Annotated in this window: 54 protein-coding genes and 2 riboswitches; of the genes, 24 read left to right on the plus strand and 30 right to left on the minus strand. The window is 67.8% G+C overall.

What is annotated here, in order from left to right; genetic code table 11:
- Nucleotides 1–56 precede the first annotated feature (56 nt).
- The 6 genes from groL to ACFWBU_RS08630 all read right to left on the minus strand — a co-directional run bounded on the left by groL (nt 57) and on the right by ACFWBU_RS08630 (nt 7,038).
- On the minus strand, nt 57–1,682 hold the full coding sequence (gene groL, locus ACFWBU_RS08605) for a chaperonin GroEL (protein WP_169619250.1): 1,626 nt from the start codon (nt 1,680–1,682) through the stop codon (nt 57–59).
- 222 nt (nt 1,683–1,904) lie between these two features.
- Entirely contained in the window at nt 1,905–2,432 is a 528-nt protein-coding gene (locus tag ACFWBU_RS08610) for a DUF6764 family protein (RefSeq protein WP_378528037.1), read from the minus strand.
- Between the two features lie 120 nt (nt 2,433–2,552).
- The gene (locus ACFWBU_RS08615) at nt 2,553–3,329 is read right to left on the minus strand and encodes an HAD-IIA family hydrolase (protein ID WP_169651316.1); all 777 of its coding nucleotides are present in this window, start codon (nt 3,327–3,329) and stop codon (nt 2,553–2,555) included.
- A 104-nt stretch (nt 3,330–3,433) separates the two neighbouring features.
- Nucleotides 3,434–5,359 (minus strand): molecular chaperone HtpG, encoded by a 1,926-nt coding sequence (htpG, locus tag ACFWBU_RS08620; protein ID WP_378528038.1) that lies wholly within the window; start codon nt 5,357–5,359, stop codon nt 3,434–3,436.
- 49 nt (nt 5,360–5,408) lie between these two features.
- Entirely contained in the window at nt 5,409–6,662 is a 1,254-nt protein-coding gene (gene fmdA, locus ACFWBU_RS08625) for a formamidase (protein WP_378528039.1), read from the minus strand.
- Between the two features lie 64 nt (nt 6,663–6,726).
- On the minus strand, nt 6,727–7,038 hold the full coding sequence (locus ACFWBU_RS08630; protein ID WP_296550307.1) for a zinc ribbon domain-containing protein: 312 nt from the start codon (nt 7,036–7,038) through the stop codon (nt 6,727–6,729).
- A 157-nt stretch (nt 7,039–7,195) separates the two neighbouring features.
- Here ACFWBU_RS08630 and ACFWBU_RS08635 point away from each other — a divergent pair, with 157 nt between their 5' ends.
- On the plus strand, nt 7,196–8,434 hold the full coding sequence (locus ACFWBU_RS08635) for an NAD(P)/FAD-dependent oxidoreductase (protein ID WP_378528040.1): 1,239 nt from the start codon (nt 7,196–7,198) through the stop codon (nt 8,432–8,434).
- On the opposite strand, the gene ACFWBU_RS08640 is transcribed toward ACFWBU_RS08635, so the two are convergent.
- Nucleotides 8,385–8,954: a PadR family transcriptional regulator gene (locus tag ACFWBU_RS08640; protein ID WP_169619236.1), complete on the minus strand. Its 570-nt coding sequence runs from the start codon at nt 8,952–8,954 to the stop codon at nt 8,385–8,387. The two genes, ACFWBU_RS08635 and ACFWBU_RS08640, sit on opposite strands and share 50 nt — an antisense overlap.
- A 107-nt stretch (nt 8,955–9,061) precedes the next feature.
- Here ACFWBU_RS08640 and ACFWBU_RS08645 point away from each other — a divergent pair, with 107 nt between their 5' ends.
- The gene (locus ACFWBU_RS08645; RefSeq protein ID WP_378528041.1) at nt 9,062–9,556 is read left to right on the plus strand and encodes a DUF1707 domain-containing protein; all 495 of its coding nucleotides are present in this window, start codon (nt 9,062–9,064) and stop codon (nt 9,554–9,556) included.
- Here ACFWBU_RS08645 and ACFWBU_RS08650 read toward each other — a convergent pair.
- A complete protein-coding gene (locus ACFWBU_RS08650) occupies nt 9,501–9,935 on the minus strand; it encodes a pyridoxamine 5'-phosphate oxidase family protein (RefSeq protein ID WP_169619599.1) in 435 nt (144 codons plus the stop codon). The two genes, ACFWBU_RS08645 and ACFWBU_RS08650, sit on opposite strands and share 56 nt — an antisense overlap.
- Nucleotides 9,936–10,116: 181 nt before the next feature.
- Here ACFWBU_RS08650 and ACFWBU_RS08655 point away from each other — a divergent pair, with 181 nt between their 5' ends.
- From ACFWBU_RS08655 to mnhG, 12 genes are all read left to right on the plus strand, one after another.
- The gene (locus ACFWBU_RS08655) at nt 10,117–13,596 is read left to right on the plus strand and encodes a TM0106 family RecB-like putative nuclease (RefSeq protein WP_378528042.1); all 3,480 of its coding nucleotides are present in this window, start codon (nt 10,117–10,119) and stop codon (nt 13,594–13,596) included.
- Between the two features lie 104 nt (nt 13,597–13,700).
- Entirely contained in the window at nt 13,701–14,165 is a 465-nt protein-coding gene (locus tag ACFWBU_RS08660) for an SRPBCC family protein (protein WP_169619230.1), read from the plus strand.
- A gap of 123 nt (nt 14,166–14,288) precedes the next feature.
- Nucleotides 14,289–15,017 (plus strand): phosphatidylserine decarboxylase, encoded by a 729-nt coding sequence (locus tag ACFWBU_RS08665; RefSeq protein WP_378528043.1) that lies wholly within the window; start codon nt 14,289–14,291, stop codon nt 15,015–15,017.
- 59 nt (nt 15,018–15,076) lie between these two features.
- On the plus strand, nt 15,077–15,931 hold the full coding sequence (locus tag ACFWBU_RS08670; protein ID WP_296550311.1) for a phosphatidylcholine/phosphatidylserine synthase: 855 nt from the start codon (nt 15,077–15,079) through the stop codon (nt 15,929–15,931).
- 20 nt (nt 15,932–15,951) lie between these two features.
- Nucleotides 15,952–18,141 carry an AAA family ATPase gene (locus ACFWBU_RS08675; protein ID WP_378528044.1) on the plus strand — a complete coding sequence of 730 codons (2,190 nt, stop codon included), beginning with the start codon at nt 15,952–15,954 and terminating at the stop codon, nt 18,139–18,141.
- Between the two features lies 1 nt (nt 18,142).
- Nucleotides 18,143–19,324: a hypothetical protein gene (locus tag ACFWBU_RS08680; protein WP_378528045.1), complete on the plus strand. Its 1,182-nt coding sequence runs from the start codon at nt 18,143–18,145 to the stop codon at nt 19,322–19,324.
- A gap of 281 nt (nt 19,325–19,605) precedes the next feature.
- Complete coding sequence (locus tag ACFWBU_RS08685) at nt 19,606–22,443, plus strand: Na+/H+ antiporter subunit A (protein WP_378528046.1); 2,838 nt, start codon at nt 19,606–19,608, stop codon at nt 22,441–22,443.
- Entirely contained in the window at nt 22,443–23,087 is a 645-nt protein-coding gene (locus tag ACFWBU_RS08690; RefSeq protein WP_169619598.1) for a Na(+)/H(+) antiporter subunit C, read from the plus strand. Before ACFWBU_RS08685 ends, ACFWBU_RS08690 begins: the two co-directional genes overlap by 1 nt.
- Nucleotides 23,084–24,673 carry a Na+/H+ antiporter subunit D gene (locus tag ACFWBU_RS08695; RefSeq protein ID WP_169619220.1) on the plus strand — a complete coding sequence of 530 codons (1,590 nt, stop codon included), beginning with the start codon at nt 23,084–23,086 and terminating at the stop codon, nt 24,671–24,673. Before ACFWBU_RS08690 ends, ACFWBU_RS08695 begins: the two co-directional genes overlap by 4 nt.
- Nucleotides 24,673–25,218 (plus strand): Na+/H+ antiporter subunit E, encoded by a 546-nt coding sequence (locus ACFWBU_RS08700; RefSeq protein ID WP_169619597.1) that lies wholly within the window; start codon nt 24,673–24,675, stop codon nt 25,216–25,218. The genes ACFWBU_RS08695 and ACFWBU_RS08700 overlap by 1 nt, the downstream gene beginning before the upstream one ends.
- Nucleotides 25,218–25,478 carry a monovalent cation/H+ antiporter complex subunit F gene (locus ACFWBU_RS08705; RefSeq protein ID WP_169619218.1) on the plus strand — a complete coding sequence of 87 codons (261 nt, stop codon included), beginning with the start codon at nt 25,218–25,220 and terminating at the stop codon, nt 25,476–25,478. Before ACFWBU_RS08700 ends, ACFWBU_RS08705 begins: the two co-directional genes overlap by 1 nt.
- Nucleotides 25,475–25,807 (plus strand): monovalent cation/H(+) antiporter subunit G, encoded by a 333-nt coding sequence (gene mnhG, locus ACFWBU_RS08710; protein ID WP_169651323.1) that lies wholly within the window; start codon nt 25,475–25,477, stop codon nt 25,805–25,807. Before ACFWBU_RS08705 ends, mnhG begins: the two co-directional genes overlap by 4 nt.
- Before the next feature lie 13 nt (nt 25,808–25,820).
- Here mnhG and ACFWBU_RS08715 read toward each other — a convergent pair whose 3' ends face one another.
- The 4 genes from ACFWBU_RS08715 to ACFWBU_RS08730 form a co-directional block, all read right to left on the minus strand.
- Nucleotides 25,821–26,942, minus strand: a complete 1,122-nt coding sequence (locus tag ACFWBU_RS08715; protein WP_169619208.1) for a glutamate--cysteine ligase — start codon at nt 26,940–26,942, stop codon at nt 25,821–25,823.
- Between the two features lie 91 nt (nt 26,943–27,033).
- The gene (locus ACFWBU_RS08720) at nt 27,034–27,690 is read right to left on the minus strand and encodes a superoxide dismutase family protein (protein WP_378528047.1); all 657 of its coding nucleotides are present in this window, start codon (nt 27,688–27,690) and stop codon (nt 27,034–27,036) included.
- Between the two features lie 115 nt (nt 27,691–27,805).
- A complete protein-coding gene (locus ACFWBU_RS08725) occupies nt 27,806–28,405 on the minus strand; it encodes a LytR C-terminal domain-containing protein (protein ID WP_378528048.1) in 600 nt (199 codons plus the stop codon).
- Between the two features lie 32 nt (nt 28,406–28,437).
- Entirely contained in the window at nt 28,438–28,797 is a 360-nt protein-coding gene (locus ACFWBU_RS08730) for a DUF3263 domain-containing protein (protein WP_169619203.1), read from the minus strand.
- 129 nt (nt 28,798–28,926) lie between these two features.
- On the opposite strand from ACFWBU_RS08730, the gene ACFWBU_RS08735 reads away from it, so the two are divergent.
- From ACFWBU_RS08735 to ACFWBU_RS08745, 3 genes are read left to right on the plus strand one after another with little or no spacing between them, the layout of a single operon-like run.
- The gene (locus tag ACFWBU_RS08735) at nt 28,927–29,523 is read left to right on the plus strand and encodes a peptide deformylase (RefSeq protein ID WP_378528049.1); all 597 of its coding nucleotides are present in this window, start codon (nt 28,927–28,929) and stop codon (nt 29,521–29,523) included.
- On the plus strand, nt 29,513–30,502 hold the full coding sequence (locus ACFWBU_RS08740; RefSeq protein ID WP_296550315.1) for a GNAT family N-acetyltransferase: 990 nt from the start codon (nt 29,513–29,515) through the stop codon (nt 30,500–30,502). Before ACFWBU_RS08735 ends, ACFWBU_RS08740 begins: the two co-directional genes overlap by 11 nt.
- A gap of 34 nt (nt 30,503–30,536) precedes the next feature.
- Complete coding sequence (locus ACFWBU_RS08745; RefSeq protein WP_169651326.1) at nt 30,537–31,349, plus strand: exodeoxyribonuclease III; 813 nt, start codon at nt 30,537–30,539, stop codon at nt 31,347–31,349.
- Nucleotides 31,350–31,427: 78 nt separating this feature from the next.
- Here the strand turns inward: ACFWBU_RS08745 and ACFWBU_RS08750 are convergent, their stop codons facing one another.
- Entirely contained in the window at nt 31,428–31,784 is a 357-nt protein-coding gene (locus tag ACFWBU_RS08750; protein ID WP_169619596.1) for a GNAT family N-acetyltransferase, read from the minus strand.
- Between the two features lie 157 nt (nt 31,785–31,941).
- Here ACFWBU_RS08750 and thiD point away from each other — a divergent pair, with 157 nt between their 5' ends.
- Nucleotides 31,942–32,787: a bifunctional hydroxymethylpyrimidine kinase/phosphomethylpyrimidine kinase gene (thiD, locus tag ACFWBU_RS08755; RefSeq protein WP_169619195.1), complete on the plus strand. Its 846-nt coding sequence runs from the start codon at nt 31,942–31,944 to the stop codon at nt 32,785–32,787.
- 16 nt (nt 32,788–32,803) lie between these two features.
- On the opposite strand, the gene ACFWBU_RS08760 is transcribed toward thiD, so the two are convergent.
- From ACFWBU_RS08760 to thiO, 6 genes are all read right to left on the minus strand, one after another.
- The gene (locus ACFWBU_RS08760) at nt 32,804–34,327 is read right to left on the minus strand and encodes a M20/M25/M40 family metallo-hydrolase (protein ID WP_378528050.1); all 1,524 of its coding nucleotides are present in this window, start codon (nt 34,325–34,327) and stop codon (nt 32,804–32,806) included.
- Between the two features lie 40 nt (nt 34,328–34,367).
- Nucleotides 34,368–35,150, minus strand: a complete 783-nt coding sequence (locus ACFWBU_RS08765) for an ABC transporter permease (RefSeq protein ID WP_296550903.1) — start codon at nt 35,148–35,150, stop codon at nt 34,368–34,370.
- On the minus strand, nt 35,150–36,079 hold the full coding sequence (locus ACFWBU_RS08770; RefSeq protein ID WP_169619189.1) for an ABC transporter ATP-binding protein: 930 nt from the start codon (nt 36,077–36,079) through the stop codon (nt 35,150–35,152). Before ACFWBU_RS08770 ends, ACFWBU_RS08765 begins: the two co-directional genes overlap by 1 nt.
- A 50-nt stretch (nt 36,080–36,129) precedes the next feature.
- Entirely contained in the window at nt 36,130–36,930 is an 801-nt protein-coding gene (locus tag ACFWBU_RS08775; protein ID WP_378528051.1) for a thiazole synthase, read from the minus strand.
- Nucleotides 36,923–37,153: a sulfur carrier protein ThiS gene (thiS, locus tag ACFWBU_RS08780; RefSeq protein WP_169619187.1), complete on the minus strand. Its 231-nt coding sequence runs from the start codon at nt 37,151–37,153 to the stop codon at nt 36,923–36,925. Before thiS ends, ACFWBU_RS08775 begins: the two co-directional genes overlap by 8 nt.
- Nucleotides 37,150–38,214 carry a glycine oxidase ThiO gene (gene thiO / locus ACFWBU_RS08785; RefSeq protein ID WP_169619185.1) on the minus strand — a complete coding sequence of 355 codons (1,065 nt, stop codon included), beginning with the start codon at nt 38,212–38,214 and terminating at the stop codon, nt 37,150–37,152. The genes thiS and thiO overlap by 4 nt, the downstream gene beginning before the upstream one ends.
- Nucleotides 38,209–38,323, minus strand: a riboswitch (TPP riboswitch). (Overlaps the previous gene by 6 nt.)
- 28 nt (nt 38,324–38,351) lie before the next feature.
- On the opposite strand from thiO, the gene thiE reads away from it, so the two are divergent.
- Nucleotides 38,352–39,044, plus strand: coding sequence for a thiamine phosphate synthase (gene thiE / locus ACFWBU_RS08790; protein ID WP_378528052.1), 693 nt, complete (start codon nt 38,352–38,354; stop codon nt 39,042–39,044).
- Nucleotides 39,045–39,057: 13 nt separating this feature from the next.
- Here thiE and ACFWBU_RS08795 read toward each other — a convergent pair whose 3' ends face one another.
- Entirely contained in the window at nt 39,058–39,912 is an 855-nt protein-coding gene (locus tag ACFWBU_RS08795) for an NUDIX hydrolase (protein ID WP_169619181.1), read from the minus strand.
- Between the two features lie 133 nt (nt 39,913–40,045).
- Between ACFWBU_RS08795 and ACFWBU_RS08800 the strand changes: the two genes are divergently transcribed.
- The 3 genes from ACFWBU_RS08800 to ACFWBU_RS08810 are packed head-to-tail and all read left to right on the plus strand — an operon-like array spanning nt 40,046 to nt 44,659.
- Nucleotides 40,046–41,401, plus strand: coding sequence for a hypothetical protein (locus ACFWBU_RS08800; protein WP_169651328.1), 1,356 nt, complete (start codon nt 40,046–40,048; stop codon nt 41,399–41,401).
- Nucleotides 41,398–42,369, plus strand: coding sequence for a glutamate ABC transporter substrate-binding protein (locus ACFWBU_RS08805; protein ID WP_378528053.1), 972 nt, complete (start codon nt 41,398–41,400; stop codon nt 42,367–42,369). Before ACFWBU_RS08800 ends, ACFWBU_RS08805 begins: the two co-directional genes overlap by 4 nt.
- Before the next feature lie 7 nt (nt 42,370–42,376).
- Nucleotides 42,377–44,659 (plus strand): tetratricopeptide repeat protein, encoded by a 2,283-nt coding sequence (locus ACFWBU_RS08810; RefSeq protein ID WP_378528054.1) that lies wholly within the window; start codon nt 42,377–42,379, stop codon nt 44,657–44,659.
- A 53-nt stretch (nt 44,660–44,712) separates the two neighbouring features.
- Here ACFWBU_RS08810 and ACFWBU_RS08815 read toward each other — a convergent pair whose 3' ends face one another.
- From ACFWBU_RS08815 to fgd, 3 genes are all read right to left on the minus strand, one after another.
- Nucleotides 44,713–45,903: an acetate kinase gene (locus tag ACFWBU_RS08815; RefSeq protein WP_378528088.1), complete on the minus strand. Its 1,191-nt coding sequence runs from the start codon at nt 45,901–45,903 to the stop codon at nt 44,713–44,715.
- A gap of 14 nt (nt 45,904–45,917) precedes the next feature.
- Entirely contained in the window at nt 45,918–48,002 is a 2,085-nt protein-coding gene (gene pta / locus ACFWBU_RS08820; protein ID WP_169619174.1) for a phosphate acetyltransferase, read from the minus strand.
- A gap of 68 nt (nt 48,003–48,070) precedes the next feature.
- A complete protein-coding gene (gene fgd / locus ACFWBU_RS08825) occupies nt 48,071–49,084 on the minus strand; it encodes a glucose-6-phosphate dehydrogenase (coenzyme-F420) (RefSeq protein ID WP_378528055.1) in 1,014 nt (337 codons plus the stop codon).
- 518 nt (nt 49,085–49,602) lie between these two features.
- On the opposite strand from fgd, the gene ACFWBU_RS08830 reads away from it, so the two are divergent.
- Nucleotides 49,603–50,250, plus strand: a complete 648-nt coding sequence (locus tag ACFWBU_RS08830; RefSeq protein ID WP_378528056.1) for a DUF998 domain-containing protein — start codon at nt 49,603–49,605, stop codon at nt 50,248–50,250.
- A gap of 53 nt (nt 50,251–50,303) precedes the next feature.
- On the plus strand, nt 50,304–51,077 hold the full coding sequence (locus ACFWBU_RS08835; RefSeq protein ID WP_169619168.1) for a sulfite exporter TauE/SafE family protein: 774 nt from the start codon (nt 50,304–50,306) through the stop codon (nt 51,075–51,077).
- Between the two features lie 22 nt (nt 51,078–51,099).
- Here ACFWBU_RS08835 and cobU read toward each other — a convergent pair whose 3' ends face one another.
- From cobU to ACFWBU_RS08870, 7 genes are all read right to left on the minus strand, one after another.
- The gene (gene cobU, locus ACFWBU_RS08840) at nt 51,100–52,437 is read right to left on the minus strand and encodes a bifunctional adenosylcobinamide kinase/adenosylcobinamide-phosphate guanylyltransferase (protein ID WP_378528089.1); all 1,338 of its coding nucleotides are present in this window, start codon (nt 52,435–52,437) and stop codon (nt 51,100–51,102) included.
- Complete coding sequence (locus tag ACFWBU_RS08845) at nt 52,437–53,249, minus strand: ABC transporter ATP-binding protein (protein WP_169651354.1); 813 nt, start codon at nt 53,247–53,249, stop codon at nt 52,437–52,439. Before ACFWBU_RS08845 ends, cobU begins: the two co-directional genes overlap by 1 nt.
- The gene (locus tag ACFWBU_RS08850) at nt 53,249–54,208 is read right to left on the minus strand and encodes a FecCD family ABC transporter permease (protein ID WP_378528090.1); all 960 of its coding nucleotides are present in this window, start codon (nt 54,206–54,208) and stop codon (nt 53,249–53,251) included. The genes ACFWBU_RS08845 and ACFWBU_RS08850 overlap by 1 nt, the downstream gene beginning before the upstream one ends.
- A gap of 62 nt (nt 54,209–54,270) precedes the next feature.
- A complete protein-coding gene (locus tag ACFWBU_RS08855; protein ID WP_169619164.1) occupies nt 54,271–55,164 on the minus strand; it encodes an ABC transporter substrate-binding protein in 894 nt (297 codons plus the stop codon).
- 87 nt (nt 55,165–55,251) lie between these two features.
- Nucleotides 55,252–55,402, minus strand: a riboswitch (cobalamin riboswitch).
- 28 nt (nt 55,403–55,430) lie between these two features.
- Nucleotides 55,431–56,654, minus strand: coding sequence for an O-succinylhomoserine sulfhydrylase (locus tag ACFWBU_RS08860; RefSeq protein ID WP_169619162.1), 1,224 nt, complete (start codon nt 56,652–56,654; stop codon nt 55,431–55,433).
- Entirely contained in the window at nt 56,651–57,061 is a 411-nt protein-coding gene (locus tag ACFWBU_RS08865) for a rhodanese-like domain-containing protein (protein WP_169619159.1), read from the minus strand. Before ACFWBU_RS08865 ends, ACFWBU_RS08860 begins: the two co-directional genes overlap by 4 nt.
- A gap of 48 nt (nt 57,062–57,109) precedes the next feature.
- Nucleotides 57,110–57,544 carry a hypothetical protein gene (locus ACFWBU_RS08870; protein ID WP_169619157.1) on the minus strand — a complete coding sequence of 145 codons (435 nt, stop codon included), beginning with the start codon at nt 57,542–57,544 and terminating at the stop codon, nt 57,110–57,112.
- Nucleotides 57,545–57,671 lie beyond the last annotated feature (127 nt).

A 57,671-nucleotide genomic window follows, 5' to 3' on the forward strand; every position in this document is an offset into this window, starting at 1 on the left:
CATCGAGATGGGTTCGGGCCTCGCGGAGGACTACCTGGCGTATGCCGGGGGCTGGATCAGAAGTCCATGCCGCCCATGCCGCCGGTCGGATCGCCGGCCGGAGCAGAAGACTTCTCCGGCTTGTCGGCGACAACGGCCTCGGTGGTCAGGAACAGAGCCGCGATGGACGCTGCGTTCTGCAGCGCCGAGCGGGTGACCTTGACCGGGTCGTTGATGCCTGCAGCGAGCAGGTCGCCGTACTCGTTGGTCGCGGCGTTGAGGCCGTGGCCCGCGGGCAGGTTGCGAACCTTCTCGGCAACGACGCCGGGCTCGAGGCCGGCGTTGAAGGCGATCTGCTTCAGCGGTGCTTCGAGAGCAACGCGGACGATGTTCGCACCGGTCGCCTCGTCGCCCTCGAGCTTGAGCTCGTCCAGAGCCGGAGCGGCCTGCAGAAGTGCAACGCCACCGCCGGCGACGATGCCCTCTTCGACTGCCGCCTTGGCGTTACGCACGGCATCTTCGATGCGGTGCTTGCGCTCCTTGAGCTCGACCTCGGTCGCAGCGCCGGCCTTGATGACGGCGACGCCACCGGCCAGCTTGGCCAGGCGCTCCTGCAGCTTCTCGCGGTCGTAATCCGAATCCGACGCCTCGATCTCGGCGCGGATCTGGTTGACGCGACCGGCGATGGAGTCGGGATCGCCCGCACCCTCGACGATGGTGGTCTCGTCCTTGGTGACGACGACCTTGCGTGCCTGGCCGAGGAGCTCGACGCCGGCGGTCTCGAGCGAGAGGCCGACCTCTTCGCTGATGACCTCGCCACCGGTGAGGATGGCGATGTCGGCGAGCTGAGCCTTACGGCGATCGCCGAAGCCCGGAGCCTTGACGGCGACGGACTTGAAGGTGCCGCGGATCTTGTTCAGCACCAGGGTCGACAGGGCTTCGCCCTCGACATCCTCGGCGATGATCAGCAGCGGCTTGCCCGACTGGATGACCTTCTCGAGCAGCGGCAGCAGGTCCTTGACCGTGGAGATCTTGGAGCTGACGAGCAGGATGTAGGGATCCTCGAGCACTGCCTCCTGACGCTCTGCGTCAGTGGCGAAGTAGAGGGAGATGTAGCCCTTGTCGAAGCGCATGCCCTCGGTCAGCTCGAGCTGAAGGCCGAAGGTATTCGACTCCTCGACGGTGATGACGCCTTCTTTGCCCACCTTGTCGATGGCCTCGGCGATGAGCTCACCGATCGCGGGGTCACCGGCGGAGATGCCGGCGGTAGCAGCGATCTGCTCCTTGGTCTCGACTTCCTTGGCGGTGTCGAGCAGCCGGGCCGTGACAGCCTCGACGGCCTTCTCGATGCCGCGCTTGAGGCCGAGCGGGTTCGCTCCTGCTGCAACATTGCGCAGACCCTCGCGCACCAGCGCCTGGGCGAGAACGGTGGCGGTGGTGGTGCCGTCACCCGCAACGTCGTCGGTCTTCTTGGCGACTTCCTTGACCAGCTCGGCGCCGATCTTCTCGTACGGGTCCTCGAGCTCGATCTCCTTGGCGATGGACACACCATCGTTGGTGATCGTGGGAGCGCCCCACTTCTTCTCGAGAACGACGTTGCGACCCTTGGGGCCCAACGTCACCTTGACTGCGTCGGCGAGGCTGTTGAGGCCCCGTTCGAGGCCGCGACGAGCCTCTTCGTCGAACGCGATGATCTTGGCCATTGCGAAGTGATCCTCCGGGTATGGGGGTGACACGCTTGCCGGCCGGGTTCAGTGCCCGCGACGGACGACCAGGGAGTGTCGTTATTCCCGGTCTCACCGTCCCGACCTGGCACTCACGTGTTGCGAGTGCTAAGTGCATTCTTAGCACTCGGGGGTGGTGAGTGCAAGATTACAGGCACTCACCACCCCCGTCACAGTGCAGCGGAAAAACGCGGAAGAAAGTTATCGGCGCGTAGAACCGACACCCACGGCGCACCACTGACCGGTCGCCGTGTTGACCGCGAACGACTGGGCACCCACGCAGGTCACGCCGGTCGTATCGGCGGTCGCGCCCGAGCCCCAGCCCGCGACCGACACCGTCATGGCCGGTCCCTCGGCCCACGAATGACTCAGCCCGCCGCCGAGCGCGTACGCGTAGGAGCGGCCGCCGTCGGACGCCCCGCTGAGCGCAGTGCCGAATCCGGTTGCGTGGGACTCGGCAGCTCCCCCTCGCTCCGCGACGGACACCGCGGTACCGCTGTCGGCAGCCGACGCGCGCGCCGTGGCGCCCGGAGCGGCCGTCGCGCCGCAACTCGCGGCGTCCGAGACGAGGATCTGGTTTGCGGACGGCGGAGACAGACACGTCACCGGAGCGGCCGCCGCGGTCCCGGTCCCCATGAAAGCGGCCGACGCCACGCCGAGGGCGACGAGCACACCGGCGCGTGCGACACGGCGGCCGGAGAGAACGGAACGGAAGGATCGAATGGACAAAGAGCACTCCTCTGCGCTGGATTGCCTCTACAGGAGACGGTGAGGGCTGATCCCCCGGCGGTAGGGTACCGATCACACCGGACGGGCGCGAGGAACCACCTCACAGGTGGACGGGCCTCCTCAGAGGGCGTCGAGCAGTGCCGGCAGATCGGCCACCGAGTCGATCACATGGTCGGGCTCGTCCACCGAGAGATCGAGCACCGACTGGCGAAACTTCCCGGTACGTACCAGAACTCCGGTCATACCGAGTCGCTGACCGGGAACCACCTCACCCGCGAGGTCGTCACCGACCACGACGATGGAGTCGGGTTCCGCGCCCATCAGGTCCGCCGCGACGAGGAACCCGCGCATCGAGGGCTTGCCTACCGTCACCGCAGTCCGGCCGGTCAACTCCTCGAGCCCGGCGAGGTACGACCCGGTGTCGAGGCGCAACCCGTCGTCCGTCTGCCACGACATCGCCCGGTGCATCGCAACGACAGGCACTCCGCCGAGCATCAGGTCCGCGACCCTGCTCAGCGAGCGGTGGTCGTAATGACGACCTGCTCCACCCAGGACGACGACCTCGGGATCGACGTCGTCCTGCACGATGCCCTCGAGATCGTCCTCGATATCACCGTCGTTCAGTACCCAGCAGCGGCGACCCGGGTAGGTCTGCCGGACGTATTCCGCGGTGAGTCCCGCGGCCGTCACTATTTCGTCCGGATCGACCGGCATTCCCAGATCGGTGAGCGAGCGCGCGATCGCGGAGCGCGTGCGCGAAGTGGTGTTGGTGAGAAATGCCCGGGTCACGCCGTCCTCGCGCAACCGGGCCAGCACGTCGGCGGCCCCCGGCACCGGCTTCCACGAGGTGACGATCACGCCCTCGATGTCGAACAGAACTCCACCCACGTCACTCATGAACCGACCCTATCGATGACGTGGCGGGCAGAGCCAGGGGGGCGGAAGCGGACGTCGGTTCCGCACCGCCCCCGGGCCCGATCACACCGCCCCCCTGGGCCCGACTACACCGTGCGGGCGAGGCGGTCGGCGAGAAGCCGGGTGAAGCGCGCCGGGTCCTCGACCTCACCGCCTTCGGCGATCAGCGCCATCCCGTACAGCAGTTCCGCGGTCTCGGCGAGCGCAGGATCGTCGTTGCGTTCCGCGTGCGCCGTGCGAAGACCCGAGACGAGCGGATGTCCGGCGTTGAGTTCGAGGATGCGCTTGGTTCGCGGGATCGGCTGGCCCGATGCCCGGTACATGCGTTCGAGCGCCGGCGACATGCTGAAGGTGTCGCCGACGATGCAGGCGGGCGATGTCGTGAGGCGCGACGAGAGCCGTACCTCCTTGACGTGTTCGTCGAGGGTGTCCTTCATCCACGTCAGGAGGTCGCCGAACTCTTTCTCCTGCTCCTCGCGTTCGGCTTCGGCTGCCTTCTTCTCGTCGTCGGTGTCGAGATCGACCTCGCCCTTGGCGACGGAGCGGAACGGCTTGCCGTCGTACTCGGGAACCGACGTCACCCACATCTCGTCGACCGGGTCGGTCAGCAACAGCACCTCGATGCCCTTCGCCGCGAACGCCTCCATGTGCGGGGAGCTTTCGAGCAGCTGCCGGGACTCGCCGGTGATGTAGTAGATCTCGTCCTGGCCGTCCTTCATGCGTTCGACGTATCCGGCGAGCGTCGTCTGCTCGTCGTCACTCGCCGTCGAGTCGAAGGACGCGATCTCGAGAAGCGTGTCGCGGTTGTCGGTATCGGAGATCAGGCCTTCCTTGAGGACGCGGCCGAACTCGTTCCAGAAGGTCCGGTACTTCTCGGCGTCCTGCGTCGCCATGTCCTTGACCGTCGACAGGACCTTCTTCGTGAGCCGGCGGCGGATCGCGCGGATCTGCCGGTCCTGCTGCAGGATCTCGCGGGAGACGTTGAGCGAGAGGTCCTGCGCGTCGACCACACCCTTGACGAACCGCAGGTACTCGGGAACGAGATCCTCGCAGTCGTCCATGATGAAGACGCGCTTGACGTAGAGCTGGATGCCTGTCGTCCGCTCCCGGGCGAACAGGTCGAACGGCGCATGGCTCGGAATGAAGAGCAGCGCCTGGTACTCGAACGTCCCCTCCGCGCGCATGGGAATGATCTCGAGGGGTTCGTCCCATGCGTGCGCGACGTGCTTGTAGAACTCGGTGTACTCCTCGTCGGACACCTCGTCCCGCGAGCGCGCCCACAGTGCCTTCTGCGAATTGAGCGTCTTGGTCTCGACGCCGACCTCGTCGGTACCGTCCTCACCCTTGGTGGTGCGCGTGACCTCCATACGGATCGGCCAGGCGATGAAGTCGGAGTACTTCTTGACGATCTCCTCGAGCTTCCACTGCGAGGTGTAGTCGAAGAGGTGGTCGTCGGCATCCTCCGGCTTGAGGTGGAGGGTGACGGACGTGCCCTGCGGGGCGTCGTCCACGGTCTCGATCGTGTAGGTGGATTCTCCGCTCGATTCCCACCTGGTTCCCGAGGCTTCGCCCGCCTTGCGGGTGAGCAGCGTGACCTTGTCGGCGACCATGAACGAGGCGTAGAAACCGATGCCGAACTGGCCGATCAGTTCCTGGGATGCGGCGGCGTCCTTGGCTTCGCGCAACTTCTGCCGCAGTTCACCGGTGCCCGAACGCGCGAGCGTGCCGATCAGATCGACGACTTCGTCGCGCGTCATGCCGATGCCGTTGTCCCGGACCGTGAGGGTGCGGGCCTCCTTGTCGACCGCGAGTTCGATGTGCAGGTCGGACGTGTCGACCTGCAGATCCTTGTCGCGGAAGGACTCGAGCCGGAGCTTGTCCAGCGCATCGGAGGCGTTGGAGATCAACTCACGAAGGAACGTGTCCTTGTTGGAGTAGATCGAGTGGATCATCAGATCGAGCAGTTGGCGCGTCTCGGCCTGGAACTCACGCTGTTCGACGTGTGTGCTCATTCTTGTCCCCTTCGGCAGCAGAACTTTCGAACGGGATCTTAGGACGTGTTTACGCCGGCGAGCGGGGCGCCCCCGCACCGGGATCGATCCGGAACGGGCCGTCGACGCTCGGGGAGACCGGGAAGTCGAAGATCGAGGTCGGGATGTAGACGGTCGCGCACGAGTTCGGGATGTCGACGACTCCCGACAATCTGCCTTCGATGGGCGCGGCGCCGAGCAGAAGATAGGCCTGTTCCGGGGTGTAACCGAACTTGGTGAGGTAGTCGATGGCGTGCAGACACGCGCGCTGGTACGCCAGTTGCGAATCCAGGTACCGCTGTTCACCGTCGAGCGTCACCGACGTTCCGGAGAACGCCAGCCACTCCGAGAACTGCGGGTCGGTGTTGCCCGGCATGAAGATCGCGTTCTCGCTGACGCCGTAGGTCGTCATCCCGCCCGGAATGATGTCGACGCGCAGGTCGATGAACCCGCCCATCTCGATGGCGCCGCAGAACGTGATCTCGCCGTCGCCCTGCGAGAAATGCAGGTCGCCGACCGAGAGGTTCGCGCCGTCGACGAAGACGGGGTAGAAGATACGGCTGCCCTTGGTGAGGTTCTTGATGTCCTGGTTGCCGCCGTTCTCGCGCGGCGGTGCGGTACGAGCGCCCTCCCCCGCGACCCGATCGAACTCGGGGCCTGTCAGAGCACCGAGAATCGCCCCGTTCGGCTCCGGCGGAAGTGCCAGCGGCGGAACACGATCCGGGTCCGTCGCGATCAGCGCGGCCTCACGGGTGTTCCACGTCGAGAGCAGGTCGTGCGACGGGGCCGTGCCCATCAGTCCCGGGTGCACGATGCCCGTGAAAGACACGTGCGGAATATGCCGGCTCGTTGCCGTCTGACCGGAGAAATCCCAGACCGCCTTGTACGCGTCGGGGAACTGGTCGGTGAGGAACCCGCCGCCGTTCGGCTTGGCGAAGATGCCGGTGTACCCCCAGCCCTGTCCGGCCAACGGCCCGGAATCCTCCTGCGGGATCGGCCCGAGGTCGAGGATGTCGACGATCAGCAGATCCCCGGGTTTCGCACCTTCCACCGCGAACGGCCCGGACAACGCGTGCACGGTGTGCAGCGGAGCATTGCGGATGTCGTCGGCGCTGTCGTCGTTGTGGATCTCCCCGTCGAACCACTCGCGGCAGTGCACCCGGAACGAGTCTCCCGGCTTGACCGTCGCGACGGGCGGAATGTCGGGGTGCCAACGGTTGTGGCCGATCTTCTCCTGCTCGGTGAACTTGCGAGTGGAGTCGAGCGGGAAGATGACGTCGGGCAAGGGAACCTCCTGGAGTGAGCACCGGGGGCTGAGCGACCGGGGGTGCGAGCCGTATTTCGGCCGGTCAGGGCCGGGGAAGCATTCGATGACGAGGATCGGTGGTGACCGGACGCGGCGGCGTGCGCGGACGACCGGGTATCGCACCCGACACCACAGCGGGTTCGGACGCGGTGCGCGCGGTGGAATCGAGCACGCGCATCGCCGCCGTGCGGCCGCGCCCGAGTCGCGGCGCGGTCACCGCGCGCGGTGACTCGGCGGCACACGCGGGGCACGCGGTGGTGGGGCGGACGGCGCTCATCGGAGCGGATACGTCGAACGGACCGCAGTCGACGCAGCGGTATTCGTAGAGCGGCATCGGCAACAACCCTTCGCGCATGGGACTGCGCCGACCGTAACCGACAATCCCCCGCGACACCGGTCTCCGGCGAAACTCGTTACCCGGCAGTAACACTCCCGTTGCTCACCGCGATTCGCGGCGCGCGCCGCCGGGGTCCATCATGGTGGCGGGGTCACTCGAACGACGGGAGTGCGTCATGGCAGTTCGTCGGGTGGTGGTTGTCGGCGCGGGCATGGTCGGGCTGTCGACGGCGTGGTTCCTCCAGGAACACGACCTCGAGGTGACGGTGCTGGACCGTACCGGCGTGGCAGCCGACGCCTCGTGGGGCAATGCCGGTTGGCTCGCCCCGGCACTGACATTGCCGCTGCCGGAACCGTCCGTGCTGAGGTACGGGCTTCGTTCGGTGCTCACGCCGTCATCGCCGGTATACGTGCCTTTCACCACGGACCTGCGGCTTCTGCGGTTTCTCGCGGATTTCGCCCGGCACTGCACCACGCGGCGCTGGAAGCGCTCGGCGGAGATCTTCGCCCGCACCGACCGGATCGCAACCGAGGCGTACGACGTCCTCGCAGCCGGCGGCGTGGCCGAACGGACACGGCAGGCAGACCCGTTCCTCGCCGCGTTCACGAGCGAATCCGACCGCGACCACCTGATAACGGAGTTGGACCACTCACGGGCAGCAGGCGGAGAGGTCGACTTCGATCTGCTGGATGCGGACAGCCTGCACGCGCTGGCCCCGGCGCTCGGCGACCCGGTGTGCGCGGGGTTGCGCATCCGGGGGCAGCGGTTCCTCGATCCGCCCCGCTTCATGTCGGCGCTCGCCGAGTCCGTTCGCGTCCGGGGCGGAGAGGTGGTGGCGGGCTACGAGGTGACGGCGGTACGCGACTCGGGTGGCACGGTCGAGGCCGTCTCGGCGGACGGGCGGCGGGCGGCCGCCGATGCCGTCGTGCTCGCAACCGGAGCGCGGCTCGATGCGCTCGCGCGTCCGTTCGGTGTCCGCACGCGAGTGCAGGCCGGGCGCGGTTACAGCTTCACCGTTCGTCCGGAGGAGCCACTCGACCATCCCGTCTACTTCCCTGCCCAGCGCGTGGCGTGCACGCCGCTGCACGACCGGCTCCGCATCGCCGGAATGATGGAGTTCCGCAGTCCCGACGCCCCGCTCGATCCGCGGCGGATCACGGCGATCGTCGACGCGACCCGTCCGCTCCTGCCGCGGATCGACTGGGACCGGCGGCACGAGGAGTGGGTGGGTTCGAGGCCCTGCACCGCCGACGGCCTGCCCCTGATCGGAGGCACACGTTCACCTCGGGTCTTCGTTGCGGGCGGGCACGGCATGTGGGGCGTCGCGCTGGGACCGATGACGGGCCGGATGCTGGCGAATGCGATTACCGGACATCAGGATCCGTTGTCGGCGTATTTCGATCCGCTGCGTTGACCCCTCCGCCGAGTCGCTCGTCCATGCCGCGAAGCCAGCTCAGGACCGCGCGCTCGTACGCGATGCCGAATTCGACGGTAGCGGCCGGATAGTCCGGCAGTACGTGGCTTGCCAGCAACTGTTCGTACTCGGAGAGTTGCCGTTCGTGCTCGGCCCGATAGTGGGCGAGGATCTCGACCAGCCTGTGCGCCGGCAGATGCTCGGCGAAAGCCACGGTGAGCAGAAGGGGATGCCGGATGTTCTCCGGCCCGGGATCACGCTCGAGCCAGTCGGCGAACGCGCGCCGGCCGTCGTCGGTGAGAGCGTAGGGCTTGCGGGCTCGCGGTCCCGTCTCTCCCGCTTCGATCAGGCCGTCGCGTTCCATCGCCGAGAGTTCTCGATAGACCTGGCTGGTGGTGAGCGACCAGAACTTCCCGATTCGCTCCTGCGCCGTGGTGACAAGGTCCCAACCCGTTTTGGGGCCTTCGTGGAGAAACCCCAGGAGGGACGCCGCTGTGGCGTTGAGGGGACGTCCGGCCATGCGTTTTTCCTGTCGTCGAGGGGTTGACATTCCACTGTGACATATCCACCATGGACACACCGACATTCCACAATGGAATCTCCCTCGGAATCCTCCTGGAGGACCCCATGTCCACCGAGAATCTGCGGATATCAGAACCCGAGCGCGCGCGGTACGTCGACGAACTCGTCCGTCATGTCGGCGCCGGTCGCCTGACGGTCGACGAATTCGACCGGCGAGCAGCCCGTATCTACGCGTCCGACACCGTCGCCGAAGCACGCGAACAGTTCACCGGCCTTCCGGTGAGCATGTCGCCGGAACGCCCCTCGGCGGCCGGCCGCTCCCGCCGCCGGCTTTCGGCACACCAGCGCATCGAGTGGTCCATATGGGCGAGTGTGGGCGCGATCAACGTCCTGGTCTGGGTACTCGTCTCGCTCGCCACGACCTCGCTGGCCTACCCGTGGCCGATCTGGGTGATCGGACCGTGGGGACTCGTACTCCTCACCCGAACGGTGCTCGGCATCGAGAGCCCGTCGCACGCGCACGCCCTGCGGCACGTACGCGCTCTCAGTGGCCCCGGCGGAACTTACGGAAGTCCCAGCTGGCGATCGACTCGGGGGTGACCCGGAGCCAGGCATGCCGCCCGTCGGCAACGAATTCGTCTCTGCCCGTGTATTTCCGGGCGAACGCCAGTTCGACCCCGTGAAGCGTGCCGTCCGGATCCGTTCCGCGGGGCACATCACCGACAGCCCGTACGGCGCCTCGGATCTCCACTCCCCGCAGGTCTCCGAACTCGACCCCGCCGTCGACGACGACGGCAATACGCGGATCGCGCTCGAGATCGGTCCACCGCTGGCTTCGCACCACCGAATTGAGCCAGACGAAAGTCCCGTCCCACACGAACCACAGCGGAGCCACATGCGGACTGCCGTCCTTACCGACGGTCGCGACCCGGCACGTCCTCTCTTCCGAGAGAAAGGCGTCGATCTCCTCTGCGGTCATGGCGATCGCCCGACCCCGCCGCTGCTGCCGGACCACTCCGTCTGACGTCACACGAGCCTCCCAAGAATCGTATTCTCCATTTTGGGATAGATGCTCTCACCGCAACGGCGCCGACACAACGGCAACCGTGTCGGCGGTCTCTGCGATAGTCGGTGACATCACACGGGGGAGGCGGCGCGCGATGTTCCTGCTCGACAACGTACTGGTCTACAGTGCCCGCGATCTCGCTGCCGCAGCCTCGTGCGAGTTCGCCGTGCTCTGCGAACTCGACGCCGTTCTCGGGCTCACGCAGCAGGCCCCGGCTGCCGACGATCCGATGCTCGAACGCACCGCGCGACTCGGCAGTCGTCACGAACAGCGGATCCTTGCCGACTTCCGTGCCGAACACGGGTCGGGCGTCGTCGAGATCCCCCGCCCCGAGTACACGACAGGTGGGCTGGCCGAGGCTGCCCATGCCACCCTCTCGGCCGTCCGCGACGGTGCCCCCGTCGTCTACCAGGGCGCGTTCTTCGACGGGCGCCTCGTCGGGTTCTGCGATTTCCTCGTCCGGGAAGGCGACGCCTACGCGGTATACGACACCAAGCTCTCCCGGCACGCCAAGGTCGAGGCGCTGCTGCAACTCGCCGCGTACGCCGATGCACTCGAGGGCAGCGGGGTGCCCGTCGCCACGCACACCCGTCTGATTCTCGGTCAAGGAATCGTGTCCTCCCACTCGTACGCCGATATCGCCCCGGTATACAAGCGTCGGCGTGCCCATCTGGAGACACTCGTCGACGAGCACCGCCGCGTCGGCGCACCCGCCCGGTGGGAAGCGGGGCACCACACTGCCTGCGGACGATGCGACACGTGCCGCTCACATCTCCGGACGCACCGCGACCTCCTGCTCGTCGCGGGGATGCGGGCCACCCAGCGCGCACGCCTGCGCACCGGCGGGGTGTCGACCATCGACGACCTCGCCGCGCGGAGCGAGCCGGTGGAAGGGTTGTCGCACCGGGCATTCGGATCGCTGCGTGCGCAAGCCAGGGCACAGCTCACGCAAGAGCGGACGGGTACCCCGTTCGCCGAGGTATTCGACGCCGCTCCTCTCGGCTCGCTTCCCGCACCCGACGACGGCGACATCTTCTTCGACTTCGAAGGCGATCCGCTGTGGTGCGAGGACGGCAACCCGGACTGGGGGCTCGAGTATCTGTTCGGAGTCGTCGAAGGCCGCGCAGGAACCCTTGCCTTCCGCCCGTTCTGGGCGCACAACCGCAGCGACGAGCGACGGGCGCTGCTCGACTTTCTCGAATACGTCGCCGAACGCCGCCGGAAACACCCGAGAATGCACGTCTACCACTACGCGGCATACGAGAAGTCTGCGTTGCTCCGACTGGCCGGGCGGCACGGAGCCGGAGAAGACGCGGTCGACCAACTCCTACGTGACGGCGTACTCGTCGACCTGTATCCCCTTGTGCGGGGGTCGATCCGGATCGGAGCATCGTCGTACAGCATCAAGAAGCTCGAACCGCTGTACATGGACGGCCGCGGAGGAGACGTGGTCGATGCCGGTGCCTCGATCGTCGCGTACGCCGACTACTGCGACCTGCGCGACGCAGGACTGTCGGATCGGGCGCAGCAGATGCTCGACTCCATTGCCGCATACAACGAGGCCGATTGCGTCTCCACGGTGAAATTGCGGAACTGGCTGCTCGACCGGGCCCGCGAACACGGCATCGCGCCGACGGGCGCTGTCCACGATGAAGCGAGGCCGGAAGCCGAACCGCGCCCGGAGGAAACGCGTCTTTTCGCCTACGCGGGCGACGCAACGACGGGCAATCGCACCCACGACCAGCAAGCGGCCGCGCTCATGGCGGCCTCGCTCGGATACCACCGCCGTGAGCGGAAACCGTTCTGGTGGGCGCATTTCGATCGGCTGGCGGCGCCGGCGGACGAATGGGCCGACACCGGCGACACCCTGATCGCGTCGTCGGTCACGCTCGACGCCGACTGGCACAAGGCCACGCCGCGACAGCGAAAATTGCGACGGCGCGTCCGTCTCGTCGGCGATTTCGATACCGGAAGCACACTGCGGCCGAAGGACAAGGTGTTCCTGCTGTACGAGTCTCCCGGCCCGGAGGGACTGCCCAGCGGAGGCGCGGGCACTCGGTCGTGGTCGAGCGCCGAGGTGGTGGAACGGACGGTCGACCCGCATTTCCACGATGCGCTCGTCGTCGAGGAACTGCTGCAGGGCGACGAGCACTCGTCGCTGCCGATGGCGGTGACGCCCGGAAGCCCGATCCCGTCGACCAGCCTCGAGGCTGCGATCGAATCGGCCGCCTCGGCAATGTGCGACCAACTGCCCACACTCCCCCGCACGGCGGCCGTGGACGTGCTGCGCCGCATCCCGCCGCGTACCCGGTCGGGGGCCGGACTGCCCGAGGTCGAGGACGCCGATTTCGCGGCAGCGATCACCGCCGCGGTTCTCGACCTCGACGAGTCGTACCTGGCGGTGCAGGGCCCGCCCGGCACCGGAAAGACCTACACCGGATCGCGGGTCGTCGCAGCGCTGGTGCGCGAACACGGATGGCGCATCGGCGTGGTTGCCCAATCGCACTCGGTGGTCGAGAACATGCTGGACGGCATCGTCGCTGCCGGCGTCCCCGGAGACCGGGTGGTGAAGGCCAAAACCAAGACCGCCGACCCGGCGTGGACCGCGGTGCCCGATGCCCGGAGTGTGGCCTCGTACCTGAACGCGAGCGAGGGTGGATGCGTCGTCGGCGGTACGGCATGGGATTTCACCAACCCGCAGTGCATCGAGCCCGGCAGTCTCGATCTGCTCGTCGTCGACGAGGCGGGACAGTTCTGCCTGGCGAACACGGTTGCGGTCGCTCGCGCCGCACAGAACCTGTTGCTCCTCGGCGACCCCCAGCAGTTGCCCCAGGTCAGCCAGGGGACACATCCGGAAGCGGTGGACGAATCCGCTCTCGGGTGGCTCGCGGAAGGACACGGCGCACTCCCCGCGGAGCGCGGTTACTTCCTGTCGCTGACATGGCGCATGCATCCGGACCTCTGCGCGCGAGTGTCCGACCTGTCGTACGACGGCAGACTGCTGTCCAAGACAGAGGTGACGTCCGCGCGGGCACTCGACGGGGTGCTGCCCGGCGTCCACACGGTCCGGGTCGACCATCGGGGCAACGCCACCTGCTCCGAGGAGGAGAGCACAGAAATCGTCAGGCAGGTCGACAAGTTGCTGGGTGCTGCATGGACGGGCGACCCCGATATGCCGGCGCGTCCCCTCGACGAGGCCGACATCCTCGTCGTGGCGCCGTACAACGCGCAGGTCGCCTCCATCCGCACGGCACTGTCCGCTGCCGGTCTCGAGCGCGTCCCCGTCGGAACCGTCGACAAATTCCAAGGGCGACAGGCGGCGGTGGTCCTGGTATCGATGACCGCGTCTGCGCTCGAGGACGTTCCTCGGGGCATGTCGTTTCTCTTGTCGAGGAACAGGCTGAACGTGGCTCTGTCGCGTGGGCAGTGGTGCGCGATCGTCGTGCAATCGGGAGTTCTGACCGACTACCTTCCGACAACTCCCGACGCGCTCGCCGAACTCGGCGCATTCCTTCGCCTCACCGGCGGTTGCGATGACCCGGCTACGTCGCCACGCCCGGAGGCGCGCCGGTGACCCGCGACACAATGTCCGCTACGATCGACGCACATCTGTAACCGGAAGTATCAGATATCGGCGCCGGTAGACCGGAACCGAACCGACGAGCACAGGAGTCCCCCGTGTCCCAGACCCTCGAAGCCACCGTCGACATCGCCGCATCACCCGAGCGCGTATGGAGTGTGATCTCCGACCTGAAGCGCATGGGCGAGTGGAGCCCTCAGTGCCGAAAAATGATCATTCGGGGTGGCACCGTCGCGCGCGGCACCAAAACGATCAACATCAACAAGAAGGGCCTGCTCGTGTGGCCCACCACCTCGAAGGTCATCGCCTTCGAACCCGGACGCGAACTGCGGTTCCGCATCAACGAGAACCGGTCGATCTGGTCGTTCACCCTGGAGCCCACGGCGACCGGAACGCGGATCGTGCAGCGTCGCGAAGCACCGCAGGGCACCAGCAAGGTGTCGCAGACCCTCATCAAATACGTTCTGGGGGGCAGCGAACCGTTCGACGACGACATGATCCAGGGAATGAACGCGACCCTCGCACGCATCAAGAACGAGGTCGAAGCCGGAGCCACCGTCTGACGCTTCGGCTCCGCGCATCCCCGACGTCGCTCACGTACCCTGTGGTAGCCCAAGGCCTTGCGGCCGGGTAGCCCGCGGCCCCCGGCCGTGGCGACACACCGAACGCGACACATAAGAGGAGCCGTGGCACGTAAGCCGTCCCCCGCCGGAGAACCCCCCACCAGCGGTATAGCCCACGTCGTCGATCTGGTCCGGCACGTGATTCCGCCGCTCCACCCCGGAGGCGTCCCGTTCGTCGCCGCGCCCCTGGCGTTAGCCGCTCTCGGCCGCCGCCACAAGTGGGTGCGGCGCGCCGGCCTGGCGTCTGCGGCTGCCACAGCCACCTTTTTCCGGCATCCGCATCGGGTACCGCCGAACCGGGTCGGCGTCGTCGTGGCTCCCGCCGACGGCGAGGTCGCGCTCGTCGATACCGCAGCGCCTCCCGCCGAACTCGGCCTCGGCACAGAGCCCCGCCCGCGGGTGAGCATCTTCCTGTCGGTGCTGGACGTGCATGTACAGCGCAGCCCCGTCGGCGGCACCGTACGAAAGGTCGTGCACACGCCGGGCAAGTTCCTCTCCGCCGACCTCGCCGATGCGAGCGAAGTGAACGAGCGCAACAGCATGCTGCTCGAAACACGGGACGGGTGCGAGGTCGTGGTCGTGCAGATCGCCGGCCTGCTCGCCCGCCGGATCGTGTGCGACGCACAGATCGGCGACACCCTTCCGATCGGCGACACGTACGGCCTCATCCGCTTCGGGTCGCGCGTCGATACCTACTTCCCGCCCGGGAGCACACTGCTCGTCGAGCGCGGCCAGCGCACAATCGGCGCCGAGACGGTGATCGCGCAGTTGCCGACTACGCCGCTGTCGTGAATCCTCCCGGTCCGGCAGTCCGCCCGGCCCCGGTTCGGAAGACCCGTAACCGGCCGCAGGTGGTCCGCCTACTCCCCAGTGTCATCACGATTCTCGCGTTGTCGGCGGGTCTGTCGGCGGTGAAGTTCGCACTCGACGGACAACTCGGCACCGCCATCGGACTTGTCGGCGCTGCCGCCGTCCTCGATTCGCTGGACGGCCGCATCGCGCGCATGCTCGATGCGACCAGCAAGATCGGCGCCGAACTCGATTCGTTGTCCGACGCCATCGCCTTCGGTGTCGCGCCCGCACTCGTCCTGTACGTGACGCTGCTCGACGGCAGCGCGTTCGGCTGGATCGTCGCGTTGCTGTACGCAGTGAGCATCGTGCTGCGACTGGCCCGATTCAACACACTGCTCGAAGACGACAGCGTGCCGGCGTACGCACGCGAGTACTTCGTGGGCGTGCCGTCCCCTGCGGGCGCGCTCGTCGCGCTCGCTCCGGTCGCCGCCTACATCCAGTGGGGTGACGGCTGGTGGTCGTCGATGCCGCTCGTCGCGGTGTGGACCTTGATATCGGCGGCCCTGATCGTCAGCCGGGTACCTACCCTCGCGATGAAGTCCGCATCGGTGCCCGCGCGGCTGGCCGTGCTGCTCCTCGCCCTCGTCGCCGTCGCGGCTGCTGCGCTCGTCACCTACCCGTTCGTCCTGATGATCGTGCTCGTGGGCGTCTACCTGCTGCACATCCCCTTCGCCATCCGATCCAAGCGTTGGGTCGCGGCGCGGCCCGAGACATGGGACATCAAACCGGCGGAACGACGCGCGATCCGTGCCCGAACCCGTGCCGCTCGGCCACACCGCGCGGGCGCCCGCCGGGTGACCACGACAGCACGGTCGGCGACGCGCCTGGGCCTGCGTCGTCCCCGCGGGGAGTGAGCACGTTCTAGGCTCGGCGCGTGACCTCTCCACAACTCGCGCTGACCGTCCGACTCAACACCTCCGCGGCCGACGCGCGCCGCGGCGTCGTCCGCCTCCACGCGGAGGCTCTCGCCGCTCTGGGGATCCGGGAATGGGACGCGATCGCGCTGGTGGGGGCACGGCGCACCGCCGCGGTCGCGGGGCTCGCGCCACCCGGGACACCCACCGGCACGATCCTGCTCGACGACGTGACGCTGTCGAACACCGGACTCCGTGAGGACGCCACGGTCGTCGTCGAATCCGTCACCGTGTATGGCGCCCGCACCGTGACGGTCACCGGATCTGCACTCGCGCGACAGTCGATTTCCGACGCCACGTTGCGACAGGCGCTGCTCGGCAAGGTCCTCACCGTCGGTGACGCGGTCTCGCTTCTCCCCCGTGACCTCGGTCCGGGAACGAGCAGTGCCGACACGACGCGGACGCTGTCCCGGACGTTCGGGGTCGCGTGGACGTCGGAACTGCTCACCGTGACCACGGTCGATCCTCAGGGTCCGGTGAGCGTGCAGCCCAACAGCGCGGTCACGTGGCGAAGTGGCGCCGGAACCGGTGGGGGCACCGCTCCCGCCGTCGTCCACGACGCGGGGATCACCCGCACTCCCGACCCGGCCCCCGCTCCTCCGCCGCCTCCGGTGGAAGACCTCGTCGGCGTACAGCCGCAGGTCGCCAAGCTCAGCGAATGGCTCACCCTCGCGCTCGACGAACCCGAACTGCTCCGGACGCTCGGTGCGTCGCCGCACCTGGGCGTACTGGTGACCGGCCCCGCCGGCGTCGGCAAAGCGACGTTCGTGCGCTCGGTCCTCGCGAGCAGGCGGGTCTTCGAACTCGACGGTCCCGGCATCGGCGCGCTCGCGGCCGACGAGCGCCTGCGCCGCGTCGCCGCCGCCGCACAGGACGTCCGCAGTGGTGGCGTCCTGCTGGTCACCGATGCCGATGCGCTTCTTCCCTCCGACGCCGAGCCCGTCGCCACGCTGATCCTGGAGGAACTCCGGCGCGCGGTGGACACCCCCGGTGTCGCACTCGTCGTCACGACCGCCCATCCCGACGACCTCGACGCCCGGGTCCGCGCGCCCGAAATCTGCGATCGTGAGCTGTCGCTGCCACTACCCGACGGCACCACGCGACGCGCGTTGCTCGAGGTGCTGCTGCGCACGGTTCCGTCGGCAGACCTCGACCTGCCGGCAGTCGCCGGCCGTACCCCGGGCTTCGTCGTCGCGGACCTCGCCGCACTGTGCCGCGAGGCCGCACTCCGCGCGGCCTCCCGCGCGAGCCGCGCCGCGGACGAGCCGAAACTCACCCAGGACGACCTGATCGGTGCCCTCGAGGTCATCCGCCCGCTGTCGCGATCGGGAACCGAGGAGCTCGCGATCGGCAGCGTCAGCCTCGACGACGTCGGTGACATGGTCGAAACCAAGCAGGCACTGACGGAAGCCGTGCTGTGGCCGTTGCAGCATCCCGATTCGTTCGCCCGGCTCGGGGTCGATCCGCCGCGAGGTGTGCTGCTCTACGGGCCGCCCGGCTGTGGCAAGACCTACCTGGTCCGGGCACTCGCCGGCACCGGACAGCTGAGTGTGCACGCGGTCAAGGGCGCCGAGCTGATGGACAAGTGGGTCGGTGCGTCGGAGAAGGCCGTGCGCGAACTCTTCCAGCGTGCCCGCAACTCCGCCCCGGCGCTCGTGTTCCTCGACGAGGTCGACGCACTCGCACCGCGGCGCGGGCAGAGTTCGGATTCGGGTGTCGCGGATCGGGTCGTCGCGGCACTGCTGACCGAGCTCGACGGCGTGGAACCGCTCCGGGACGTCGTCGTGGTGGCCGCGACGAACCGTCCGGATCTCATCGATCCGGCACTGCTGCGTCCCGGCAGGCTCGAACGGCTGGTGTTCGTACCGCCGCCCGACGCCGAGGCCCGCGCCGCCATCCTCGAAACGGCCGGCCGGTCCGTCCCGCTGGCCGACGACGTGAACCTTGGGGACCTCGCCCGGCAACTCGACGGGTATTCGGCGGCGGATTGTTCCGCACTGTTGCGTGAGGCCGCGCTCGCCGCGATGCGCCGCAACGTGGATGCCGCGGTGGTGGCCTCCGAGGACATGGCCGTGGCGCGCGACAAGGTGCGTCCGTCACTCGACCCGGTGCAGGTCGAGCACCTGCGCACGTACGCCGAGGGTCGCTGACGTGTCTCCCGCCTCGACGGCCGTGCGGCTCGCCGATCCGGTGTCCACGCTCGCCGCGGTCGCTGCTGCGGCGGCGGCCGTCATGGTGCTCGCCGTCGGTGACTCCGTCCTGCCCGCGGGTACGAGCAACGACTACACGCCGGTGATCACCGCTGTGCTCGCGGTGCTGGCCGCGACCGGGCTGCAGCGGTCGGGTTCGCGGCGGACCGCGTGGGCGATCGGGGCGGGTGCCGTTCTGGTGCTCGGCTCGGTGCGGTACATCGTTCCGGTCGACGCATCGTCCGAGACGCTCGCCGTCGTGGGATTCGTGGCGGCCGCGACCACCGGTGTGCTGCTCGGCTCGGCGGCCGCCGGGGCGTGGGGTTCGGCGAGCGGCCAGTGGGCGCTCGTCGCCGGGGCCTGGTCGGCTTTTCTCACGGCAGCGGCCGTGGGTGCGGTGGTGCCGGTCGCGGTGATGCGCTGGACAGTGCCGCAGTGGCTGTTGGTGCTCGCACTCGTCACGCTGGTCGGCGCCGCGATTACCGCCCGGCCCGGGATGCGCGTGCAACGGCTGGACCCACGGGTGTCCGTCATCGCGGTCGTGGCAGCCGGTGTCCTCACGCTCGGCTACCGGCTTCTCGCTGATCTCGTCACGTCGCAGGAGGCCGAAACCGCCGTGCGGATGTGGCTCGTCGTGGTTGTGGCCCTCCTTGCGATCGTGATCGCAGCCGAGATCACCGCCCGCCTCCTCCCGCCGGGCAACGACCGGTTCGTGCTCGCCGCCACCGGGGCGGTCGCTGCGGGATATCCGATCGTTGTCGAACTGTGGGCGGGCGCACCTCGGTGGGTTCTCCTGGTCACGGTCGGTGCCGTACTCGTGGGGGTTCGTCTCGCCCGGTACTTCCCCAGCCCACTCGCCGGATTCGCGGTCGCGATGGTCGTGTCCGTGGCCGCGGTCTGGTTTCCCGAAGAGATCGGCGAGGGAATTCCGCTCGTGGTGCGTGCCGCGCTCGTCGCCGCCGGGACCGGTCTCGCCCTCACCGCGTCACTGCCGGGATCGGCATCGATCGCGGCGCTGGGGCTCGCGCTCCCCGTGCCGGCCGCGGCAGTGATCGGAGCGGTGTGGGTGTTGCCGGCCGACCCACGGTGGATCGTGCTCGCGCTCGCCGCGACCGTCGGCGCGTGTGCGTGGCAGGTGCGGTAGCCCGATCGGCCTATCGGGTGCCCGGGCGACTCTCCAATTCGATGACAGGTACATCCAATTCGGCGAACCGCGCAGGCACGTGATGCGAAGGGCGTTTCCACCCGATTCGCAAGCGTGCGAAGCCAACCGTTAAGATGGACTCATTCCGTTTCGCCTACTAGAGGCAGAACGAACGCATGTCGGGGCGTCCCGCGTTTCGGCATTGTGCCGTATTTCTTGACAAACGTGTTACGCCGCACAGTCAGACACCGCCGCCTGGCTCGACCCCGACGGAGTGCCTTTTGCTCGCCATACTCTTCGCTCACGCGGTTGCCGCTCTGCTGGCGCCGTCTCTGGTCAGAGTCATGGGGAGAAACGCCTTCCTGCCGCTGGCACTCGTGCCGCTGGGCAGCCTGGGCTGGGTCATCGCGAACTGGGGAACCGAGCAGCGGGTGCAGATCCCGTGGGCGACCTCGCTGTCGATGGATATCGACCTCCGGTTCGATGCGCTCGCCTCGATCATGTGCCTGCTGGTGCTCGGCATCGGATCGCTGATCCTGCTCTACTGCTCCCGCTACTTCGACGACGACGAACCTCGGCTCGGGCTGTTCGCCGCGGAGATGGTCGCCTTCGCCGGAGTGATGTTCGGCCTGGTCGTCAGCGACAACATGCTGCTGCTCTACACCTTCTGGGAACTGACGACCGTGTTGTCGTTCCTGCTGGTCGGCCACTACGCGGAGCGAGCATCGAGCCGCCGTGCGGCGACGCAGGCGCTCCTGGTCACGACCGCCGGCGGTCTCGCAATGCTCGTCGGCATCATCATCCTCGGGCAGATGGTGGGCAGCTACAACCTGTCGGCGGTCGTGGAGGCTGCTCCGCACGGTTGGCTCGCGGGGGTTGCCATCGTGCTCGTCCTCATCGGCGCGCTGTCGAAGTCGGCCGTGGTCCCCCTGCACTTCTGGCTGCCCGGCGCGATGGCGGCACCCACCCCGGTGTCCGGTTACCTGCATGCCGCCGCCATGGTCAAGGCCGGCATCTACCTCGTCGCAAGGCTGGCGCCCGGCTTCGCGGACAGCGCCGCATGGCGACCGATCGTCATCGGTCTCGGTCTCGCCTCGATGATCCTCGCCGGCTGGCGAGCGTTCCGGGCCTTCGACCTCAAACTGATCCTCGCGTTCGGCACGGTCAGTCAGCTCGGCTTCCTCACCGCACTCGTCGGGATCGGCAGTCGTGAAGCGGCACTGGCCGGGCTCACCATGGTGATCGCGCACGCGATGTTCAAGGCGTGCCTGTTCATGGTCGTGGGCGTCATCGACCACTCGACGGGCACCCGCGACATCCGCAAGCTCGCCCACCTCGGCAAGGCGATGCCGCTGCTCGCCGGAGTCGCGGTGCTGGCCGCTGCCAGCATGGCCGGTCTACCACCGCTCATCGGCTTCGTCGCGAAGGAAGCTGCGCTCGAGGGCGCACTCGTCGCCGACGTCCTGCCCGAGTGGGCGAGGGTGGCCACCACCGCCGGCATCGTGGTCGGTTCGATCCTCACGCTCGCCTACAGCATCCGGTTCATCTGGGGTGCGTTCGGCCGCAAGCAACTCAAGCGCCCGAGTCCCGCGGTGCAGAACGTGCACGCTCCCGGGTGGCTGCTGATGTCGGCGCCCACCGCGCTTGCCGTCGCCGGTCTCGCCGCCGGGTTCGGCGCGTCGTGGATCGACGGGCTGGTCACCCCGTACGCCGACACGCTGCCGTCCGGGCTCTCGAAGACCTACCATCTCGCGCTGTGGCACGGGCCGACGTTGCCGTTGGGTCTCACGGCAGTGGTGATCGCGGGCGGTACGGCACTGTTCCTCGCGCACCGGACCATCGCGCGACTCAAGTTCGAGCATCCGCCCCTCGGCAACGCCGACCGGATGTACGACGCGACGCTGCGCGGCATGGACCTGTTGTCGCTGCGGCTCACCGGCTTCCTCCAGCGGGGTTCGCTGCCGCTCACCCAGGCGACGATCCTCGTCACGCTCACGTTGCTCCCGACCATTCTCATGTTCGTGTTCGGGGTGGGCACCATGCCGGAGACGCGCCTCTGGGACACCCCGTGGGAGCTGGCGGTCGGCGTAATCGTCGCCGGTGCCGCGATCACCGCAACCGTGCTGCGCAACCGCCTCGGCGGCGTTCTGGTCGTCGGCGTCACCGGCTACGGTCTCGGTCTGCTCTTCGCGATGCACGGAGCGCCCGACCTCGCCTTGACGCAGTTCCTCGTCGAGACCGTCACCCTCGTGATGTTCGTGTTGGTGCTGCGGAAGCTGCCTCCCGAGTCCGACCCGGCAACCGATGCCCAGAGCAGGCTGCCGCGGGCACTGCTCGGCATCGCAGTCGGCCTGGTCGTGACGGGTATCGGTGTCTACGCGGTCGCCGCGCGCAGCGCCGACCCCATCTCGTTGCTGCTTCCCGACGCCGCGTACAACATGGGCGACGGCAAGAACGTCGTCAATGTGCTCCTCGTCGACATCCGCGCCTGGGACACCCTCGGTGAGATCTCGGTGCTGCTGGTCGCCGCGACGGGCGTCGCCAGCCTGGTGTTCCGAACCCGCCGCTTCGGCACCGCACCCCGCGTGTCGGATGCGCCCGCCGCGCAGCTCGATGCGGCATCGGCAAACAACGACACGACGTGGCTGCTGGGCGGTGACCTCATCGATCCGCGATACCGGTCGCTGGTCCTCGAGGTCACGACCCGTCTGGTGTTTCCCACCATGATGGTGCTGTCGGTGTACTTCTACTTCTCCGGGCACAACGCCCCCGGTGGCGGTTTCGCCGGCGGGCTCGTCGCAGGCTTGGCGCTCGTGCTGCGTTACCTGGCCGGAGGACGCTACGAGCTCGGAGAGGCGGTTCCCATCGACGCCGGAAAGATCCTCGGTCTCGGTCTCACCATCGCCGCCGGCACGGCCCTGGTGTCCGTGCTGCTCGGCGCCCCGGCGCTGTCGTCGGCGACCCTGCAGTTCACCCTGCCGGTGCTCGGCGACATCAAGATCGTGACCGCCCTGTTCTTCGATCTCGGCGTGTACCTGATCGTCGTCGGACTGATCCTCGACGTGCTGCGCAGTCTCGGCGCGCGACTCGACGCCGAGGTCGTGGGGGCAAAGCGATGATGACCGCGAACCTCACCCTGATGGGCGTCGTCGGCGTGTTCGCCGCGTGCGGTGTCTACATGCTCCTCGAACGCAGCATCATCAAGATGCTGCTGGGGCTGCTCCTCATCGGCAACGCCATCAATCTGCTGATCCTCACGCTCTCCGGCCCGTCGGGCAAAGCCCCGATAGTCGGCACCGAGAGCGACTTGCACGAGGACATGGCCGACCCGCTGGCCCAGGCGATGATCCTGACGTCCATCGTGATCACGATGGGTATCGCGGCGTTCGTGCTGGCCCTGACGTACCGGTCGTACACCTTCCGTGCTCGCGACGAGATCGAGAACGACCCCGAAGACACCCTGGTGTCGCGGCGGCGCAGTCCGGCGGAAGCGCCGGTGCGCGACCGCTCCGACGACCCGCTCACCGGCGAGCCCAGCAAAAGCGGCGACGCCTTCGACGCCGAAGGCAACCCGATTCCCCTCGAGGCACTCACCAACATCGAGGACCTCGAGGTGTACGAAGACCTGCACGACGGCGATTTCGACGACCCCACCGACTCCGCGTACGACCCGATCCACAGCGGTGCGGAACCGCACACCAGCGGTTCGGGCGAGGACAGCGACCGGCACGACGACACACACGGAGAGGGTGATCGCCGATGATATTGACCTCGGCCGCCCTCATCCCGCTACCCGTCCTCATCCCGCTGCTCGCAGCCGCCGTCACCCTGATCCTCGGCCGCCGGCCGCGTGCCCAGCGCGGAATCACCGTGTTCGCGTTGGTCGCGACGCTCGTCGTCGCGGTTGCGCTGCTGTACTTCGCCGACCGTGACGGCATCGAAGTGATGCAGGTCGGCGGGTGGGAAGCACCCATCGGTATCTCCCTGGTGGTCGACCGTCTCGCTGCGCTGATGCTCGTCGTGTCGGCGATCGTCTTGCTGTCGGTGATGCTCTTCGCCGTCGGGCAGGGCATCCACGACGGCGACGAACAACAGCCGGTCTCCATCTTCCTGCCGACCTATCTCGCTCTCACCGCGGGCGTGAACATCGCGTTCCTCGCCGGTGACCTCTTCAATCTGTTCGTCGGATTCGAGGTACTTCTCGCGGCATCGTTTGTGCTGTTGACCATCGGGGCGAGCGCCGACCGCGTCCGGGCCGGTGTCTCGTACGTGATGGTGTCGATGGTGTCGTCGATGGTGTTCCTCGCCGGCATGGGATTCGCCTACGCCGCGACGGGCACCTTGAACCTCGCCCAGATGGCGGTCCGGATGGACGACGTGCCCGAAGGCACCCGTGCGGCGATCTTCGGCGTCCTGCTCGTCGCGTTCGGCATCAAGGCGGCGGTGTTCCCGTTGTCGTCGTGGCTTCCCGACTCGTACCCCACCGCTCCCGCACCCGTCACCGCCGTGTTCGCCGGGCTGCTCACGAAAGTGGGTGTCTACGCGATCATCCGTGCCCACACCCTGCTGTTCCCCGGGGGTGAACTCGACGGGGTGCTGATGGTGGCGGGCCTGCTGACGATGGTCGTCGGCATTCTCGGCGCGATCGCCCAGAACGACATCAAACGTCTGCTGTCGTTCACCCTGGTCAGCCACATCGGCTACATGGTGTTCGGTATCGCGCTGTCGTCCGAGACGGGCCTGGCCGGCGCGGTGTTCTACGTGGGCCACCACATTCTCGTGCAGACGACCCTGTTCCTCGTCGTCGGCCTGATCGAGCGGCAGGCCGGTTCGGCATCGCTGCGCCGCCTCGGCGGGCTCGCCCTCGCCAGCCCGCTGCTCGCAGTGTTGTTCCTGATCCCGGCGCTCAATCTCGGCGGCATCCCGCCGTTCTCCGGATTCATCGGCAAGGTCGCGTTGCTGCAGGCCGGCGCCGAGGACGGCTCGGTTCTCGCGTGGCTGCTCGTCGGCGGCAGCGTGCTGACCAGTCTTCTCACCTTGTACGTCGTGGCGCGGATCTGGACGAAGGCGTTCTGGCGGGCCCGCGCCGACGCTCCCGAGGGCGAACTCGCCGACATCGGTCCCTCCGCGCTCATCGACGAATCCGAAACGGACATCCTTCTCGAGGAGCGCGAGGACGTGGGCAAGATGCCCCGCGCGATGCTCGTGCCGACCATCTGGCTCGTGACGATCGGCGTGTCGCTGACGGTGTTCGCGGGTCCGCTTCTCGATATCAGCCACCGCGCCGCCGAGAACCTGCTGGACCGCTCGGTGTACATCGAAGCCGTGCTGGGAGGTGACGGACGATGATGAAACGCGCCAACGTCGTCAGGCTGTTCGTGCTCGGCTGGATGACCTTCGTGTGGGTGCTGCTGTGGGGCACCTTCAGTATCGCCAACATCCTCGGCGGACTGGTCGTGTCGATCATCGTCATGGTGCTGCTACCGCTCCCGCGCGTTCCCGTCGAGGGCAGAGTGCACCTGTTGTCGGCAGTCCGGCTGGGTATGTACATCTTCATCGAATCGATGCGCTCGACGGTGTCCGTGGGCTGGCTCGCGATCCGTCCGGCGCCACCTCCGGTGACCGGTGTCCTGCGCTGCCGTCTGACCATCAAGTCCGACCTGGTGCTCACACTGTGGACGGACATCATGAACAACATCCCCGGCACCATGGTTCTGGAGATCGACCAGGTGCGCCGCATCGTGTACGTCCACGTCCTGGACGTGAGCACCGACCGCGCGGTGTCGGACTTCTACCGTTCGGCACGACTGATCGAACGCCTCCTGATCAGGACGTTCGAGCGCGATTCCGAATGGCAGCCGAGCCCCTGGCGAAGCGGAACGGAGAGTATCTGATGACCGTGCTGCTGGTGATCTCCGGCGTGCTCTTGTTCGTGTCGGCGGTCCTGATCTGTTACCGGGCCTTCGGCGGCCCCAATTCGCTCGACCGGTTGGTCGGTGTCGACGCCCTGCTGGCGATCGCGATCTGCGGGCTCGCCGTCTGGGCGGTCTACAGTCGCGACACCACCGTCGCGCCCGCGATCGTCGCGCTGGCGCTCGTCGGATTCATCGGGTCGGTATCCATCGCCCGCTTCCGGGTGCGTGACGAACAATGAGCACAGTTCTCGACCTGATCGGCCACATCCTGATTCTCATCGGGGCAGTCGTCTCGTTCACCGCGGCGATCGGGGTGGTGCGCTTCCGCGACACCCTCTCGCGGATGCACCCCGCGACGAAGCCGCAGGTGATCGGGCTCCTCTTCGTGCTCGGCGGGGCGATGCTGATCCTGCGCGGGTCGGTGGATATCTGGATGATGGCGCTCGCCGGCATGTTCATGGTGCTGACCGCACCGGTGATCGCGCACCGGGTGGGACGCATCGCCTACCGGGAACAGCTCGGCCGGGACGGACTGCTCGAAGAGGAGTTCCCCGGCGACGGAACCTGACCGGCGGGGGCGTTCAGGCCCGTAGTTCGTCGACCAGCGAGTCCACCACGGCCACGAGATCGCCTCCCGTAGCCTCCGCGAGACGTCGCTGCCGTTGATACGACGCTCCGCGCACCGGGATGTCGGCGACCCGTGCCAGTTCGTCGGCGCACCCGAGCCGGGCAGCGGTCGGTGTGATCTGCTCGAGCAGGTCGTGCAGGTCGTCGGTGACGAGGCGTTCGTGACATTCGGGGTCCAGGATCACCTCCGCCTCCAGCCCGTACCGCGCCGCGCGCCACTTGTTTTCCTTGACGTGCCACGGCTGCAGGATCGGAAGGTCTTCACCGCGCTCGAGACACTCGTCGAAGTAGACGACGAGCGAGTGGACGAACGCGACGAGTGCCGCCAGTTCGGCGCGGTTGGTGATGCCGTCGAAGACCCGCACTTCGATCGTGCCCCATTTGGGGGCGGGCCGGATGTCCCAGTGCATCCCACCGGGAGTGTTGATGACCCCGGATTTGAGTTGATCCTCGATGAAGCGTTCGTACTGCGCCCAGTCGGAGAAGTGGTAGGGCAGACCGGCGGTGGGCAACTGCTGGAACATCAGTGCCCGGTTGCTGGCGTAACCGGTGTCGTATCCCGCCCAGATCGGCGACGACGCCGACAACGCGAGCATGTGCGGATACTTCACGAGCAGGGCGTTGAGGATCGGAATGACCTTGTGCGGCGACGACACGCCGACATGGACGTGCACCCCCCAGATCAGCATCTGCCGGCCCCACCAGCGGGTGCGATCGATCATTTCGTCGTAGTGCGGGGCGCTCGTGACGATCTGGTCCGTCCACTGCGCGAACGGGTGGGTGCCCGCGCACATCAGATCGACACCGTGCGGGTCCGCGGCGCGGCGCAACAGCGACAGCGATTCGGAGAGGTCGTCGACCGCTTCGCCCACCGTGTCGTGGACGTCGGTGACGAGTTCGACCGTATTCCGCAGGAACTCCTTCGTCAGACGCGGTGTCTCACCTGCGATCCTGCCGACGGAGTCGAACACGTCCGCTGCACTGTTCGACAGATCGCGGGTGGTCTTGTCGACCAGGGCGATCTCCCACTCCACGCCTACTGTCGGACGGGGAGAACCCGGAAACTCGACTGCCACGATTCGATCCAACCACAAGGGCCCCGCGAACCGATCATGCCCGCGAGGCCCTGTGAGTGGAATTACCGCGTGTGCGGTCTCCGGGGAAACGTCACTCGATTACGCCGCACGCTTGGCGGACGCCGAGGTTGTCCTCGTGCACGACCACCGAGGTACCTTCTTCACCCTGCAGATCCTCGAGGGTGAACGCGTTCGTGGTCACGGTCGTGGTCGCCGTTCCGTCTTCGTGGACGACGACCGACACCAGGTCACCGCTCTCCGGGACGGAGGTGCTGCCTTCGACCTGCAGGTGCGGGCCGGCGGACAGGAATGCTCCCGGTGCGCCACCCGTGGGAGCGACCGACTCGGGTTCGCACTTGCCGACCGCGTGGACGTGGACACCGTGGTAGCCGGGCGCGAGTCCCTCCACGTCGATCGTGACCTGCACGCCACCGTCCTGTTCGGCGAAGGACACGGTGCCTGCATCAGCGCCGTCGACCGCCTTCAGGCCGGCGGTCAGAGTGGCCGCACCTGCGGCGCCGCCGCCCTGCGCGCTGCCGGCCTGCGCTCCGCCTGCTCCGGATTCGCTGCCGTGGGAGTCCCCGTGGGAGTCGCCGGGGGCAGCGGAACCGGTCCACACCGGCGGTGTCGTACCCGGCACGTCGGTCGGTTCCTCGTTGTTCGAGCATGCGGTCAGGCCGACGGCAGCGATCGCGACAATCGGGGCCAGAGCACGCCAAGACATGCGACGGGTGGAACTGGAGACCATCAAACCGCTCCTTCGAAGTGCCGAAAAGTAAACCGATCATAGCCGGGACCCCGCGCGCCGCTCCTGCCCTGCTACCGGAAAGCCCGATCGGTCGCGTGCGGCACCGTCGGTCCGTCTACGACGCAGCGACGATGACGATCACGCCTGGGGCTTCGTCGGCAAGTCCCGGAAGGCGAGGTTGCGCGGAGACGCCGAGCGCGTCGGCGACCTCGAGCGCGGTTTCCTCCTCGCCGGGTGTCGTCCCGTAGTACACGGTGGTCATACCGACGGTGCCGTTGCTGTAGTTGCCCGTGTCCTCGATCGTGAAGCCTTCGTCCTCGAGCAGACTTGCCGTCTGGGCGGCGAGGCCGGCGACGTTGCTGTTGTTGAGGACGCGGACGGGCGCCGGAGTTGCGGGCGCTGCCGCCGCCGACGATTCGGGGGTGGTGGTGGCCGGGGCAGCCGACGTCGCGGCGGGTGGCTGCGCTGCGTTGGGTGCCGCCGATGCCGCGCCGCCGAACGCACTCGCTGCCGACGCCGACGGAGCGGCCTCGGAGGGTTCGCTGCTCGCGGTGGTGGTCGCCTCGTCGTCGGAGCCGCCGAGTGACGCCATCCCGATCCCGGCGAACAGAATTGCGAGGGAGATCAACACCATCGCGAAGGCCCGGAGGGGTGGCCCCGACGACGAGGGTGCTCGGTTGGGTTTCTCGGCGGTTCTGCTCACGCGTTCGACCATAGTTGGCCGACGGTTCACGCGCTGACGCTCGGCTAACGCGTCGTTTCGAATCCGAGGCGTCGTGCGGCGCGTGCCTTCTGGCGGCTCGCCCGGAGCCGACGGAGCCGTTTGACCAGCATGGGATCGGCGGCAAGAGCTTCCGGCCGGTCGACAAGCGCGTTGAGCACTTGGTAATAGCGGGTCGCGGAGAGGCCGAACAGTTCCTTGATGGCTTCTTCCTTGGCGCCGGCGTACTTCCACCACTGCCGCTCGAAAGCCAGAATGTCGTGGTCGCGCCGGCTCAGGCCGTCGTCTCCGATTGCATTCGGATCAGCCGCGCCGGCGATCTCGTCGTCACTGCGCTGGGGCTCTGCACCGGACCGGCCCCCATCGTGCGCTGCTGCGCCGTCCATGTCACTCCTCGAAGCCCGGATCACTCGGGCGACAATTACACCTGTGTGTTTCCGACCGTAATTCAACCACGCGGTTCCGACACGTACCGGCCCGACGAGCACCTCGGACGCGCACTATCCTGTTCCACCATGGCCATTCTTCCGATCGTCATCGTCGGCGACCCCGTCCTGCACAACCCGACCGAACCGGTGACGGAATCCCCCGCCGAGCTCGCTCAGTTGATCGCCGACATGTACGAGACGATGGATGCCGCGAACGGGGTCGGGCTCGCCGCCAACCAGGTCGGCGTCGCCAAGCGCCTGTTCGTCTACGACTGCCCCGACCGGGACGAATCCGGGCACGTCGCGCGCCGCCGGGGAGTTGTCGTCAACCCGGTACTCGAGACGTCCGAGATCCCCGAGACGATGCCGGACCCGGAGGACGACCTCGAAGGGTGCCTGTCCGTGCCCGGCGAGAACTTCCCGACCGGCCGCGCCGAGTGGGCGAAGGTCACCGGAACGGACGCCGACGGCAACACCGTCGAGATCGAGGGCCACGGCTTCTTCGCGCGCATGCTGCAACACGAGGTCGGCCACCTCGACGGGTACCTCTACGTCGACGTGCTGATCGGCCGCAACGCGCGCGCAGCCAAGAAGACCATCAAGCGTGCCGGATGGGGAACTCCCGGTCTGACGTGGATGCCCGGAACGGTCGAGGACCCGTTCGGGCACGACGATGACGACTGACGAACCTGCCGTACCCGCAGTACCGCTCGGCAGCCGTGTGGTGCTGCGCTATCGCCTCCCCGCGGGATACAGCCATCCCATGACCGATGTGATCGGCGAACTCGTCTCGATGGAACCGGTCGTGGCGGTGCGCACCGCGGACAAGCGACTTGTGCAGGTCTCGCCGAGCGCCGTGGTGGCCGTGAAGCAGATCGCCGCACGACCGATCCGGACCTCCGAGATCCGGTCGCTCGAACATGCCGCCGCAGCCGGATGGCCAGGCCTGGAGCAAGCGTGGATCGACGGCTGGTTCCTGCGGGCGGGCGGCGGTTTCACCGGCCGCGCCAACTCGGCGACCCCGATCGGGGCTCCCGGCACCGTCGCGGACCCTGCCGATCCCGAGGTGCGGGCACGCCTGCGCGACTGGTTCGCCGCGCGTGGCCTTCCGCTGCGTCTCCTCGTCCCCGACCGGCTGGCCCGGATTCCGCAGGGCTGGCCCACCGGCGACAGAGTGGTCGTGATGGGTGCGGATCTCGAGAACGTGCCGCTGCCGGAGGGGCCGGTACCCGTCGCGGTCGCCGGGGAACCGGACGAGGAATGGTTGTCGCTGTACCGGAACGGCACGGTTCCCCCGGTCGGGCAGGCCGTGCTCGGCGCCGTCGCCGCCGGAACCCTCGGATTCGGCCGGATCGGAGCGCCCGGGCAACCGCCACTCGCCATCGGGCGGGCCGCGGTGACCCATGCCCCGGACGGTCGCCGCTGGGTGGGACTCTCCGCGGTGGAGGTCGCCCCCGAGCACCGGCGCCGCGGCCTCGGGACCCTGCTGTGCGGGTCGCTGCTCGCCTGGGCCCGCGACGCCGGAGCCACCCATGCCTATCTGCAGGTCCACGACGAGAACGTGGCCGCGCGCACGATGTACCGGGAACTCGGGTTCGTCGACCATCACCACTACACGTACGCGACCGAACCGCCGGCTCCGTCGTCCGCCGATCGCGCGTAACCGTCGCGTCGTACCCCTGCCCTAGAGTGTGGGCGTGCGATTGGCAACGTGGAATGTGAACTCGGTCCGGGCCCGGACCGACCGGATCGTCGACTGGATGCAGCGGACAGGCACCGATGTGCTCGCCATGCAGGAGACGAAGTGCAAGGACGAGCAGTTCCCGACGGAGCGGTTCGAAGAACTGGGCTACGAGGTCGCGCACGTCGGGTTGAGCCAATGGAACGGCGTCGCCATCGTTTCCCGTGTCGGCCTGGAGGACGTGCAGGTCGGTTTCGAAGACCAGCCCGGCTTCTCCAAGGATCCCGAGATCTCTCCCGCGCTCGAAGCCCGCGCGATCGGCGCGACGTGCGGCGGTGTGCGGGTGTGGAGCCTGTACGTGCCCAACGGCCGCGACCTCAACGATCCGCACTACGCCTACAAACTCGACTGGCTGGCGAAGCTGCGGGCCGACGCGCAGGCGTGGCTCTCCGCCGATCCCGATCAGCAGATCGCCCTCGTCGGCGACTGGAATGTCGCACCCACCGACGACGACGTCTGGGACCCCGCATTCTTCGAGGGCAAGACGCACACCTCGCAGCCCGAGCGCGACGCCTTCCATGCGTTCGCCGACGCCGGGTTCACCGACGTGGTGCGCCCGCATGCGCCGGGCCCAGGGGTGTACACGTACTGGGATTACACGCAGTTGCGGTTCCCCAAGAAGCAGGGCATGCGGATCGACTTCGTGCTCGGTTCTCCCGCGTTTGCCGCACGGGTCACGGGCGCCGAGATCGACCGCAACGAGCGCAAGGGCAAGGGCGCGAGCGACCACGCTCCGGTCATCGTCGATCTGGCGGACGAACCCGCGTAGCGAAGGTCGGTGTCCCGGAGTGCGGCGTCCCGGAGTTCCGTGGCAGGGAGTTGGGCTGTGAGTCCGGCTGCGAGGAGGTCAGGCACCACGCCTGCGCGCGACCGGACCGGGCGAGACCACGACGTTCTCGTAACCGCCGTGTGAGTCGAGGTAGCGCTGGACATAGGTGCAGATCGGCCGGACCCGCCAGCCGCGTTTCCGTGCGATATCGAGGGAGCCGCCCACCAGGACGGCCGCGAGTCCGCGGTGACCGAAGTCTTCCACGATCACGGTGTGCATGAAGTCCACGATCGGATCGCAGGGCCCGGGCACTCCGGACGGGCAGTTGGTGTCGTAGTAGCCGAGTATGCCGACGAGATCTCCGTTGAGCCGCAGTTCGAAGCGGTTCTGGTCGGCGTTGTCGGACACATCGGCGCTCGGCGTACTGGTGTCCAAGAGCATCTCCAAGCGGTGTTTTCCTGATCGAACTGTGACCTGGACCACTATAGAACACGTTCCTGCAAGAACCTCCGAGCTCCCATTCTTTCGTGACGGGCCCGCCGTGGAGCCGCTGCCGAGGGTGAGCCCCCACAGCCTCGGTAGGGTGAGCGCCGTGGAACTTCTGCCCTTGTCAGCTGCCGGTGAAACGCCGGTTCGCGCCCTCACCATCGCCGGCACCGACTCCGGCGGCGGCGCCGGCATCCAAGCCGACACCCGGACCATGGCGATGTGCGGTGTGCACGCGTGCGTCGCGGTCGCCGCGGTCACGGTGCAGAACTCGGTGGGAGTAGAGGGGTTCCACGAGATTCCTGCCGAGACCGTCGCCGCACAGGTTCGGTGCGTCGTCGACGACATCGGCATCTCGGCTGCCAAGACCGGAATGCTCCCGTCCACCTCGATCATCGAAGCCGTCGCCGCCGTGTGCACCGAGATGGGCATCGGCCGCGATCTGCCGGTACCGCTCGTCGTCGACCCGGTGTGCGCATCGATGCACGGCGACCCGCTGGTCCATGCCGATGCACTCGACGCGATCCGTTCGGTGTTGATCCCGCGGGCCACCGTCGTCACCCCGAATCTGGACGAGATCCGTCTCATCACGGGCATCGACGTGGTGGACGACCCGTCGGCGCGGCGCGCGGCCGAGGCCCTGCACGCTCTCGGTGCGCAATGGGCCATCGTCAAGGGCGGGCATCTGCGCACGTCGTCGTCGAGCACCGATTTGTTGTTCGACGGGGATCGGTTCCTCGAATTCACCACCCCCCGGATCGACACGGGCAACGATCACGGCGGCGGCGACACCCTGGCCGCCGCGATCGCCTCGGCTCTCGCACACGGCCGGTCGGTGCCCGACGCGGTGGCGTTCGCGAAGGAGTGGATCACCAAGTGCCTCGAATGGTCGTACGACCTGGGGCGCGGACACGGACCGGTCAACCCGTTGTGGCGGCTACAGGAGAAGTGACCGCAGCCGGTGCCGGTTACTCGGTGAACGCCTCGCGTGCCTGCACTCGTGCGTCGCCGACGGGCACCCCGTCCGGCCCGTCCACCGACAACGCGTAGAACGCCGTGCCGTACCCGACGGCCGCCGCGGCTGCGGCGAGCGCGTCGCGGTCCACGTTCGCGACGTCGTCCTCGGCGGTGTGGTAGTTCGGGTCGAATGCCTCCCCGCCGGTACCGCCCCACAGCTCCGCCTGTTCGGCGGTCTTCACATCGTCTGCACCGCTGAACACCCCACCGGCGGGAATGCCGACGGCGACGAACGGTCCGTAATCGGACCTGCCGTCGAAATCGGTGCCCGACACGGTGATGCCGCGCTCCGCGAAGAATTGTGCGAACGTCCGCTCGATCCCCGCCGATCCCTCCGGCCCGGGACCTTCCCCTTCGCCGTCGGAGTCGTCTCCGTCGAAGACGAGGTACCCGGGGTTCGGGGAGCCGAGCATGTCGAAGTTGAGATACAGCGCGATGTCGCGGCGTTCGTCGTCGGACAATCCGTCGATATAACGAGCGGATCCGACGAGCCCGGCTTCTTCCGCTCCCCAGAATGCGAAGCGCACCTTGTTGGCAACATCCGGTTCCGCGCCGAGTTGCAGTGCGGTTTCGAGCACGGAGGCGACTCCCGTGCCGTTGTCGTTGATGCCGGGCCCCTCCGGGACGCTGTCGAGATGTGCGCCGACGACCACCACATTGTCGGCCGCGCCGGTGGAGGTCTCGGCGATCACGTTGCGCGAACGCTGCCTCTCGGTCGTGGTGTCGAGAGTCAGATTCACCGAGGATGCCCCTGCGACCGTGTCGGCGTCCTGCCGGGCGAGTCCTCCGACAGGTATCCGGGGTTTCTCGTCTTCGGCGAGTCCCGCATCGGACAGCGGCCCGTCCTCGTTGTTGACGACCAGCACCGCGGCCGCTCCCCGGTCCGCGGCGACCTGCTCCTTCACCGAGAACGTGCACGCACCGCGGTCGACGAGTACCACCGATCCGGAGACGTCGAGGCCGTCGTAGTCGGTGGGCTCACAGCCCGGCGTCTCGTCGGCCGGAATCCGCACGGGGCGCACGGTGAGTCCGTCCGGCCCGGTCGAGGGCGAGAAGCCCAGCGCGCGCACGCCCACGGGGGTGCCGTCGATGTCGAGGGTCTCGGTCTCCACGTCGAACCCGGTCACGTCGAATTCCGGTGTCTGCACCTCGAACCCGGCGTCGCGCAACCGGCCGGCGACGTAGTCGACACTCGCGTCGTATCCGGGGGTGCCGAGCGCGCGGTTGCCGTCGTTCTCGCCGGCGATGCGTTCGAGTTCGCTCAGATGTGCGGTGACCGCCTCGATCTGCACCCGGTCGGCGATCGCGTACGGGTCGAGCGACGGCGGTGCCTGCCCGCTGGGGGAATCGACGCTGCCGGAACCCCCGCTGCCGGAACCACCGCCCTCGGTACTGTCGTCGGCCGCACATCCCGCGACCGACAGGACCGCTACCGCGATCGACAACCCCGCCCGTCCCCACCGTCCGCGCGCCATGGGCAGAGCGTAATCGACCGGTGGGGTCCGCGCGTGGTGCTCAGGCGTCCCGCTTGTTCACCACGACCAGTGACACAGCGAACACCACAGCCGTGAAAACCGCAAAATACACGAGGGAACCCCATGCACCCCAGTGGAATTCGATGCCCTGCTCCATGCTGAGGAAGTTGTTGGCGTTGGCGAAGGGCAGGAACGGTTGGATTTCACGTCCGACCGATCCGAACAATCCGAACAGCGACTCGATGAGCAGTGGCCACAGCAGCAGCAGCGCGATCGTCCCGGCGGACTGGCGCAGCAGCGTACCGACACCGATCGCGAGCACCACACAGAGGAACGCGTAGAGCGGAATTCCGTAGATCGCCCGCCACGCCGGCTCGCCGCTGAGTACGAGATCTCGTCCGGCATCCGGTCCCGCCAGCATCTTCGCGAGAAGGAACGACGCGAGACCGAGCACGCCGGTGAGAATCGCGCCGAGCACACCGATGAGCGCGGCCTTGACCGTCAGGAGGAGCGTCCGGTTGGGCGTGGCCTGGAAGGTCGTGCGGATGACGCCGAACCGGTATTCGCTGGTGACCGACAGTGCTGCCAGGATCATCAGCACCAACACGCCGAATCCCGTGACACCGCTGACGGCGACGTCGACAGTGGGATAGAACTGCATCAGTTCGTCGTCCGCGGTGAGCGAACTGCGCGCGACCGAACCGAGAACCGCGGCCAGGCCCAGCCCGAGCGCGACGATCACCACCGTGCACCACAACGGCGACTGCACCGAGGTGAGTTTGATCCGTTCGGCCCGCAGCGTGTCGAGCACGGTCCCCGCCATCACAGTCCGCCTTTCATGACGTCGTCGGTTCCGGTGCCGTGGAATTCCACGTGGCCCCCGGTGAGTTTCATGAATGCGTCTTCGAGCGACGCGTTACGGCTGGACAGTTCGTGCAGCACGAGTGATCGCGACGCGGCGAGTTCACCGACCTCGGCAATGCCCACGTTCGGCACCAGCAGCGCCCCGTCCTCTTCGCGGACGGTGTACCCCCGCTCGGTGAGGGCGCTGCGCAGCTCGCCGGCAGAAGGACTGCGCACCACGACGACCGATTCGGAGGCCCGGTCCACGAAGTCCTTCACCGACGTGTCGGCGATCAGGCGTCCCCGCCCGATGACGATCAGATGGTCGGCGGTCTGTGCCATCTCCGAGAGCAGGTGGCTCGACACCAGCACGGTGCGACCCTCTGCCGCAAGGGCGTGCATGAAGCGCCGGATCCACATGATGCCCTCCGGGTCGAGCCCGTTGACGGGCTCGTCGAAGAGCAGCACCTGCGGGTCGCCGAGCAGCGCCCCGGCGAGACCGAGCCGCTGCGACATGCCGAGAGAGAACCCACCGGCGCGCTTCCCGGCGACTTCGGTGAGACCGACCTGGCGCAGCACCTCGTCCACGCGGGAGGCCGGCAGGCCGTTGGACGCCGCGAGCCACCGAAGGTGCGCACGCGCCGTCCTGTTGGGGTGCACCCACTTCGCGTCGAGGAGCGCTCCCACCGTCTGGAGCGGCCGTGTCAGGCTGCGATACGGCTTGCCTCCGATGAGCGCGCTGCCCGAGGTCGGGCGGTCCAGGCCCAGGATCATGCGCATCGTCGTCGACTTCCCGGCGCCGTTGGGGCCGAGAAACCCGGTGACGATGCCGGGGCGGACCGTGAACGTCACATCGTCGACCGCGGTCGTGGACCCGAAGGTCTTGGTCAGTCCGGTCACTTCGATCATGGGCCATACTCTGCACGATCGGGACCGCGCGCGCAGCTACCGCCCCGTCGTCAGGGTTCGAGAGGCGACGACGCCTGCGCCCAGAACCGTTTCGGAATCCGTCCGGCATGGCGTGCGCGAAATCCCGCTTCGACCGCGTGCCGCATCGCCGAGGCCATCAACGCGGGTTCTTTCGCGCGCGTGACCGCGGTTGCGAGCAGCACTGCGTCGCAACCGAGTTCCATTGCGAGCGCGGCGTCGGATGCGGTGCCGATTCCGGCGTCCAGGATCACCGGCACCCCGGCCGCCTCGACGATCATCTCGATGTGATGCGGGTTCGCAATGCCCAGGCCCGTCCCGATGGGCGAGCCGAGCGGCATGACCACGGCACAGCCGACGTCCTCGAGCCGGCGCGCGAGCACGGGGTCGTCCGTCGTGTACGGCAGGACCACGAATCCGTCGTCGACCAGTTGTTCGGCAGCCGCGACCAGTTCGATCGCGTCGGGGAGCAGTGTCCGCTCGTCGGCGATGACTTCGAGTTTGACCCAGTCGGTCTCGAGCGCCTCACGTCCGAGTTGCGCGGTGAGCACGGCTTCCTTCGCGCCGCGGCAACCGGCGGTGTTCGGCAGCAGCGCGATCCCCAGCCGGCGCACCAGGTCGAGGACACCGGTGCCCGATGTCGGATCGACGCGGCGCATCGCGACGGTCGTCAGTTCGGTTCCGGACGCGACCAGCGCGTCTTCCAGCGCAGCGAGACTCGCCGCTCCGCCCGTTCCGGTGATCAGCCGGGACCCGAAGGTGCGACCGGCGATGGTCAACGGGGGCAGGTCCGCGGCCGGGTCGCCGGGAGGGCCGTCGAGGAATTCAGCCACCCTGGACCGCCGTAAGAATCTCGATCTGTGCGCCCGCGGCGACCCGCTCGCTCCAGCGGCTGCGGGGGAACACCACGCCGTCGACTGCGACGGCGAGGCCCTTCTCGGGCAGCCCCATGCCTGCCAGCAGTTCCGACATCGTCGGTGCCACCGCGAAGTCTTTGTCCTCACCGTTGACGGTGACGCCCACCTGAGTTCGGTTCGACCCGGTTCCGTTGGTCATTGCGCTACCACTTCCGTAAATCGTTGAGGGGAAGCATGCTTCACCTCGGACAAGGGATCTTCGGACAATTCTGCGAGCACCGCGTCGACGGTCAGGGGTGTGAGCAGCACGCCGTTGCGGCCGTGTCCCGTCGCGGCGATCACGCGTTCCGACAACCGCCCGATGAGCGGAAGGTTGTCCGGTGTCATGGGGCGCAGTCCCGCGCTCGCCTCGTGGAGTTCGTACTCGCCGATCGCCGGCAGCAGTGCCTCCGCATCGGCGATCAGGTCGCGCACCCCCGCGACGGTCACCTGCGTATCCGCCGCCTCGTACTGGGTGGCACCGACCACGAGACCGTCACGGCGGGGTACCAGGTAGGCGGGTCTGCCGTGGACGTTGCCCCGGATGGTGCGCTCCGGAAGCGGCGTCGCTCCGGGGCGCATCCGCAACCGCAGGATCTCGCCCTTGACGGGCCGTACCGGCAGGGCCGGCCACAACCGGGAGGAGGCGGAACCGGCCGCGAGCACCACGCGATCGGCGGCGAGGTCGGCGAGGTCGGCGACCGGCGCCTCGGAGAATCGGACACCGGCATCGACAGCGGCACGACGCAGGGCGACGACGAGCGCCCGGTTGTCCACGGACAATTCCGCCGACGCGAGCAAACCGAGACGGATGCGAGGCCCGAGGGACGGTTCGAGGTCTCGCACCTCCGCACGGGAGAGCACCCGCATCTCGTGGCCCTGCGCCTGAACCCACTCGGCGACCGTGCGCAGGTCCGCGGCGTCTGCGGCGTCGAGAGCCACCGTCATCGACGCGGTGGAGGTCACCAGGTCGATGCCGGTCCCGGACCGGAGGAGTGCCGCGAACTCGGGCCAGCGCTGCAGCGACGCGGCACCGAGTTCGAGGACGTGGCCTTCGCCGGGCCACCCTTCGGACAACGGGGCGAGCATTCCGCCTGCCACCCAGGACGCACCCGAACCGGGATCCGGATCGTGGACGGTGACGACATACCCCGAGCGGGCCGCGCGCCACGCGATCGACAGACCGATCACTCCGCCACCCACGACTGCCACTGTTGTCATCGGTCCACCTCACTCCCTGCGCCGGCATGATCCGGTTCAGGTCATAACGGTCGGGGCCGGCAGGCCCCCTCTCAGCCCCGTGTACCTCGGGACTCCCGTGTCGTATCTCGTCTACCCGAGAGGTTACCGTCTTGACCGTGACCACCTACCGCGGCAACCATCCCGACCCCCGTGGGCGTCTCGCGACCGCCCGGCTGTACCTGTGCACCGACGCGCGCCGCGACACCGGCGACCTCGCCCGTTTCATCGACGAGGCGCTGACCGGCGGTGTCGACATCGTTCAGCTGCGCGACAAGGGTTCGGCGGGTGAGAAGAAGTACGGCCGGCTCGAGGCGCGTGACGAACTCGCAACCCTGTCCATCCTGGCCGACGCATGCGCGCGCCACGGTGCGTTGCTGGCGGTCAACGACCGAGCCGACATCGCCCTTGCCGCGGGTGCCGACATCCTCCACCTCGGCCAGGGCGACCTGCCGGTCGAGCATGCGCGAAGCATCCTCGGCGACGACATCGTGATCGGCCGGTCGACCGGCACCCGCGGGCAGGCGTCGCTCGCCGACATCGAAGAGGGAGTCGACTATTTCGCGTCGGGTCCGGTGTGGGACACCCCGACCAAACCGGGTCGTCCGGCAGCGGGTCTGAGCGTGCTGCGAGAGGTCCACAAGTCGCATCCGCGCAGGCCGTGGTTCGCGATCGGCGGGATCGATCTCGAGCGGCTGCCTCAGGTCCTCGACGCGGGCGCCACCCGGATCGCCGTCGTGCGGGCCATCACCGAGGCCGCCGATCCGCGCGCCGCCGCAGCGGCGCTGAAAGCCGCGCTGCCCACACCGTGAACGCCGCCGCGCTCTAAAGCCACGCCAGGACAGCGGACGGGGGCAGTGTCACCGCGTTGCCGGGAAGCCGGTCACGAAGTCCGCGGTCGGCGGTGACCACGACCGTGACCCCCGGGTCGACCGCGGTCGCAGTACTTGCCGCGAGGCGGGCCAGTTCGTCGTCTCCGCTCCCCTCCGCGGTGTGCACGGGAATGCGGGCGTCGTCCGTCGCCGCACCGCGGGCAGCTCCTTCGAGGACCGCCTCGACCTGCGGCACCCACCCGAACAGGCCGTCCGGAAGCTCGACGGTCCGGGGAAGGACGGCGGCGAGATTCGCGAGCAGAGCACTCGTCGCGCCCGGACGATCTCGCCACCAGCCCGTCGGCCCGGTCGAGCCGAGGACATTCGCGGTGTCGAGCAGCATCCGTACCGGGCGGGTGCGCAGGGCGGGCCACGCCTCCGCGAAACCCGCGTGCAACGGCATCTCGCCGACCTGCTCTTCGGGCACCCAGCGGAGTTCGGTGCTCTCACCGTTGAGCGTGGTGTCGAGCGGAGCAGCAGCGTCGGCGACGACCGTGGTGTAGGTCCACCCGCCCACCGACCCGGAGGTGACCCGCACGGCACGCACGGCGAGTGCCGTCACCTCGATCCCGGCCTCCTCGTGCGCTTCGCGGACCGCCGCGTCGACGGTGCTTTCGTGCGAGTCGCGAGCGCCGCCGGGCAGTGCCCACGTTCCGCCCTGATGACTCCACGCCGCCCGGTGCTGCAGGAGAACAGCGGGAGTCCCGTCCGGAAGCGGCGCGCGCAGGAGCAATCCGGCGGCACCGTGCCGTCCCCACCGCTTGTCACCGTCCGGCCCGACGGCCCAGCCGTCCCCGTCACCGCGCATCCTGTCCGCTCCCTGGTCCCAGCCGTCACGGAAGTGCTCGGGCGAGGAGATCCCGTGTCCGTGGTCGGCACATTCTTTCGCGTGCTGCTTATATGCTCCACAAAACCGGCAACCTGAGAAGGGGGGTTATGCGGTGGATATTCGCCTGACCCCTACTGTTCTACCGGTCGAGAACCACAACCAGCGTACCGAGGATCCCAAAAACCCGGTTGTACGCGCTGCCCGCCGACGCGGCAGCACGTTGCAGTCCACTCCCGTGCTCTTCGCGGTCCTCGCGGGTGTGCTCGCCGTCCTGCTCGTCGCGTCGTGCGTGGTGACGGTGCAACTCGTGGGCGCACGGCAGGACACGCACGGCCGGCTCCTCGCGACGACCGAACCGCTCGCGAACGCTTCCCAAAACCTGTACAGCGCGCTGTCCGTCGCGGACGCCGCCGCGGTGACAGGGTTCATCTCCGGGGGCATCGAGCCCGCCGAGGTTCGGGAGCGTTATCTCGACGCCCTCGCCGAGGCCTCCGACCATCTCGTGATCGCCGCGGCCGGTCTCACCGCGGACCAGGCCCACAGCACCCGCAACCTCACCGAGATCGGACGCATGCTGCCCGTCTACACCGGGCTGATCGAGACCGCGCGCGCCAATTCGCGCGTCGGCAATCCCGTCGCCTCCGCCTACCTCGGTGAAGCGTCGTACATGATGCAGTCCGTGTTGCTTCCCGCGGCGCAGGAACTGCAGTCGGAAGGGATCTCCGCGGTCGAGGCCACTCAGCGTGCCGCGGTGCGGCCACCCTGGCCGGCGATCGGACTGCTGCTCGTCACCGTCGCCGCGCTCGTCGCGGTTCACATGCTGGTCAGCCGCAAAACCCGCCGCACGTTCAATCTCGGTCTGCTGGTGGCCATCGCCGCGGCCGGGTCGCTGCTCGCCTGGCTTCTCGTCGCGGGACTGGTGTCCTCCGACGCCACCGAACGTGCACTCGAACAGGGCGCCGAACCGCTCGCGGTCCTCACGGAGAGCAGAATCCTCGCCCAGCAGTCACGCACCGCCGAAACGCTGCTGCTGGCGCAACGCCACTCCACCGGCGCGTACGACGGAACGTACGGCGAGCGGATCACCCGCCTCGGGGAACTTCTCGAACGGTACGGCGGCGCCGACCCCACCGAAGCCGGGGCCGAAGCGGTACAGCGTGCGCAGGCAGCCCGCGACGCGTGGATCAATTCTCATGCGCGCACGACGGACGCTCTCGAACGCGGCGACTACGAGGCCGCCGTCGTCCTGGTGATCGGACCCGGCCCGGACGAATCCACCGCACAGTTCACAACACTCGACGGTGCCCTCTCGACCGCCATCGCAGAATCACGTACCGAACTACGCGACAACGAGTCCCGTGCCTCCCGCACGTTGTCGGGGCTCGTTCCGGCCGCCGTGATCCTCGTCGTCATCGCGCTCACGGGAAGCGGCATCGGACTGTGGCGACGGATCAGGGAGTACCAATGAGATCGCGCCGCACCTCCGCCTTCGCCGCTGCACTGTGTGCCACTGCTGCTCTCGTATCCTCTTGCGGCACACAGCCTTCCCCTGGTCCATCCGTCGTCGAGACCGCCGAGAGAACCTTCCCGCTTCCGGAAGGCGCCAGGATCGCCGACCCGTCCGGGCCGACATCCGCCTCACCGGAATGCGGTGACCCCACCGCGAGCCTGCGCCCGAACGGTGCCGACTCCGGACCGACCCTCGACGCGATCCGCGCCCGGGGCCGCCTGATCGTCGGACTCGACGCCGGGAGCAATCTGCTGAGTTATCGCGACCCCACCACCGGTGACATCACCGGCTTCGATGTCGACATCGCTCGTGAAATCGCCCGTGATCTCCTCGGCAGTCCCGAATCGGTCGATTTCCGGATTCTCAGTTCCGCCGAGCGCGAGGAGGCGCTGCAGACTTCGACGGTGGACATCGTGGCGAAGACGATGAGCATCACGTGCGCGCGTCGCGAACTCGTGGACTTTTCCACAACCTATCTGCGCGCCGAGCAACGTGTGCTCGTGGTCAGAAATTCCGGGATCCGCAACGTCTCCGACCTCGTGGGGCGACGCGTGTGCATCGTCGACGGCACCACTTCGCTCGAGCGGATGCGCGAGGTACAGCCGTCCGCGTCGATTCTGACGGTCCCGTCCTGGGCGGACTGCCTGGTGGTGCTCCAGCAACGGCAGGTCGACGCCGTGAGCACCGACGACACGATCCTGGCGGGCTTCGCCGCCCAGGACCCGTACGTCGAAGTCGTCGGGGACTCGCTGCGCACGGAACCGTACGGAATCGGGATCACCCGGGGCAACGACGACCTGGTTCGGTTCGTCAACCGCACACTGGAACGTATCCGCTCGGACGGCACCTGGACCGCACTCTACGACAGGTACCTTTCGGTACTGGGGCCCGCGCCGGAGCCACCGGCACCCACGTACGTGGATTGAGGAAGTGATGTCCGCCAACCGCACGCCCGACGACGCAGACTCCGCTTCCACGAGCGCGCAGAGCGAGACCGCGCCGGGGCAGGGAACGCAGCGGGCCCCGCTCCCGGCCACGGGTCCGTCCGAGCGTTCGATTCCCTCTCAGCGTTCCTCGAGCCGGCGTACCCGGCCGCGCGGAACGGGCCGTCGCCGCATCGCAGGACTGGTCGACGTCCCGGTCGCTGCGCCACAGGACCCGATGCACGCCGTGCTGCGCACGCCGCATGTCGCGGAGGGGAAACGGTTCTGCTGGAAGTGCGGCGAACCGGTCGGGCGCAGCACACCGTCCGGCCCGGGACCGACAGCGGGCACCTGCCCGCGGTGCGGGTCGCCCTACTCCTTCACCCCTGTCCTGCAGCGCGGAGACCTCGTGGCGGGCCAGTACGAGATCCAAGGGTGCCTCGCGCACGGCGGGCTCGGCTGGATCTACCTCGCTGTGGACCGCAATGTCAGCGATCGGTGGGTTGTCCTCAAGGGTCTGCTGCACTCGGGTGATGCGGAGGCGCAAGCCGTCGCGGTCGCCGAGCAGCAATTCCTCGCGGAAGTCAGCCACCCGAGCATCGTGCGCATCTACAACTTCGTCGAGCACCCACTCCCCGACGGCACGCCGATGGGTTACATCGTCATGGAGTACGTCGGCGGGCACACGCTGAGGGAAGTCCTCGACACGTACTCGAAGCCACAACGGATGCCGGTGGAGCAGGCCATCGCCTACATGCTGGAAGTTCTTCCGGCGCTGCAGTATCTGCACGAGATCGGTCTCGTCTACAACGACCTCAAACCCGAGAACATCATGGTGACCGACGAGCAACTCGAACTGATCGACCTCGGCGCCGTGGCAGGCATCGAGGACTACGGGTACCTGTACGGCACCCCCGGATATCAAGCTCCCGAAATCGTGCGGACGGGTCCCACCGTCGCCAGCGACATCTACACCGTGGGCCGCACGCTCGCGGTACTCACCTTGGAAATGCCCTCGGAGAAGGGCCGGTACCTCGACGGACTGCCCACACCGGCAAAGGCTCCGTTGCTCGCCGAATTCGACTCGTTCCACCGCCTGCTCCTGCGCGCGACGAACGCGGATCCAGCCCTGCGGTTCTCGTCGGCCGACGAGGTTGCCGGCCAGCTCACCGGAGTGCTCCGTGAAATCCTGTCGCAGCAGACCCGCACCGAACATCCCGGGTTCTCCACGATGTTCAGCCCGCAACGCACGACCTTCGGCACCGACGAGGATGTGGCTCGCACCGACGCGCTCGCCGACGGAGTCGATCGTACGGTGGTGCTCTCCCCTCGCGCCGTCACAGCGGCGCTGCCCGTGCCGCTGCTCGACCCCGCGGATCCGAGTGCCGCCCTTCTCACCGCAGCCGTGCACAGCGAACCCCAGCAGACCCTCGACTCGTTGCGGCACGCCCGAGACAACGGACTCGAGCGCGTGTCCGGAACCACCGACGCCGCGTTCTCCCGCGAGATCACTCTCGCCGAAGTGCGGGCCAATGTGGATCTGGGGCGCGGCGAACAAGCCATCGAGATCCTCACCCGGCTCGAACGAGAGACCGGCGCCGATTGGCGTATCGACTGGTACGCCGGTAACGCTGCCCTGCTACAAGAAGACTACGAAGGCGCATTCGCCCGCTTCGATCGGGTGCTGCAGGCATTGCCGGGTGAACTCGCACCCAAACTCGCGCTGGCCGCCACCGCGGAATTGACGCTCGAACACTGGGAGAGCGATGATCCCGCGTCCTGGCGTGCCTTCTGCGAGAACTTCTACCGCACGGTGTGGCGCACCGATCACAGCGTGGTCAGTGCCGCCTTCGGCCTCGCCCGCCAACTCGCGGGCAGCGGCAGGACCGGCGACGCGGTCGACGTCCTCGACCAGGTTCCCCACACGTCACGACACCACAACGTCGCGAACATGACCGCAGCGCTGATCTTGCTGCGTCACGGCAACATCGACGAGCTGACCGATGCCGACCTCTTCGACGCCGCGAAGCGTGTGTCGTCGTTGCCCGCCGACGAGGGCCGCGCCCTGCAGATGCGCGCCCTGGTTCTCGGCACCGCCCTCGAATGGATCCGGGCCGGGCGATCCCCCCGGCGTGACCACGGCCGGATCCTCGACAGCCGGTTCACGGAGAACGGTCTGCGCCGCGGCACCGAAGCCGCCCTTCGCGAACTCGCCCGCAAGTGCCCCGAGCGCGCGCATCGCTACGTCCTGGTCGATCTCGCGAACGCCATCCGTCCCCGCAGCCTGATCTGACAGCGTTGTTGATCCGACACCGCTGTTGATCCGACGCCGCTGCTGGGCCTCCGTTACGCGAATTCCGCAGCGGCGCGGGCGATCGCGAGTTCCTCGTTCGTGGGGATGACCAAGACCTCGACCTCCGACTCGTCTGCGGAGATCCGCCGCTCCCCCTTACCGGGGGCTGCGTTGCGTTCGAGGTCGACGACGATGCCGAGCCGTTCCAGGCCCGCGAGCGCGTCACGCCGGACATCGACATTGTTCTCGCCTACGCCGGCGGTGAAGATGATCTGATCGGCGCCACCCAACTCGAAGACGTACGCACCGATGTACTTCCGCAACCGGTGCACATAGACGTCGTACGCGATCTTCGCGTCTTCGTCGCCTTCGTCGATGAGGTTCAGCAGCGCGCGAAAGTCGTTGACACCGGAGAGACCGCGGAGTCCGGAGCGCCGGTTGAGCAGGTCGTCGATCGCGTCGACCTTCATTCCCGCGACCCGATTGAGGTGCATGACGACGCCGGCGTCGATATCGCCCGTTCGCGTACCCATGACGAGGCCCTCGAGAGGAGTCAGCCCCATCGACGTATCGATGGGACGGCCACCTTCGATGGCCGACGCGGATGCGCCGTTGCCGAGATGCAGCACGATCTGGTTCAGTTCGGCCTGGTCGCGACCGGTGAACGCTGCCGCGCGCTGTGAGACGTATTCGTGCGACGTTCCGTGGAAGCCGTATTTCCGGATGTCGTGCTCGCGAGCGATGTTCCGCTCGAGCGCGTACGTGGCGGCCGCTGCCGGCAGCGCATGGAAGAACGCGGTGTCGAAGACCGCGACGTGCGGGATGTCGGGCAGTTCCTCGCGCGCGACCTCCATCCCGATGGCGTTCGCCGGATTGTGCAGGGGCGCGAGGATGGACAACTCGGCCACGGCCTTCACCACGTCGTCGTCGACGAGGGCAGGTTCGTGGAACACTGTGCCGCCGTGAACAACCCGATGCCCGACGGCTGCGATACCGGCTTCCTGCAGCGGCCTGCCCAGCGTCTCGAGCATGTCCAGCACCGTGCGTAAGCCGGCCCGATGGTCGCGGATCTCGCCCACCCGCTCCTCGGTTCCGGTGGTGTGGTGGAAGATGATCCGCCCCTCCGGCTCGCCGATGCGCTCGATGAGTCCGTGCGCTACAGCTTCACCGCTTTCGGGGTGAATGAGCTGGAACTTGATCGACGACGAACCCGAATTGAGTACCAAGACGGTCCCCTCGGTCAACGAGGTGGATGTGCTCACGATTCTTCTCCCTGCGCCTGAATTGCCGTGATCGCGATGGTGTTGACGATGTCCTGGACCAACGCCCCGCGCGACAGATCGTTGACCGGCTTGTTCAGCCCCTGCAGCACCGGCCCGATCGCGACGGCTCCGGCACTGCGTTGCACCGCCTTGTAGGTGTTGTTGCCGGTATTGAGGTCAGGGAAGATGAACACCGTGGCTCGCCCGGCTACCTCCGAATCGGGAAGCTTCGCGCTCGCGACGGTCGGTTCGATCGCCGCGTCGTACTGGATCGGCCCTTCCACCGCGAGGTCCGGGCGGCGCTCCCGGACGAGGGCCGTGGCGGTGCGCACCTTGTCGACATCCGCGCCCGAACCCGATTCTCCGGTCGAATACGACAGCATTGCGATACGTGGTTCGATTCCGAATTTCGCCGCCGTCGCCGACGACGAGATGGCGATGTCCGCAAGCTGGTCGGCGGTGGGCGCGGGTACGACTGCACAGTCGCCGTACGCGAGGACCCGGTCGGACAGGCACATCAGGAAGATGCTCGACACCGTCGACACTCCGGGCTCGGTCTTGATGATCTCGAACGACGGGCGGATGGTGTGCGCGGTGGTGTGCGCGGCGCCGGACACCATTCCGTCGGCCAGTCCGAAATGCACCATCATCGTTCCGAAATACGAGACGTCCCGCATTATTTCGGTCGCGCGGTCGAGAGTCATGCCCTTGTGCTGACGAAGCTTGTGGTACTCCTCGGCGAAGCGTTCGCCGAGTTCGGATGTGCGCGGATCGATGATCTGCGCACCGGAAATGTCCACTCCGAGCTGGGCAGCGCGCTGCCGGACCGCGGGCTCGTCACCGAGAATCGTGAGATCCGCGATGTGCCGTTGCAGTACCCGCCCCGCAGCCCGCAGGATGCGGTCGTCCTCGCCTTCGGGAAGCACGATGTGCCGTGGTGCACTGCGGGCACGGTCGATGAGCTGATACTCGAACATCTGCGGAGTGGTGACCGAGAGCCGGGGCAGCCGCAACCGTTCCAGCAGCGCGGCAGTGTCGACGTGCTGTTCGACGAGAGCGAGCGCGGTGTCGATCTTGCGCTGCGCGCCGAGCGCCATGCGTCCTCGGGTGCGGTCCGCTGCCGAAGCGGTATCGAAGGTTCCGAGGTCGGTGGTGAGGATCGGCAGATTCGAGCCGAGACCGGACAGGAGCTGGGCGATGGCGGGGTGCGGAAGCAGTCCGCCGTTCATGATGATGCCCGACAGCGTCGGAAAGCCATCTGCCGCATTGGCGTTGACGAGCGTCAGGATGACGTCCGAGCGGTCCGCCGGTGCGATGACGACGACACCCTCGGTGATGCGTTCGAGAATGCGTTCGGCGGTCATGCCGCCGACCATGATGCGTAGTGCTTCCCGCTGCAGCAGGTCGGGGTCGCCGCTGTAGAGCTTGCCGCCGATCGCGGTCTGCAGTTCGGCGACGGTCGGTGCGTTGAGAATCGGCACTTCCGGCAGGGTCCATACCGGTTCCTTCCGGCCGCCGAGTGCGGCAGCGACCTCCTCGAGCGCCTCCGGTGGACACCGGTTCACGACGATGGCGCTCAGGTGCGCGTGGTGGAACGCGAGTTCGCTCGCGCACAGGTCGGCGAGGTGTGCGATCTCCTCGGGGGTGCGGCGCGCGCCGCGGAGCACCAACAGCACGGGCGCGTCGAGGTTGGCGGCGATGCGTGCGTTGTAGGCGAGTTCGCTGGGGTTGGCGATTTCGGTGAAGTCGCTGCCGACGACCACCACGGCGTCGCACCGGTCGGCGACGGCGTGGTACTTGGTCACGATGTCGCCGAGCGCCGCCTCGGGGTTGGCGTGCACTTCGTCGTAGGTCACGCCGACGCAGTCGTCGTAGCTGAGATCCGCGGTGGTGCGCTCGAGCAGCAGTTCCAGGATGTGGTCGGTGTCGCTGTCGGATCGAGCGATGGGCCGGAAGACGCCGACACGGGCGGTGGAAGCACACAATGTCTGCAGCAAGCCCAGGGCCACCGTCGACTTCCCGGTGTCGCCTTCCGGGGCTGCGATGTAGATGCTCGATACGGAATCTTCAGCAGCACTCATGGTTGCCACCCTAGTGCGGGGTGTCCCCGGAGAGAGGACACCCCGCGTCTACTCGCGTGGGAAACCGGTCAGGCGAGTGCGCGCAACCGCGGCGCCAAATCCCGCTCGAACAACTCCAAAAACCGCTTCTGATCATGACCCGGCGCATGAAACACCAGATGATTCAACCCCGCATCCACATACGCCCGCACCAACTCCACCGCCTCATCCGGATCCGACGCCACAATCCACCGCTTCGCGACCTGCTCGATCGGCAACGCATCCGCTGCCGCCTCCATCTCCATCGGATCATCGATGCTGTGCTTCTGCTCCGGCGTCAACGACAACGGCGCCCAGAACCGGGTGTTCTCCAACGCCAACTCCGGATCGGTGTCGTACGAAATCTTGATCTCGATCATCTTGTCGATCCCCACCACATCACGCCCGGCCTTCGCCGCACCCTCCGCCACCGCCGGCAACAACTTCTCCGTATACAACTCCATGCCCTTACCCGACGTGCAGATGAACCCATCCCCCGCCCGGCCCGCATACCGCGCCACCACCGGACCACCCGCCGCCACATACACCGGAACCCCACCCTCGGGCACGTCGTAGATCGACGCGCCCTTCGTCGAATAGAACTCCCCCTCGAAATCGACCCGATCTCCCAGCCACAACTGCCGCATCAACGCCACCGACTCACGAAGACGCGCGAACCGCTCCTTGAACTCCGGCCATTCACCGGCATAGCCGGTGGCGATCTCGTTGAGTGCTTCACCGGTCCCCACGCCCAAGAACACCCGCCCCGGATACAGACACCCCATCGTCGCGAACGCCTGCGCGATCACCGCCGGGTTGTACCGGAACGTCGGAGTCAGCACCGACGTCCCCAACTGCAACCGCTCGGTGCGCTCGCCCACCGCGGTCATCCACGCCAGCGAGAACGGGGCATGCCCACCGTTGTGCCGCCACGGCTGGAAATGATCCGACACCGTCGCCGAATCCATCCCGTGCGCCTCGGCGAGCACCCCGAGTTCGACCAGCTCACGCGGCCCGAACTGCTCCGCCGACGCCTTGTATCCCAGCTTCAGTTCCTGTGCCACCGAAATCCTCCGACCGTCGTAGTGCAACTTCCCCCGAGTATGCCCCTCCGGTCGAGACCGGTGCGGTGCCCGAAACGCCCCGTGGAAGCCGAATGCCGGTCAGGCGGCGCGGTGAGGCGGTGCGGGAAAGCGCGAGGATCCCGTCAACCCTGGCGTCGAAGCCCGGAGCCTGCACTCCCGGTTGCTGCACACCGCGACTCGAGGCGAGCCGTACGGCACGGGCAGCGTCGCCGGAGCGAGACAACGGTCGATGGGAACATGCTGTGGTAGCAAGCTTTACGGCGAGCACGCTGTGCGACAGCGAGAAAGGGCCGGCGTCCGGGCCGCGAGGTTGCCGCCCGGTACGACCCGAGACGATCAGGAGGAACTGGGGTGCTCGTGCCGCTCGGCACCGCGCTGTTTCCTTCGCACCCAGTCGTTCGGCGAGCACCGCCGTATCGACGGCTTGGCGATTTCGAGCCTCGCGGAACATTCCAATCCGGCGCCGCGGAAGCCGCTGGTGCGCAACGATGGAGCACGTGGGCAGCGTCGAACGAGTATCGATCACCGCGTCCGGGCCGGGCCGCGCGTATCGCGGGGCACCCTGGTGGGCAGTGGCTTCGGCCGTGCTCGCCCCGGTTGCACTGACCGCGGGCTGGGTTGTCGCGGGCACGGTACAACCCCCGGAGTACAGCGCTGTGCGGCAGAGCCTGAGCGCGCTCGCCGGGCACGGTGGAGCCGAACGCTGGATCATGACGACATCGCTGTTCGTGCTCGGCGCGTGCCATGTGATCACTGCGCTCGGACTGAGTGCCTTGCGTCCCGCCGCACGACTGGTCCTCGGCGGCGCGGGGATCTCCGGGATCGCTCTCGCGGCACTTCCGCAACCGGCGAACGGGTCTGCCACGTCGCACGTGGTCAGTGTCGTCATCGGCTCGATCCTGATCGCGACATTCCCCGCGTTCGTCGGGTCTCGCAGCCGTCCGCAGTCGTTCGCATTGAGCGTCCGCGGATCGGCGATCGCGACCGCGGTGTTCGTGGCCCTGACCGTGGCGTTCCTGATCTCGGCGCAGGGCGGGCAGTATTTCGGGCTGGTCGAGCGGGTGGGCTTGACGCCCGAGACGATATGGCCCCTTGTCGTCGTCCTCGCCTTGCGGCGTAGTGCGCGCCAGGATGCAGGCACCTAGAGCGACCGGAAGCCGCCTCGACCCTGTCCCGGGGTCTCCGTAGACTCCGAGCAGTGACGCCGCTGGAGTTGTTTCTCGTTGCCCTCGCCGGACTCGGCGCCGGTGCGATCAACTCGCTGGTCGGCTCAGGAACCCTCATCACCTTCCCGACCCTCGTTGCGTTCGGCGTGCCGCCCGTCACCGCGACGATGTCGAACGCGATCGGACTCGTCGCGGGCGGTGTGTCGGGAACGTGGGGTTATCGGCGCGAGTTACGCGGCCAGTGGCCGACGTTGCGATGGCAGATCCCCGCGTCGGTCAGCGGCGCGCTGATCGGGTCGTGGCTTCTGCTGCATCTGCCGGAGACGGTGTTCGAGACCGTCGTTCCGGTCCTGCTGGTCCTGGCACTCGTCCTCGTCGTGCTGCAACCGCAGATCCAGAAGTGGGTACTGCGGCGAACCGACGCCGACCCGGAAGCCCGGATCGGTCCGGTGCGGATGAGTCTGCTCGTGGCGGGCACTTTCGCTGTCGGCATCTACGGCGGATACTTCACCGCCGCGCAGGGAATTCTGCTGATGGGCTTGTTCGGCGCTCTGCTCACCGAACACATCCAACGGCAGAACGCCGCGAAGAATCTGCTCTCGCTGCTCGTCAACATCGTCGCGGCCACCGCATACATTCTCGTGGCGTTCGAGCGCATCGACTGGACGGTGGTCGTATTGATCGCCGTGGGTTCGCTGATCGGCGGAGACCTCGGTGCCCGGTACGGTCGGCGTATGTCCCCCACCGTGTTACGGGCGGTCATCGTCGCAGTGGGGCTCATCGGCCTGTACCGGTTGCTCGCCTGAGGCACAGGCCCGGTCGCGGGGATCAGCGCAACGTCAGCGGTATCCCGGCCACGACGAGCGTGACACTGTCCGAGACTGCCGCCACCGCGGCATTGAGACGCCCGAGAGTGTCGCGGAACAGCCGTCCCGAGGCACTGGCCGGGACCACACCACTGCCCACCTCGTTGCTCACGGCGACCACCGGCACCCGGCATCGCCGCCACGCGTCGAGGAGTTCGGCGATGTCGGCGTCGACCGCCCCCATGTCGCCGCCGTTCCATACGTCGTGCAGATCCATTCGTGCGGTGAGCCAGGTGCCGAGGCAGTCGACCAACAGCGGATCGGTAGCCGCGCGCAGCACGCCGCTCACATCGGATGTCTCCACCGTCGACCACGATTCGGGCCGCCGCTCGCGATGCAGGGCAACCCGTTGCGCCCATTCCTCGTCGCCTGCGCGGGTCCCGCCGGTCGCGACGTAGGTGACGGCGGCGTGCGAAGCGAACAGTTCTTCCGCGTGCCGTGACTTTCCGGAGCGCACGCCCCCGAGCACCAGGGTCCGGTGCGGCGGCGCGGTGGCGTCCCCCACGCGCACCTCCTCGCCGTCGATACCGGGCCTGGCCCCATACTCCCGCAACCGCTTGCGCAGGGCGGTGATCGGCGGGTTGTGGTGGCCGAGGTGCACCGCCACCACGTCCGTCGCGTCGGTCACGGCATCGCACCTGCGCAGAGCCGCGACGGTGTCCCGGAATTCGGGCAGTCCGTGGTGCCCTTGCCCCAACTCCGATCGGTCACCGAATGTTTCTTCGAGGAAGACGGCATCGAACCGCGCACCGCGCACCGCGTCGAACCAGCCGTCCGGGAGCGGGCCGGTGTCGCACGCCCACAGGATGCGGGAACCGTCCGGACCGGTGACGTCGTAGAGCACCGCATCACCGTCGCGGAACACGCGATGTCGTGCGGGAAGAACCCGCACCGCATACCCGCCGACGGTGAGCGCGTCGCCCGCCCGGACCGGTACGAAGCGCACCGGATCGTCCGGGCCCGCCCACTGCCGGCACGTGTCGACCGCGTCCGCCGGTCCCACGACCTCGAGCACGTGACCCGCATCGACCCACGAGCGGAACAACAGTGCCTGCGGCCCGAGGTGGTCGGTGTGCGCGTGGGTGAGCAGGATGTGACGCACACCCGCCAAGGTCCTGCCGAAACATACTGCGGCGCGGGGAGCTTCGGGTCCGCAGTCGAGCATGAGCACGTCGTCGATGAGCGCGGCCGTTTGGCCGCGGATCTCACCGCGGCGTGCGGCATCCGTGCAGGACTCGCAGGCACAGAAAGGATTCGGCCAGCCGTCCGCGGCACCGGTGCCCAGCAGCAGTACGTCCATCATGCGTCCTTCCACGGATCACGAAGCGGGAGAACGGCGCGGCCGGCCGGACGGTCGAGGACCTCGACCCGCGCCCCGTAGACCTGGCCGATCCGGTCGACCGTGAGCACCTCGGCGGGCGGCCCGTCGGCGACGACCCGGCCGCGGTCGAGAAGGACGAGCCTGTCACCGTACTGCGCCGCCGAGGTCAGATCGTGCATGGCGGCGATCACCGTCAGCTCGCCTTCGGTGCGCATGGAGTCCACGAGTTCGAGTACCTGCTGTTGGTGCCCGATGTCGAGCGCGCTGGTGGGTTCGTCGAGCAGCAGCACCTGTGGTTCCTGTGCCAGTGCGCGAGCGAGGACCACGCGCTGGAGTTCACCCCCGGACAGATCCGTCGCGAATCGGCGTGTGAACGGCTCGAGTTCGAGGCGCTCGATGACCCGGTCCACCACCGCGCGGTCGTGTCCCGTTTCCGAGCCGAACCGTGCGATGTGCGGTGTGCGGCCGAGCCGGACGAGTTCTTCGACGGTGACACCCTCGGGAACCACGGGGCGCTGGGGCATCAGCGCGACCGCGCGCGCCGTTGCGCGCCGGCCGCCCCGGCCGGGCGTCACGGACGCCACCCGCACGTGCCCCGTCGAGGGAACGAGTCCCGCGAGAACGTGCAACAACGTGGTCTTACCGGACCCGTTGGGTCCGACGAGCGACACCCACGCGCCGGTCGCCACGGTGAGATCGACGTCGTGGAGCACGTCCACGCCGCCGCGTGCAGCCCCGACACCGCGGCACGTGACGGCGGTGGACGCGAGCGATTCGAGATCGGCGGGCATCATGCACCTCGGCTTCGTCTGAGTACGACGAGGAAGAACGGCGCACCGATCGCGGCGGTGACCACCCCGATGGGCAGCTCCGACGGCGACATGACGCTGCGGGCGAGCACATCGGCGAGGACGAGGAACGTGGCCCCGACCATCAGCGACAACGGCAGCAGCATGCGGTGACCGGGGCCGACGAGCAACCGGACCGCGTGCGGCACCACGATGCCGACGAACCCGATCAGTCCGCTCGCCGAAACCACGGCGGCGGTGCCGAGTGTCGCGACGCAGACCAACAACAGCCGGACACGAGCCGGATGGATCCCGAGGCTGGCGGCCTCGACGTCGCCGACCGCCATGACGTCGAGGGTGCGCCGGTGCAGTGCGATGACGGCGACCGCGACCACCACGTACGGCAGGACGACGACGACATCGGACCACCCGTCGGTGGACAACCGCCCGAGCATCCAGGAGTACACCTGACGCAAGGTGTCGTCGTGCAGTTGCATGAAGAACGTCTGGATGGCATTCGCGAACGCCGCGACCGCCACGCCCGCGAGGATGACGACGACTTCGGAACGCACCCCGCCGACCGAGCGGCCGAGGGCATACGTCGCACCGACCGCCAGCAGGCCGCCGGCGAACGCTGCGATCGGAACCCCGGCAAACCCTGCGGCGCCTCCGACCACGATCGCGAGTGTCGCGCCGAGGCCCGCCCCGCTCGACACCCCGAGCAGGTAGGGGTCGGCCAGGGGATTGCGGAAGACGCCCTGGTACGCCGCTCCGGCGACGGCGAGCATGGCTCCGACGAGAACCCCCAGCACCACGCGCGGCATGCGGATGTTCCAGAGGATCGCCTGTTGCCGCGTCGAGAGCCCGGAATCGACGTCGACGAACGGCAACCGGTCGGCGATGTCGAGAAGGACCGCCTGTGGCGTGAGTCCCGCCGGACCGACGAGGATGCTCACCAGCATGGCGGCGAGGAGAACGACCGCCGCGCCACCCAGCACGAGGGCGCGACGACGCGGGGTCGTGATCAAGACGCGGGCTGGGCCGCTGGGATCCCGGTGACGATCCGGGCGACATCCCGCATCAAGTCCACGACGCGCGGCCCCCAGCGGCTGGCGATGTCCTCGTCGAGGACGTAGACGTGCCCGTCACGGACCGCCGTGAGCTCGCCCCATCCTGCTCGCTCCGCCACATTCTCGGGCGTGACGCCGCAGCACTGGCCGTCGGCGAGGAAGACGATGTCGGGGTTCTCTTCGAGGATGAACTCGGCCGACAGTTGCGGATACCCGTTGCCGCCGGTCGCGATCGAGGTGAGACCGAGCATGGAAAAGATCTCGCCGATGTAGGTGTCGTCCGTGACGGAGTAGTAGGTGTTGTCGAGTTCGTGGTAATAGCGAAGCGGGACTTGACGTTCGGGCAGTCCGGCGAGGATCTCGTCGACCTCGCTCCTCATCTGCGCGACCAGTTCGGCCGCGTCTGCGACGTGCCCGGTGGCCGCACCGACCTGCTCGAGCTGGGCGTAGGTGTCGTCGAGGGTGAGCGCCGCGGGCAGAATCAGGGTCTCGACGCCGGCCTGCTCGAGTCCGGCGACGAGATCCGCGGTGTCCGCGTTGGCGACCACCAGATCGGGTTCGTAACCGAGGATCGCCTCGACGTTCGGGGTGTACCCGGACAGATCGGTGACCGGTACGCCGGCCGGATGGTCGGATTGGTCGTCGACGGCGATCACCTGGTCGCCGGCGCCGACGGCGTACAGCATTTCGGTACTGACGGGACTCAGGGACACGATCGCCTGGGGACTTCCGGCTCCGGCGGTGTCGTGGTTGTCATGGTTGGCGGCGTCGTCGGCGCCGCACGCCGTGGCCAGCAGAGCGCACGCGGTGATTCCGGCAGCGAGCAGCCGGTGGGATACGAGGGGCACAGCCATCCTCCGTAACTCGGAGGACGAAAACAGTACGGCTGCAACATCGTCAGTTGCGGCACGAGACCGTCCTTCGTCCGAGGACCAGTACGTGCCCGCTGCGCCGGCTGACCTGGCTTCCCCGGCACGATCGCCGGAGTTCACAGTTGCGGGGACAGCGCCGGATTTTCACCGGCTTCACCGTAACGCTGCGGGTGCCCTGCCCGACTGGCAGAGCACCCGCAGCGTAACCCACAGCGTTTCCGGGCCGGAAGAGTGCTCTCGGGTCAGGAGAGCGCCTGCTCGAGGTCTTCGAGCAGATCCTCGGGGTCCTCGAGTCCCACCGAGAGGCGCACGACCCCGTCGGACAGGCCGATCGCGGCGCGCCCCTCCGGGCCCATCGCCCGGTGGGTGGTGGTCGCGGGGTGGGTGATGAGGGACTTGGAATCGCCGAGGTTGTTCGAGATGTCCACGATGCGCAGCTTGTTGAGCAGCTCGAACGCGCGCTTCTTGCCTTCGCCCTCGGGAGCGTCGAGCTCGAACGTGAGGATCGTGCCACCGCCACTCATCTGCGACCGCGCGAGGTCGTGCTGCGGATGCGACTCCAGGTACGGGTACTTGACCCAGCGCACCTTGTCCTGCGTCTCGAGGAACTGGCCCAGGCGCAGCGCCGAATCGACCGCGGCGCGCACCCGGACCGGCATCGTTTCCAGGCCTTTGAGCAGCGTCCACGCATTGAACGGGCTCAGCGCCGGACCGGTGTGACGAATGAGCTTCTGCACGGGTCCGTCGATGTAGTCCGCGGGTCCGAGGATGGCACCGCCGAGCACTCTGCCCTGGCCGTCGATGTGCTTGGTGCCCGAGTAGACCACGATGTCGGCACCGAGATCGATGCTGCGTTGCAGGAGAGGAGTGGCGAATACGTTGTCCAGCACCACTTTTGCCCCGGCAGCGTGCGCCATCTCGGAGACGGCCCGCACGTCGACGAGGGTCTGCATCGGGTTCGAGGGAGTCTCGAAGAACACCGCGGTCGTGGGGACGGACAATGCCTGTTCCCATTGATCGAGGTCTTCGCCGTCGACGAACACCGTCTCCACACCCCATCGGGGCAGGATCTCGTTGCACACGACGAAGCAGGATCCGAAAAGGCTGCGGGCGGCGACGAGCCGATCCCCCTTGCCCAGAAGAGCCGCGAGTGCGGTGAAGACGGCGGACATGCCCGACGCCGTGGCGTAGGCGCCTTCGGCACCGTCGAGCAGTCGTAGCCGCTCCTCGAACATCTTCACGGTCGGATTGCCGTACCGCGAGTACACGAAGTGGTCGACCTCGCCGGTGAACGCCGCTTCGGCGGCCTCCGCCGATTCGTACACGAATCCGGAGTTGAGGTAGAGCGCCTCGGACGTCTCCTCGAACCCCGAACGCAGGGTGCCACCCCGCACGCCCAGCGTGGCAGGACGCACGTTGTCGGGAAGCCGGCGCTCGAATGCGCCGCCCTTGGGGATGGAGCTCACGATTGCCTCCACGGCAGGCCCACTGCCCGCCAGCCCTGAGCTCCGCGATGCCCGTCGGCGTCGAGCGCTCCCTCGAATCCGTCGAGGATGTTGTACGCGGGGGTCACGCCCGCCGCGGTAGCCGCCTCGGCGGCACCTATCGAGCGTTGCCCCGAGCGACACAGGAATATCACCGGACCACCGGAGACGCCGGCTTTCGCCAGGTCGTCCACGAACGTTCGGTTCGGGGCACCGTCGGGATAGCGAACCCATTCGACGAAGACGGTTCGGCGGCCGATGGGCGAGGTCTCGGGGACCCCGACGTACTTCCACTCGGCGTCGGTACGAACATCGACGAGCACGGCATCCGGGTTTTCCCGCAGGAGCTCCCAAGCTTCCTGCGGCGTTATATCACCTGCGTAGCTCACCACGACATGTTTTCACAGGTCACGGCGTGGCGCGCAAGCGGGAGGCTGTCAGAACTCGCAGACCCGCCACACCGAGTCGACCTGGACGACCTGCCAGGTCTCGATCCGGGACTCACCGTCGACGGTCGCGCGGACGTCGACCGTCGCGCGGTCACCTTCCACGGCGACGTCCTGGGTCGCCTGCAACTCCACAGTGCCCTCGACGTCGGAGAGCGGCGCCTCCGCCTCCGGCAGCTCTTCACAGCGCAGACGCGCGAGAATGTCCCGGTCGTTCTCGTTGTGAGCCCTGACGTAGTCCGCCACCGTGCGATCGATCCGTTCGTCCACGCTCAGCTCGTCCTGCGCGGGCGAGAGCAGTTGCGCACCCATCACGGCCAGAATGAGCAGCACGACAACCAGCAGTGCCCCCATGAACGGCCAGGGTGTACCGCTGGCGGGTTCGTCGGCCGAGGGATCGGGATCGGGTGCTTGACGCTGTGCCATATGGGCGATCCTATCCCCGACCAGGTCGGAGCCGGTCACGGCGCATTTGCCGAATAAACCCTCTCGAGGTAGGAATTGTGACGTGGCCACTACTCAGCTCGTTCGACGCCTCGCCGTCGACCTGTGT

Origin of the sequence: Rhodococcus sp. NPDC060084 (assembly GCF_042730335.1) — a bacterium.
In the GTDB taxonomy this organism is placed as follows: Bacteria; Actinomycetota; Actinomycetes; order Mycobacteriales; family Mycobacteriaceae; genus Rhodococcus.

Coding starts and splice junctions, on each gene's coding strand:
- ACFWBU_RS08760 (WP_378528050.1), bottom strand. CDS start 34,327: ATGGCGCGCGGACGGTGGGGACGGGCGGGGTTGTCGATCGCGGTAGCG.
- thiS (WP_169619187.1), bottom strand. CDS start 37,153: ATGACCAACGGAACCGGGTCGAACCGAACTCAGGTGGGCGTCACCGTC.
- mnhG (WP_169651323.1), top strand. CDS start 25,475: ATGAGCACAGTTCTCGACCTGATCGGCCACATCCTGATTCTCATCGGG.
- ACFWBU_RS08810 (WP_378528054.1), top strand. CDS start 42,377: ATGTCCGCCAACCGCACGCCCGACGACGCAGACTCCGCTTCCACGAGC.
- ACFWBU_RS08730 (WP_169619203.1), bottom strand. CDS start 28,797: ATGGACGGCGCAGCAGCGCACGATGGGGGCCGGTCCGGTGCAGAGCCC.
- ACFWBU_RS08630 (WP_296550307.1), bottom strand. CDS start 7,038: ATGCGCGAAGGGTTGTTGCCGATGCCGCTCTACGAATACCGCTGCGTC.
- ACFWBU_RS08770 (WP_169619189.1), bottom strand. CDS start 36,079: ATGATCGAAGTGACCGGACTGACCAAGACCTTCGGGTCCACGACCGCG.
- ACFWBU_RS08720 (WP_378528047.1), bottom strand. CDS start 27,690: ATGGTCTCCAGTTCCACCCGTCGCATGTCTTGGCGTGCTCTGGCCCCG.
- ACFWBU_RS08850 (WP_378528090.1), bottom strand. CDS start 54,208: ATGCTGGTGAGCATCCTCGTCGGTCCGGCGGGACTCACGCCACAGGCG.
- ACFWBU_RS08645 (WP_378528041.1), top strand. CDS start 9,062: ATGTCCACCGAGAATCTGCGGATATCAGAACCCGAGCGCGCGCGGTAC.
- htpG (WP_378528038.1), bottom strand. CDS start 5,359: ATGAGCACACACGTCGAACAGCGTGAGTTCCAGGCCGAGACGCGCCAA.
- ACFWBU_RS08870 (WP_169619157.1), bottom strand. CDS start 57,544: ATGGCACAGCGTCAAGCACCCGATCCCGATCCCTCGGCCGACGAACCC.
- ACFWBU_RS08735 (WP_378528049.1), top strand. CDS start 28,927: ATGGCCATTCTTCCGATCGTCATCGTCGGCGACCCCGTCCTGCACAAC.
- ACFWBU_RS08700 (WP_169619597.1), top strand. CDS start 24,673: ATGAAACGCGCCAACGTCGTCAGGCTGTTCGTGCTCGGCTGGATGACC.
- ACFWBU_RS08845 (WP_169651354.1), bottom strand. CDS start 53,249: ATGCCCGCCGATCTCGAATCGCTCGCGTCCACCGCCGTCACGTGCCGC.
- ACFWBU_RS08795 (WP_169619181.1), bottom strand. CDS start 39,912: ATGCGCGGTGACGGGGACGGCTGGGCCGTCGGGCCGGACGGTGACAAG.
- ACFWBU_RS08640 (WP_169619236.1), bottom strand. CDS start 8,954: ATGGCCGGACGTCCCCTCAACGCCACAGCGGCGTCCCTCCTGGGGTTT.
- ACFWBU_RS08690 (WP_169619598.1), top strand. CDS start 22,443: ATGACCGCGAACCTCACCCTGATGGGCGTCGTCGGCGTGTTCGCCGCG.
- ACFWBU_RS08740 (WP_296550315.1), top strand. CDS start 29,513: ATGACGACTGACGAACCTGCCGTACCCGCAGTACCGCTCGGCAGCCGT.
- cobU (WP_378528089.1), bottom strand. CDS start 52,437: ATGGACGTACTGCTGCTGGGCACCGGTGCCGCGGACGGCTGGCCGAAT.
- ACFWBU_RS08635 (WP_378528040.1), top strand. CDS start 7,196: ATGGCAGTTCGTCGGGTGGTGGTTGTCGGCGCGGGCATGGTCGGGCTG.
- thiO (WP_169619185.1), bottom strand. CDS start 38,214: ATGACAACAGTGGCAGTCGTGGGTGGCGGAGTGATCGGTCTGTCGATC.
- ACFWBU_RS08655 (WP_378528042.1), top strand. CDS start 10,117: ATGTTCCTGCTCGACAACGTACTGGTCTACAGTGCCCGCGATCTCGCT.
- ACFWBU_RS08615 (WP_169651316.1), bottom strand. CDS start 3,329: ATGAGTGACGTGGGTGGAGTTCTGTTCGACATCGAGGGCGTGATCGTC.
- ACFWBU_RS08765 (WP_296550903.1), bottom strand. CDS start 35,150: ATGGCGGGGACCGTGCTCGACACGCTGCGGGCCGAACGGATCAAACTC.
- ACFWBU_RS08805 (WP_378528053.1), top strand. CDS start 41,398: ATGAGATCGCGCCGCACCTCCGCCTTCGCCGCTGCACTGTGTGCCACT.
- ACFWBU_RS08725 (WP_378528048.1), bottom strand. CDS start 28,405: ATGGTCGAACGCGTGAGCAGAACCGCCGAGAAACCCAACCGAGCACCC.
- ACFWBU_RS08650 (WP_169619599.1), bottom strand. CDS start 9,935: ATGACCGCAGAGGAGATCGACGCCTTTCTCTCGGAAGAGAGGACGTGC.
- pta (WP_169619174.1), bottom strand. CDS start 48,002: ATGAGTGCTGCTGAAGATTCCGTATCGAGCATCTACATCGCAGCCCCG.
- ACFWBU_RS08705 (WP_169619218.1), top strand. CDS start 25,218: ATGACCGTGCTGCTGGTGATCTCCGGCGTGCTCTTGTTCGTGTCGGCG.
- ACFWBU_RS08695 (WP_169619220.1), top strand. CDS start 23,084: ATGATATTGACCTCGGCCGCCCTCATCCCGCTACCCGTCCTCATCCCG.
- groL (WP_169619250.1), bottom strand. CDS start 1,682: ATGGCCAAGATCATCGCGTTCGACGAAGAGGCTCGTCGCGGCCTCGAA.